The sequence below is a fragment of the Herbaspirillum sp. 1130 genome (assembly GCF_017833835.1).
Lineage (GTDB): Bacteria > Pseudomonadota > Gammaproteobacteria > Burkholderiales > Burkholderiaceae_D > Herbaspirillum > Herbaspirillum huttiense.
In genome coordinates this window covers 917665-975335 of record NZ_JAFICQ010000002.1, presented here as the reverse complement: position 1 = coordinate 975335, position 57671 = coordinate 917665, and the positions used below count along the sequence as shown (strand labels likewise).

The window sequence follows — 57671 nt, the reverse complement described above, 5'->3', positions numbered from 1 at the left end:
CTGGGTCAGCTTGGCTTCGGCATCCTTCTGGCCGGCGTATTTCTTGGCCACTTCCTTGAAGGCGGGGCCGACGATCTTGGCATCCACCGAGTGGCAGGCCATGCAATTCTTGGACTTGGCCAGTTGCGCATTGGCCATGGCTTCGGCGGAAATGGCCGAACCGGCCACCAGGGTGGCGATCAACAACAGGTATTTCATGGGGGCTCCTCAGCAAGCGGTGGACGACGGTCAGGCCTGCAGCGGCATTCTCCAGGCGCTTCGCAGGCGGGGCTATTCTACCCGGCTTCGCCACGCCCCCTCTATCTGCCCTCGCGTATATCTGTCATAGATCAAATTCCATGACGGAAATATCACGCCCCCCTCGCCTTGTCGCCCTGCAAGGCCGGGGATATCATGGACGCCCGACTCATTCGGATCCGATATCAGTCCATGTCCGACCATCCCCGCCTGGAATTGCGCCAGCTGCGCTACTTTGCCGCCGTCGCCGAAGAAAAGCATTTCGGCCGCGCCGCCGCGCGCCTGCACATGACCCAGCCGCCGCTGTCGCAAACCATCGCCGCGCTGGAGGAGCAACTGGGTACGCCCCTGTTCCAGCGCACCAAGCGCAGCGTGGCGCTCACGCCGGCCGGCGAGGCATTGCTGCCGGAGGTCCAGCGCATCCTGCAACAGGCCGCCGCGCTGCCCGACCTGGCCCGGCGCGCGGCCAGCGGGGCCTCCGGACTTTTATCGCTTTCCTTCATATCGAGTGCGGACTACAGCATCCTGCCCCCGCTCCTGCAGCGCTTCCGCGCGCGTTATCCGCAAGTTCAGATCGAATTGCGCGAAGCCACCACCGATATCCAGCTGGAAGACCTGATGCAGGGCAAGATCGACGCCGGCCTGCTGCTGCCGCCACTGCCGGAGAAAGCCGCCGCCGTGCTGGATGTGCGTCCGGTGCTGTCGGAGCCGCTGATTGCGGCGCTGCCCGAAGGCGCGGTCAAGAGACGCGGACCGGTGTCGCTCAGGAGCCTGCGCGAGCTGCCGCTGATCATTTTCCCGCGCCGCATTGCACCGGCCTTCCATGACACCATCCTGTCCTGCTTTCGCGATGCGGGCGTGACGCCCCATATCGGCCAGGAGGCAATCCAGATGCAGACCATCGTCGGCCTGGTCTCGGCTGGCATGGGAATGGCGCTTGTGCCACAATCCGTCTCGAATTTGAAACGCCCGGGCGTGGACTATCGCCGGCTCTCGGATGCGGCACCGGAAATCCAGACCGGCCTGGCCTGGCGGCGCGACAACCCGTCCGGCGTGCTGCGCGCTCTGCTGGAGCTGCTGGACATGCCTGCCTGATCCCGCCGCATGGGAATGGCTGCCGCGAACTTGCGCAAGCCGGCGCGCTCCAACCGCCGTTCCGCCCAACAACAGAAAGATCAAACTCATGCTCGTCCACCCCATGCCCGACCCGATCGCCATCCACATCGGGCCGCTGGCCGTCCACTGGTATGGCCTGATGTACCTGCTGGCCTTTGCCCAATTCATCGCGCTGGGACGCCTGCGCATCAAGCAGCCGCACATTGCCGCCGTCGGCTGGAAGAAGGAGGACCTCGACGACATGCTCTTCTATGGCGTGCTCGGGGTGGTGTTGGGCGGGCGGCTGGGCGAGATCCTGTTCTACAACCCGGCGTATTACTTTGCGCATCCGGCCGACATGATCGCGGTCTGGAAGGGCGGCATGTCCTTCCACGGCGGCTTCCTGGGCGTGATGCTGGCGATGTACCTGTGGGGCCGCAAGCGCGGCCGCAACCTGATGGACATCATGGACTTCATCGCACCGATGGTGCCGCTGGGGTACGCGGCCGGCCGCCTGGGCAACTTCATCAATGCAGAACTGCCGGGCCGTCCGGCCGATCCTTCGCTGCCCTGGGCCATGATCTGGCCCAACGTCGACAACATCCCGCGCCATCCTTCGCCGATCTACCAGATGCTGGTCGACGGCATCCTGCTGTTCATCATCCTGTGGATCTTCGCACGCCACTCGCGTCCCCGCATGGCGGTGGCGGGCATGTTCTCGCTGCTGTATGGCTGCGCGCGCTTCTTCACCGAGTATTTCCGCGTGCCGGATTATGAGGTGCATTTCGGTGGCATCACCATCTCGGCCGGGCAGATGCTGTCGGTGCCGATGATCGTGCTGGGGATCATCTTGCTGGTGTTGGCTTACAGGCTCAGGCAGCAGGCGCAAGCGCCGGTGGAGCCGGCAGTAGTGGCCAAGAACTAGACAAGCAAAAACTGGTAAAAGAAAAACAAAGACAGGCAAAAAGGGCGGGCAGCGATATCCATCGCGCCCGCCCTTTTTTCTTGATTCATCACCCTGCAATCACCCTCTGACCACTCCAATGAAACGACTCATCCTCATCACGACAAGCGTCCTCTTGATCGTCATGACATGCCTGCTGGGCATCGTACTGACCGGCCTGCTCGATGACATCCAGAAGAGCGATGCGGGCATCGTACTCGGCTCCAAGGTCATGCCGGACGGCACGCCCTCTGACCGCCTTCGCGCAAGACTGGACAAGACCGCCGAACTGTATCGGCAAGGCATGTTCCGGCACATCATCGTCAGCGGAGGCACAGGCAAGGAAGGCTTCAGCGAGGCGCAAGTCATGGCCGCCTACCTGAGCGAAGTACAATCCGTTCCCCGTTCGGCCATCCTTCTGGATGAGCAGGGCAACACGACCATGGCAACGGCGGTCAACAGCGCAGCGATCATGCAGGCCCAGGGTTTACGCAGCGCCCTGGTCGTCACGCAGTTCTTCCACATTCCGCGCAGCCGTTACGCGCTGCACCGCGTCGGCATCGACACCGTTCATTCAGCACATGCGAACTACTTTGAAGCCCGTGATTTCTATTCCCTCGCTCGCGAAATGATCGCACTACCAGCCTACTGGCTGGGCAGCAGACAATGACCAAAACAAAAAGCCCCGGCTGCAAACCGGGGCTTTTTTGATTCGATCAGACGGCCGGAAAAACCCGTCACCGTCCTCTCTCAAGGCTGTGGAAAACTCAAGCCTTCTTCAACGCAGCCGCCGCCTTGGCGATCTCGGTGATCTTGTCCCAGTCACCGGCCTCGATGGCCGCCTTCGGGGTCAGCCAGGAGCCGCCCACGCACACGACGTTCTTGCACGCCAGGAACTGCGGTGCCGTCTCTTGCGTAATACCGCCCGTCGGGCAGAACGACACATCGGACAAGGGGCCGGCAATACCGTTGAGCATGCCCACGCCACCGGCCGGCACAGCCGGGAACAGCTTCAACTGACGGAAGCCGGCTTCGCGCGCAGCCATCACTTCGGACGGCGTCATCACGCCCGGCAGCAGCGGCAGGCCGCTGCGCTTGGCCGCTTCGATCAGCGCCGGGGTCAGGCCCGGCGAGACGCCAAAGACCGCACCTGCATCACGCGAGGCAATGAACTCTTCGGGCGAAGTCAGCGTACCCACGCCCACGATGGCGTCCGGCACCGACTCGGCAATCGCACGGATAGCCGGCAGGCCGTGTTCGGTGCGCAGGGTGATTTCCAGCACGCGGATCCCGCCCGCGACCAGGGCGCGTGCCAGCGGCACGGCGTGTTCGAACTTGTCGATGGCGATCACCGGGATGACCGGCGAGGCGCGCATGATTTCCAGTGTGGTCTTCATACCGTGACTTTCTCTTTCTCAAAAATCGGCGGCAGGCCAAAGGTGGCGCCACCCTCTTCTGCGGTTCCCACCGCGTTGCGGAACAGACTGAACAATTCACGGCCCATGCCGTGCTGATTGCCCGACAGGTCGCTGCTGTCCAGGCCACGTGCTTCCCACTCGGCTGCCTCCACCTTGGCTTGCAGCGTACCCGCATCGGCGTCCAGGCGGATGATGTCACCGGTGCGAACGCGGCCCAGCGGACCACCGCCCAGCACTTCCGGCGTGACGTGAATCGCGGCCGGTACTTTACCCGATGCGCCCGACATGCGGCCATCGGTCACCAGCGCCACGTGACGGCCCTTGTCCTGCAGGATGCCCAGCGCCGGGGTCAGCGAGTGCAGCTCCGGCATGCCATTGGCACGCGGACCCTGGAAGGTGATGACGGCCACGAAGTCGCGGTCCAGCTCGCCGGCCTTGAAGGCGGCCATGAAGGCTTCCTGCGAATGGAATACCACGGCAGGTGCTTCCACCACACGATGCTCGGGCTTGACGGCAGAGATCTTGATGACCGCGCGGCCAAGGTTGCCCTGCAGCAGCTTCAGGCCACCATCGGCCGCAAACGGCTTGGCCACCGTGCCCAGCACGCCTTCGTCGCCGCTCGTGGCGGGCGCATCGTGCCAGGTGACGATGCCGGGACGGCCGTTCTCGCCTTCAGCTGCCAGCATCGGTTCCTTGCAGTGCTGGCGCAGGCCCTGGCCGAGGATGGTGGTGACGTCGTCATGCATCAGGCCGGCATCGATGAGCTCACGCAGCACGAAGCCGGTGCCACCAGCCGCATGGAAGTGGTTCACGTCGGCCGTACCGTTGGGGTAGATCTTGGTGATCAGCGGCACCACGGCCGAGAGCTTGTCGAAGTCGTCCCAGTCGATCACGATGCCGGCGGCCTTGGCGATGGCCACCAGGTGCAGGGTGTGATTGGTGGAGCCGCCGGTAGCGTGCAGCGCGACGATGGCATTGACGATGGACTTCTCGTCGATCATGCGGCCCACTGGCGTGTATTGCGAACCGAGGTCGGTGATCTTGGCAGCCTGCTTGGCGGCCGCAGCGGTCAGCGCATCGCGCAGCGGGGTATTGGGGGTGATGAAGGCGGCACCCGGCAGGTGCAGGCCCATGGCTTCCATCAGCATCTGGTTGCTGTTGGCGGTGCCGTAGAAGGTGCAGGTACCGGCCCCGTGATAGGACTTCGATTCCGCTTCCAGCAGCTCGGCGCGGCCGATCTTGCCAGCCGTGTAGAGCTGGCGGATCTTGACTTTGTCGCTGTTGCTCATGCCGCTGGTCATCGGACCGGCGGGCACGAACACGGCCGGCAGGTGGCCGAAATGCAGCGCGCCGATCAACAGGCCCGGCACGATCTTGTCGCATACGCCCAGGTACAGCGCCGCATCGAACATGTTGTGCGACAACGCGATGGCAGTGGCCATGGCGATGGCGTCGCGCGAAAACAGCGACATCTCCATGCCGCTCTGGCCTTGGGTCACGCCATCGCACATGGCCGGGGTGCCGCCAGCGAATTGCGCCACGGCACCGGCTTCACGCGCGGCTTCTTTCAGGATCTGGGGGAAACGCTCGAAGGGCTGGTGCGCGGACAGCATGTCGTTGTAGGCCGAGACGATGGCCAGCGACGGAGCCTTGTCTTCCTTCAACTTCAGCTTGTCATTGGCGGGGAAGGCGGCGAAGCCGTGCGCCAGGTTCGTGCAGGCCAGCGCGCCACGCTGCGCGCCCTTGCGGCGCGCGGCTTCCAGGCGTTCGAGATAAGCGGTCCGGTAAGGACGGCTACGTTCGGCGATGCGTTGGGTGACGCTGGCTAAGGTAGCGTTGAGAGACATTGTCGGTTTCCTGTTAGCGTTAACACTGTAATTTTACTACACAATTTTGGCCGAATGAAATCATACACTTAGAGCACTGCAGCAGGCCAGTCGCGCCCGTCTTTTCATTGGTCAACATCATTCCGCTTCAAAACCCTTATCACTTCCGGCTTTGGGGCGCAGCGCGCCGATGCCGCACGGCAATGTAACGGGCCGGTCATAAACTGTAGTGAAACTACCACTTTGGCGACATTTGATGTATAGTCAACCGCGTTGCCCCGAGAACATGACCACGGCCGGCCGCGCTGCCAACCAGGTCAAGACAGCCAACCGACACCCAACTCATGCATACCACCGCCCTGACCGACACGGCCGCCTTCCAGGCATTGCAAGCACATCACGCCACGGCAGTTCAATGGCATCTGCGCGACCTGTTCGCCCAACAGCCCGACCGTTTCGAGCGCATGCACGTGCGTGCCGCCGGGCTGCTGCTGGACTACTCCAAGAACCGGCTCAATGCCGACACGCTCTCTCTGCTGATGAGCCTGGCCCGCGAGCGCGGCGTGGAAACCCTGCGCGAAGCCATGTTCAGCGGCGAGAAGATCAACTTTACCGAACAACGCGCCGTCCTGCACACTGCCCTGCGCGCACCGGCTGATGATCGCACCGCGCAAGTGGACGGACAGCCCGTGGCGCAGGAGGTTCACGCGGTCTTGCAGCACATCCGCGCCTTCTCCGAACGCGTACGCAGCGGCCAATGGCGCGGCTACACCGGGCGCGAGATCACCGACATCGTCAACATCGGCATCGGCGGCTCCTTCCTCGGCCCGCAGATGGTCTGCACGGCCCTGCGCGATTATCGCCACGCTCGCCTGACGGCGCATTTCGTTTCCAACGTCGATGGCCATGATCTGGATGAGGTGCTCGCGCGCATCGATCCCGAGACCACGCTGTTCATCGTCGCCTCCAAGACCTTCACCACCCAGGAAACCATGCTCAACGCCAAGTCGGCGCGCGCGTGGTTCTTGCAGCATGGCAAGTCCGAAGATCTGGCCAAGCACTTCGTGGCCGTCTCCACCAATGCCAAAGAAGTCTCGGCCTTCGGCATCGATACCGAGAACATGTTCCCCTTCTGGGACTGGGTCGGTGGCCGTTACTCGGTGTGGTCGGCGATCGGCCTGCCGATCGCCCTGCTGATCGGCTATGACAACTTCGCGCAATTCCTGGCCGGCGCCCACGCGATGGACCGCCATTTCCGCGAAGCACCGCTGGAATCGAACATGCCGGTGATCCAGGCCCTGGTCGGGATCTGGAACCGCAACTTCCTCGACAGCGCCTCGCTCACCATTGCGCCCTATCACCAATGGCTGCGCTTCTTCCCGGCCTACCTGCAACAGCTGGACATGGAGAGCAACGGCAAGCGCATCACCCGTGACGGCACACCGGTCTCGGTACAGACCTGCCCGGCCATCTGGGGCGACGTCGGCACCAATGGCCAGCACGCGTATTTCCAGCTGCTGCACCAGGGCACGGACATCACGCCCATCGATTTCATCGCCGTACTCAAGCCTTCGCACACCATTGCCGAGCATCAGGAAGCGCTGCTGGCCAACTGCTTCGCGCAGTCGGAAGCTTTCATGCGCGGCAAGGACGCCGACGAAGTGCGCGCCGACCTGCAGGCACAGGGTGTGCCGGAGACGGAACTCGCGGCCCTGATCCCGCACAAAACCTTTGACGGCAACCGTCCCAGCAACACCCTGCTGCTGCCCGAACTGAGCCCGCATGCACTGGGCGCGATGATTGCGCTCTACGAGCACAAGACTTTCGTGCAGGGCGCGATCTGGGGCATCAACAGCTTCGACCAATGGGGCGTGGAACTGGGCAAGGTCCTGGCCAAGACCATCCTGGCCGAACTGAAGTCCGGCACCGCACCGGATGCCGCGCGGCATGATGCCTCCACCAGCGCCCTGATCGCACTGGCGCGCGAGGCAGCCCGCACCGGGCAGCAAAGCTAGCAACCACGTAGCGCCAACCCGCTACTTCACGCACAAGAGACAACACACACCATGGCTACTTCTGATTTCGATCTGGTTTTATTCGGCGGCACCGGCGACCTCTCGATGCGCAAGCTGCTGCCGGCGCTGTACGCCCGCGAGCGCGCGCGCGACCTGCCGGCCGATGCCCGCATCATCTGCTTGGGCCGCGATGAAAAATCGCGTGAGGATTTCCTCAAGCTGGTGGAAAAGGATTCCAAACCCCACGTGCCGGCCGCCAACCTGGACGCCAGCGTCTGGGACCGCTTCACCAACCGCCTGCAATACGCCTCGGTCAATGCCAAGGAAGCCGGCAGCTTCAGCCACCTGAAGGAAGCCCTGCGCGAAGTCGACGGCCTGGCGCGCGTGTTCTACCTGGCCACACCGCCCAGCCTGTTCGCTTCGATCTGCGAGAACCTGTCCAAGGCCGGCCTGGTCACGCCGACCTCGCGCGTGGTGCTGGAAAAACCGCTCGGCCGCGACCTCGAAAGCGCGCGCAACATCAACGCGCAAGTGGGCCGCTACTTCCAGGAATCGCAGATTTTCCGTATCGACCACTACCTCGGTAAAGAGGCGGTGCAGAACCTGCTGGCGCTGCGCTTCGGCAATGTGCTGTTCGAACCCCTGTGGCGCCGTGAATGGATTTCCGACGTGCAGATCACCATCGCCGAAGAGCTCGGCGTCGGTGGCCGCTTCGATTACTACGACACTTCCGGTGCCCTGCGCGACATGCTGCAGAACCACCTGCTGCAATTGCTCTGTATCGTGGCCATGGAACCGCCGGTATCGAACTCGGCCGATGCCGTGCGCGATGAAAAACTGAAGGTGCTGCGCTCGCTCAAGCGTTTCACCCCGACCACGCTGGCCATGAACGTGGTGCGCGGCCAGTACCGCGCCGGTCACGTCGATGGCGTGGCCGTACCTGGCTATCGCAAGGAAGCCGACGCCAATCCCGATTCGCGCACCGAGACCTATGTCGCCGTGAAGGCCGAGATCGATACCTGGCGCTGGGCCGGCGTGCCCTTCTACCTGCGCACCGGCAAGCGCATGGCCGATTCGCTGGCCGAGATCGTGGTGCGCTTCAAGAGCGTGCCGCACGCCATCTTCGCGCATCAGAACGACACTCCCAATTGCCTGGTGATCCGCCTGCAGCCGGACGAAGGCCTGCACATGAACCTGATGGCCAAGCAGCCCGGCGACGGCATGCGCCTGCGCCCGGTGGAACTGGAACTGGACTTCCGCGAGAAGTTCAAGACCCCGCGCATGGATGCCTACGAGCGCCTGCTGCTGGACGTGCTGCGCGGTCACCTCACGCTCTTCATGCGCAGCGACGAACTGGAAGCCGCCTGGGAATGGGTCGAACCCATCCTCACCTACTGGGACCAGCAGGAAGCCGACCCCGTGCCCTACAACGCCGGCACCTGGGGCCCGGCTGCCGCGAGCGCACTGATCGGCCGCGATGGCCTGCAGTGGCGCGAAGAAGCGCTGCCCGAGGTCTGAGGCCACACGCTTAGCGTCACCAGGCCACTGCCATGTCCATGCTGCTTGATTCCATCCGCACCCACATCAACTCCCTCTCCAAGTCGGAGAAGAAAGTGGCGGCCACCATCCTCGCCAATCCGCAGTTGGCCTTGGCGGAGAACCTGACGGCGTTGGCCAAGAATGCGGAAGTCTCGGAACCGACCGTGATCCGCTTCTGCCGCGCCATCGGTTACGAGGGCTGGCACGACTTCAAGCTGAAGCTCGCGCAGAGCCTGGCACTGGCCCTGCCCGGTGCGGATGAAACGCTGGCGCAGGATGACCTCGCCGCTGACCTGGTCAACAAGATCTGCAGCCGCTCCATCAACACGCTGCTGGATCTGCGCAATCACCTGAACCCGGATGCGATCCAGCTGGCGCTGGACGTGCTGGCGCGCGCCAACAAGATCGAGTTCTACGGCCAGGGGACCTCCGGCATCGTGGCCAACGACGCCCAGCACAAGTTCTTCCGCTCGGGCGTGCCCACGGTGGCCTACTCCGACCCGCACATCCACAGCATTGCAGCCTCGCTGCTCAAGGCCGGCGACTGCGTGGTGGCGATCTCGCAGCGTGGCGGCAATGCCGCCCTGCTGCGCTCGATCCAGCTGGCCCGCAAGGGCGGTGCCGACATCATCGTGCTGGGCCCGTCCGGTACACCGCTGGCTGAACTGGCGACGGTGCTGGTGCCCATCGATCTGTCCTTCAACATCGATCCCTATACGCCCATCTCGGCGCGCCTGGCGCACCTGGTGGTGATCGACATCCTCGCCGTGGGCCTGGCCCTGCGACGTGGACCGGAATTCCGCAAGAAGATGCAGAACGCCCAGAAATCGCTGCAGAAATTCGACATGCAATTCGATTCCTTCTTCCGTTGAGAGGACTGCGACGGATCAAGGATCAGTCATTGACCGACAGACAGCGCAGCGCCAATGCGTACAATGCCGTTGTCCCCTTCATTCTCTTTAGCAACAGGACTTTCCATGAGCCAGCTTGACCAGTTGAAGCAGTACACCACCATCGTGGCCGATACCGGCGATTTCCAGGCGATGAAGGCCTTCGCCCCGCAGGACGCCACCACCAATCCCTCGCTGATCCTCAAGGCCGTGCAGAAGGCCGAGTACAAGCCGCTGCTGGAATCGGTCGTCAAGGCCCACGCCGGCAAGAGCACCGATGAAATCATCGACCGCCTGCTGATCGCCTTCGGCCTGGAAATCCTGAAGCTGATCCCCGGCCGCGTCTCCACCGAGACCGATGCACGCCTGTCCTTCGACACCGAAGGCACTGTCGCCAAGGGCCGCGAACTGATCCGCCTGTACGAAGAAGCCGGCATTGCCCGCGAGCGCGTGCTCATCAAGATCGCCTCCACCTGGGAAGGCATCCGTGCCGCCGAGATTCTGGAAAAGGATGGCATCCGCTGCAACCTGACCCTGTTGTTCTCGCTGCCGCAAGCCATTGCCTGCGCCGAAGCCCGTGTCCAGCTGATCTCGCCCTTCGTCGGCCGCATCTATGACTGGTACAAGAAGTCCACCGGCCAGGACTACACCGGCAGCGATGATCCGGGCGTGCAGTCGGTCAAGGCGGTCTACAACTACTACCGCAAGTTCGGCTACGCCACTGAAGTGATGGGTGCCAGCTTCCGCAATACCTCGCAGATCGTCGAGCTGGCCGGTTGCGATCTGCTGACCATCAGCCCGGACCTGCTGCAGAAGCTGGCCGACACTGATGGCCCGGTCGAGCGCAAGCTGAGCAAGGAAGCGGCGGATGCCGCCGATATCGAGCGCATCTCGCTGGACGAAAAAGCCTTCCGCCTGGCCTTGAACGGCGATGCGATGGCCACCGAAAAACTGGCCGAAGGCATCCGCCAGTTCGCGGCTGATGCAGTGAAGCTGGAGCAGATCGTCGACGCATTGCGTTAAGGAGAACGGCGCAGCTGCGCCTTGTCCACGAACGTGATCCAAAAAAGAAGGCCGCATCGTCTGCACGATGCGGCCTTCTTCATTGCGCAATGGAATCCTTCGATTCAGCTCACGCGGCGTTCTTCCTGGTCGCTTCTTCCAGCGTGAGCAGCGTATGCGCAATGCTGTCGGTCGTGGCCAGCGTCTTGATGGTGCCGGTACGCAGCGCGCCCAGCATGGCGCTGGCCTTGCCGCTTTCGCTGGCGACCGCAATGACGTCGGGAATGCGCCGCAAGTCATCCACCGTCAGGCCGATGACGCGCGAGTGCGTCTCCGTGCGGATGGGTTCGCCCTGGATGTTGATGAAGTCGTAGCCCATCATGTCGCCTACCGCACCATGGCGCTTGAGCTCCAGGATTTCCTGGGGCGAGAACCAGCCCATACGTACCATCGGACTGTCTTCATGGATATCGCCCACCCCGATGAGTGCCACGTGCGCGCGGCGCGCCTTGTCCAGCGTGGGACGGACCGCATCATTGGCCAGCAGCGCATCGCGCATGGCCGCATTGTTGACCAGTGCCGGGGCATACAGCGTTTCACTGTCGCCACCGAAACGCGAGGCCAGGCGACGGCAGATGTGATCGGAGTTCATCGCTTCGCCACCACGATAGTAACCACCGATACCACAGACGAAGGTGGCGCTGCGCCGCGTGTTGGACACCGCGTGTTCGGACACCGCATTGATGTTGCGCCCGATGCCTACGGCCACGATGCTGTCATCGGTCAGGCTGCGGTCGAGGTGATTGGCCACCAGACCGGCCAGCATGGCGCGCTGGCGGTCCTGGTCGTTGTGGCTGACCGAGATGAGCGCACGCTCGACGCCGAAACGCTGCATCAGCGCGTGTTCCAGCTCGATGGTCTGGCCCGGATGATGGCGCACGCGGATTTCCACGATGCCCTCGTCCTGCGCCCGCTTGAGCATGCGCGCAATCGAGGCGCGCGAAATCGAAAAGCGCTCCGACAGCTCCTGCTGCGTCAGGCCATCGACGTAATACAGCGTGGCCAGACGCGTCAATTCATCCATGGACATGGATTCCCCCCTTGGCTTGCGTTTGCCTCTGCGTCGCTGCCGGCTTGCACCCGGAAGCGCTGCGCCTATGGGCGCTTGGTATTGTGCAAATGATGTTCATACTCTTTGATGCGCTCCAGCTTTTCGGTCGAGCGCCCACCTGAAAACTCCGCCGCCAGCCAGGTATCGACGATGGCCTTGGCCAGTTCGCTCCCGACCACGCGTGCGCCCAGGGTGATGATCTGGGCGTCATTGCTCTTGCTGGCCCGTTCGGCGGAATAAGTGTCGTGGCATTGCGCCGCGCGCACCCCCGGCACCTTGTTGGCCGAGATCGCCATGCCGATCCCCGTGCCGCACAGCAGGACGGCGCGGCCGATCGCCCCTTGCCGGATCTGTTCGGCCACCGCAAAGGCGATGTCGGGGTAAATCACGGGCTCCGTATCATGGGTGCCGAAGTCCACCACGTCAAGGCCCTTTCCCGCCAGATGGGCCTTGATGACCTCCTTGAGCGCATACGCCGCTTCGTCGCATCCGATACCTATTTTCATCCTTGTCTCCTGGTGACGATGAACTGCCTTGCTCATGCTCGGCCAGAATAATTATTCACCGAAGAGCATTTGTTCATCAAGAGACTAATGCAAAAGTGTTCTGCACGCCACAAAAACTGCAGTAATTCAGCTTTAATACCTCATAAATGCATTATTGCACCGCAAAACAGAAGAAAAAGTTATTTAAAGCGATGAGCAAATGAGCATTGACAGCAAAAAAATTCTTTGCAATGATGGGCTCACAACAAACATTTACCCATCGCTGGACATTTGACCAGCGCATGTATGGAGACAGCCATGGCAGAGCTTTTGCTGGAAGCACATGGAGTGAGCAAGTCCTTCCACGAGGTCGTGGCGCTGGCCGACGGACGCCTGCAGTTGAAGCGCGGCAGCGTGCATGCGCTGTGCGGCGGCAACGGTGCCGGCAAATCGACCTTCCTGGCCATCATCATGGGCCTGCTGCGGCGGGATGGCGGCGAGATCCGCCTCAAGGGCCAGCCGGTCGATTTCCATTCGCCGGCCGAAGCCCTGCAGCACCACATCGCCATCATCACGCAGGAGCTCTCGCCCATCCCCGGCATGAGCGTGGCAGAAAATCTCTACCTCGGCCGCGAGCCCCGCGTGGCAGGGCTCTGCGTCAACACCCGCGCCATGGAACGGCAGGCGCAGGCGCTGCTGGATCGCCTGCAATTCCAGGTCGATGCGCGCTCCCGCATGCAGGACCTGAGCCTGGCCCAGGTGCAACTGGTGGAAATCGCCAAGGCCTTCAGCCACGACTGCGACGTGATGATCATGGACGAGCCCACCTCGGCCATCGGCGAGAAGGAGACCGAAGTCCTGTTCCGCGCCATCCGCAGCGTGGCCGCACAAGGCACCGGCATCATCTACGTGTCGCACCGTCTTTCCGAAATTTTCCAGATCGCCGACAGCTACACGGTCTTTCGCGACGGCCGCTTCGTCGAGACCGGCCTGATCCGGGACATCGACCGCGCCAGCCTGGTCAAGGCCATCGTCGGCCGCACGCTGCAGGTGCAGGAGCGCCGCCGTCGCCAGGGTGGCGAGGCGATCCTGTCAACCGAAGCACTGGGCCGTCAAGGGGAATTCGACCAGGTCTCGCTGCAGGTTCATGCGGGCGAAGTGGTCGGCATCTATGGCCTGATGGGCTCGGGCCGCAGCGAATACCTCAATTGCATCTATGGCCTGACCCGGCCCGACCAGGGGGTCGTCACGCTGCGGCAGCAGCCCCTGCCCGCAGGCCGGCCCGCGGCCAGCATCGCCGCTGGTCTGTCACTGGTGACCGAAGACCGCAAGGACAGCGGACTGGTGCTGTGCGCCTCGATCCAGGACAACATCGTACTGGCTGCGTACCGGCGCATGTCGCGCCTGCCGCTGATCCGGCGCAGCCGCGTCGATACGCTGGTGCGGCAGATGATCCAGCGCCTGCAGATCAAGGTGAGTTCACCGCATCTGCCGGTCTCTTCCATGAGCGGCGGCAACCAGCAGAAGGTGGTGCTGGCGCGTTGCCTCTCGACCCAGCCACGTTGCCTGCTGTGCGACGAACCCACGCGCGGCATCGATGAAGGTGCCAAGCGCGAGGTGTACCAGCTGATCGACCGCTTCGTGCAGGACGGCGGTGCCGCCCTGGTGGTGTCTTCCGAAGCGCAGGAAATCCTCGACCTGTGCGACCGCATCGCCATCTTCAAGCGCGGCCGCGTGGTGGAAGTGGTCGATGCGCATGCCACCACGCAGGAAGAACTGCTGCACCTGGCCTCGTAAACGCGGGACGCAGTGCGTGCCTGCCATGGAGCAGCCGTCTGCGATATCCGTGTGATGTATCCCGATGACGATCCACCGACGATCCAATGACGATCCATGACGAACCCATGATGACCAAACCCACTTCCCTCTCCGCCGGCCGGCTGGCCTCGCCCTCCTTCACCAGCCTGCGCCAGGCCTATGCGCGCTACGGTGTGCTGGCGGCCCTGATCGTGCTGTGCATCGCGCTCTCGCTGGCCACGCCGTATTTCATGACGCTGGAAAACTGGACCGACATCCTGCGCCAGACCTCCATCAACGGCATCCTCGCCATCGGCATGACCTATGTGGTGCTGACCGGCGGCATCGACCTGTCGGTCGGTGCGCTGCTGGCCTTCTCCGGCATGGTCACGGCGTGGCTGGCGACCGGTGGCGGCTATCCGCCCGCGGTCGCGGTGCTGGCCGGACTGGGCGCAGGGGCCGGGCTGGGTGCCATCAGCGGCCTGCTGGTGGCGCGCATGGCCGTGCCTTCCTTCGTGGCCACGCTGGGCATGCTGAGCGCCGCACGCGGTGCCACCTACATCTACAACGACGGCATGCCGGTCTCGGACCTGCCGCCGGGCCTGCTGTCCATCGGTGGCGGACAGATCCTGCACGTGCCGGTGCCCATCGTGATCTTCGGCGTGGTCATCGCGGTGTCGTGGTTCGTGCTGCGCTTCACCGTCTATGGGCGCTACATCTATGCGGTCGGCGGCAATGCACGCAGCGCCAAGACCAGCGGCATCGATACCCGCAAGGTCTACTTCGCGGTGTACGTCATCAGCGGCCTGCTGGCCGGCCTGGCCGGCGTCCTGCTGGCCGCACGCACGACGGCGGCGCTGCCGCAGGCGGGCGTGTCCTATGAACTCGATGCGATCGCTGCCGTGGTCATCGGCGGCACCTCGCTCTCGGGCGGCACCGGCACCCTGGGCGGAACAGTCGTGGGTGCGCTGCTGATCGGCGTCATCAACAACGGGCTCAACCTGCTCGGCGTGTCTTCCTACTACCAGCAAGTCATCAAGGGCGTGATCATCGTCGGCGCTGTCCTGCTGGATTCCTCGCGCAAGAAAAACTGAAGTCCCACAACAACTCACACGGAGACGATTCATGATCAAGAAAACCCTCGCCAGCCTGCTGCTGATGGCCGTGGCCACCGGCGTCAGCGCCCAGAACAAGCCCCTGCGCATCGGCGCGGCCGTCTACGGTCTCAAGGGCGAATTCATGCAGATGTGGAGCAATCAGCTCAAAGCCCATCCGGCAGTACAAGATGGCAGCGTGCAGGTCACCGTCTTCGACGGCAACTACGACGCGCTCACCCAGAGCAACCAGTTCGACACGATGATCCTGCAAAAGTATGACGCCATCATTTTCGTGCCCATCGACCTCAAGGCCGGCGCGGCACCGGTGCAGAAGGCGGTCAAGGCCGGCATCCCGGTGATCGGCTCCAATACCCGCGTGCAGGGCGATGTGCTGACGTCCTACGTGGGCAACGATGACGTGGTGGCCGGCCGCCTCGAAGCGGAAGCGCTGATGAAGGCCATCGGCGGCAAGGGCAACATCGTCATGATCGAAGGGCCCATCGGCCAGTCCGCGCAGATCGAGCGTGCGCGTGGCAACGATGAAGTGCTGGCGCGCAACAAGGACGTCAAGGTGCTGGCCCGCAAGACCGGCAACTGGTCGCGCGCGGAATCGATGGCGCTGATGGAAAACTGGCTCACCGCCCATCCCGGCCAGATCAAGGGCGTGCTGGCGCAGAACGATGATGAGGCGCTGGGGGCACTGCAGGCCATCAAGGCCAAAGGCATCGATCCCAAGACCATCCCGGTGGTCGGCATCGATGGCATTGCCGATGCCATTGCCGCCGTCAAGCGCGGCGAGATGGTGACCCAGTTCCAGGATGCCCAAGCGCAGGCGCAAGGCGCGCTGGATGTAGCCTTGCGGGCCATCAAGGGGCCGTCCTACCAGCCGCGCTCGACGATCTGGACCGAGTACGGCGACAAGCTTCCCTGGAAGGGCGGCACCGAGAAATCCTATACCGTGCCCTGGACCACCATCACCCCGGAGAACGCCGATGCCTTCCTGAAAAAGGTCAAGAAATGAGCGCAGCCCTGTCTGCCGATGCGATGACGCGGCCGCATGATTTTTCCGGACGCGTGGCCCTGGTCACGGGGGCTGCAGCCGGCATCGGGCTGGCCACCAGCCAGCTGCTGGCGCGCTGCGGTGCCCGGCTGGTGCTGGTGGACCGTAGCGATGCCGTGCTGCAGCTGGCCCGACAGCTCGGGCCGGACCACGCGCACCTGGGCCTGGTGCTCGACGTCTGCGATGAAGCCGCCATCGGCGGCGCCATCGCCCAGGTGGAGCAGCACTACGGACGCATTGACGTGCTGGTCAACAATGCCGGCGTGGCCTTGTTGCAGGAGGCCGAATCGGCCACCTGCGCCGACTGGGACCGCACCATGGCCATCAATCTGAAGGCCCCCTTCCTGCTGGCGCAGGCGGTGTTTCCGCTGATGCAGCGCCAGCAGGGCGGACGCATCATCAACCTCGCCTCGCAGGCCAGCGTGGTAGCGCTGGAGCGGCATGCCGCCTACTGCGCCAGCAAGGCCGGACTGGTGGCGCTGACGCGCGTGCTGGCGCTGGAATGGGCGCGCCACGGCATCACCGCCAATGCCATTTCACCGACGGTGGTGGAAACCGAACTGGGCAAGCAGGCCTGGGCCGGCGCGGTGGGGGTGGCGATGCGGGCGCGCATTCCCGTGGGCCGCTTCGCCCAGCCCGACGAAGTGGCGCATCTGGTGGCCTATCTGGCCAGCCCGCAGGCGGCCATGATCACGGGCGAGAACATCCTCATCGATGGCGGCTACACCGTGACCTGACGCTTTGTTTTTGCAGTGGACCGACGTTTTCCAAGGACTGATTCATGACTCTCAATCGCATCGTCAACAACCCCGACCTGGTCGTCGAGGACATGCTGCGCGGCGTGCTGGCCGCGCATCCCGGGTTGTCCGCCCACCCTGACAATCCGCGCGTACTGCGCCATCGCAGCGCCGGCACGCCGGGCCGCGTGGGCATCGTCACCGGCGGCGGCTCCGGCCATGAGCCGGCCTTTCTCGGCTACGTCGGCCAGGGCCTGGTCGATGCCGTGGCCGTGGGTGAAGTGTTTTCCTCACCCACCGCAAAATCCTTCATGGACGCCTTCCAGCTCGCCCATGGCGGGCAGGGCATCGCCTGCCTGTATGGCAACTACGCCGGCGACAACATGAACGTCAAGATGGCCATCAAACTGGCCGAACGCGCCGACATCCAGGTGCGTACCGTGGTGGCCAATGACGACGCCGCCTCGGCACCGCCCGACCAGCCCGGCAAGCGGCGCGGCGTAGCCGGTGAAATCCTGATGTGGAAAGCCGGAGGTGCGGTGGCCGCGCAAGGCGGCACGCTGGATGAAGTGATACAGGCCGCGCAAAAAGCCATCGACAACACGCGCTCCATCGGCATCGGCCTGTCGGCCTGCACCATCCCGGCGGTCGGCAAGGCCAACTTCACGATCAAGCATGGCGAGATGGAAGTCGGTATCGGCCATCACGGCGAGCCGGGAGTATCGGTGCAGGCCGTGGTTCCAGCGCGCGACATGGCGCGCCTGATGCTGGACAAGCTGCTGCCCGACCTGCCCTTCACTCGTGGCGACAAGGTCGCCGTGCTGCTCTCGGGCCTGGGGGCCACACCACTCATGGAGCAATACATCCTCTATGCCGATGTCGCCGATGGCCTGCGCGAAGCCGGTCTGCAGGTAGCGCACAGCTTCGTGGGCAATCTCTTCACTTCGCTGGAAATGATGGGGGTGACGCTGACCCTGATGCGCCTGGATGCGCAGCTGGACCAATGCCTGGCCGCCCCCTGCGACAGTATCGGCCTGCGCCAGGGAGGCCAGCCATGAACTCCGGATTCGACATGCGCCAGGCTGCCTGGGTGGTACAGGATCTGGTGTCGACCATCAACCAGCACCGCGATTGGCTGAGCGAAGTCGATGGCGCGATCGGGGATGGCGACCACGGCATCAACATGAGCAAGGGTTTCAGCCTGTGCGGTGAACGTCTCAAACAAGATCCCGAAACCTCGCTGGCGGCGGCCCTCGATACGCTTTCGATCACCCTGATGGAAGGCATCGGCGGTTCCATGGGTCCGCTCTACGGCAGCTTCTTCATGGCCATGAGCACGGTGCTGGAAGGCCAGCCCACACTGGACCGCCAGCTCTTCCTGAAGGCCCTGGACGAGGGCATTGCCGCCGTGCAGGCCATCGGCGAAGCCAAGGTCGGCGACAAGACCCTGATGGACAGCCTGATCCCGGCACGCGACGCCTTCCGCCTCTCACTGGGCCGCGACCTGCCCTTCGCCGCCTGCCTGCAGGCCATGCAGCACGCTGCCGACACCGGCCGCGATTCGACGCGCGCCCTGCAGGCCCGCATCGGCCGCGCCAGCCGGCTGGGGGAGCGTTCCATCGGCGTGCTCGATGCCGGTGCCTGTTCCTGCGCGCTGATCCTCGGCAGCCTGGCCAAATCGCTGCAGGCCGGCCTGCACCACTAATCCCCAAGCAAAGGACATCCCATCATGCATTTCCATGACGACGACATGCTGGCCGTGGTCTGCCACGCACCACGCGACTATCGCCTGCAACGGGTCAAGCGGCCGGCGGCCGGTCCCAATGAGGTCATCATCAAGATCGCCTCGTGCGGCATCTGTGCCGGTGACTGCAAGTGCTTCGCCGGTGCTGCGCGCTTCTGGGGCGACGAGGTCAAGAACAAGCCCTCCTATGTCAAGCCACCGGTGATTCCCGGCCATGAATTCTGGGGCCATGTGGTGGAGATGGGACCGGGCGCAGCCGAGCACCACGGCGTGGCCATGGGCGACCGGGTGATCGCCGAACAGATCGTGCCTTGCGGCAAGTGCCGCTACTGCAAGACCGGCTATCGCTGGATGTGCGAGGTGCATGATGTCTACGGCTTCCAGCGCCAGGTGGCCGAGGGCGGCATGGCTGACTACATGCGGCTGTCGGCGCGGGCGGTGATCCACAAGATTCCCGAGCACATCTCATTCGAAGATGCCGCCGTGACCGAACCGCTGTCCTGCGCCATCCATGCCGTCAACCGCGGCGACATCCAGCTCGATGACGTGGTGGTGATTGCCGGTGCGGGCACGCTGGGCTTGCTGATGGTCCAGGTGGCGCACCTCAAGACGCCGAAGAAACTGATCGTCATCGACCTCTCCGACCAGCGCCTGCAACTGGCACGTGAATACGGGGCCGATATCGTCATCAATCCGGGCCGCGAGGATGCGCAGAAGATCGTGCGCGAAGCCACCGGCCAATATGGCTGCGATGTCTACATCGAGACCACCGGCGCGCCCGCCGGCGTGACGCAAGGACTGGACATGATCCGCAAGCTGGGCCGCTTCGTGGAGTTCAGCGTCTTTGGCCGTGACACTACTGTGGACTGGTCCATCATCGGTGAAGAAAAGGAACTGGACTTGCGCGGCGCGCACCTCAGCGGAGACTGCTATCCCATCGCCATCGACCTGCTGGCGCGGGGCCTGGTGACCTCACGCGGCATCGTGACGCACAACTATGCCCTTTCTGAATGGGAAGCCGCCATCAAGATGGCCGACTCGATGGATTCGATCAAGGTACTGCTCAAGCCCTAAGCCAGGCTGGCCTGCATGCCGCGCGCCAGCTGACACTGGAAGAAACCGACCGAGGAACGCAAGGTCGTGGCCCGGCGATTGAGTTCCTCGGAGGTCACCGCCAGCTCCTCGGAACTGATCGAGTTCTGCTGAACAACCTGCGCCAGCTGGCTGGCCGCGACGCTGATCTGGCTGACGGCGGCCGATTGCTGCTCCGACGACTGCACGATTTCCTGCACCAGCGCCGAGGTGCGGGCAATGGTCGGCACCATCGCCGAGCTGCCGTTCGACCCGGCTGGCCAGGACCGTGTGATCACGTGCGACCTGGTCGATCTCTTCCGCAGCAGCCTGGCTGCGTTCGGCCAGACGCCGCACTTCACCCGCCACCACGGCAAAACCGGCACCATGCTGCCCGGCATGGGCGGCTTCAATGGTGGCATTGAGCGCCAGCAGATTGGTCTGATAGGCGATGTCATCGATGATGGCGATCTTGCCGGCAATCACCTGGATCGCCGCGACCATTTCACCCACCGTATCCGCGCACTGATGCGCCTCCACGGCAGCGGCCGCAGCGATCTGGTCGGTCAGGCGGGCATTGTCCGCCGTGGTGAGGATGGCGGCATGGATCTGGCTCAGGGCCGTGCTGGTCTGCGCCACGCCGCTGGCCTGCTCGGTGGCCGCCGTGGCCAGCAATTGGGCCGTGGCGCTGACTTCGGCAGCGGTCTCGGCCATGCCCTCGGCGTTGCCGCGCACCTCGGCCACTACCCGCCCCAGGCGCTCGACCATCTTGCGGATGGCGTGCATCATGCTGTCGGCACAGCCGGGCTTGAGCCGGATCTGCTGCAACAGATCGCCGTCGGAAAGCCGCTGCATGACCGTGACTACCTCGCCCGGCTCACCTCCCATCTGGTGCAGCAAGGTGCGCGTGAGCAGCCAGCCCGCAGCGATCAACGCCAGCAATACAGCGCCCGCCACGAAAGCCACCGACTCCAGCGCATGGCTGATGATCTCGCGCGCACTCAATGCGCTGGCCTCACCCAGTGCGACGTTGTAGGAACGATGGCGCGCAAAGCTGGCTTGCACGCTGTCGATGGCAGTGCGAAATTCCAGGCCAAGCGCAGTATGGCTGTCATGGACCAGGCTCCTTCCGCTCTCCACCAGCAAGCGGTTGCGGACCTCCTCAAAACCCGCAATGCGGGCATACACTTCGGCCAGCATGGCGCCATCGGTCTCATCGGAGATGTAGGCATCGCCATAGGTCTTGAGATGCCCGTTCATGCGCGCGCGCAGCTGGTCCATCTCCTGCACCAGGCGGGCACGGTCCGCCGGATCGAGGTTGATGAGGTAGAAGTAGACGCGCTCGCGCATGGCGTTGAAGGCGGCCTGGGCATCGTCCAGCGTGGTCACGCTCGGCACCGTATTGACCTGTGCGTAACTGGCCGCCTCATAGACATTGCCGATCTGGCGCAAGCTGACGATGGCGGTCGCCACCAGCCCCATCGACGCCAGCAGGATCAGCACGAACAAGCGCTGACCGACGGTCAGCAAACGAAACCCGGGCCTGGACATGATTCCTCTCCCCAGAGGCAAGGCTGTGGCTGCGTTGTTGGCGCGCTCCCCTCGCTGCTGCGCGCTGCAGAGCTGTCGATGAAATTATCGTCGGCGACCTGCCTTGTCAATCGGGGCCGCGCTGTCCTCTCATGCGCTGCAAAAGAAAACACCGTCCGGCAACGCTGCGCGACGGCATCCTCACGAGCTCTCACCAGCCCTCACGAAAATCTCCCGTCAGGACAACGGCACCTGGCCTATGCCAGCCGGGGCTGCATGCCGCGCGCCAGCTGGCACTGGAAGAAACTCACCGTGGTCTGCAACAGCACGGCGCGCCGGTTGAGTTCTTCCGAGGTCACGGCCAGTTCCTCCGAACTGAGCGAGTTCTGCTGAATCACCTGGGCCAGTTGGCTGGCCGCCTGGCTGATCTGGCTGACCGCCGCCGACTGGCTCTCCGAGGAGTGGACGATTTCCTGCACCAGAGCCGAGGTGCGCGCAATGGTCGGCACCATGTCGTTGAGCTGGCGCTCGGCGGCGCAGGCCAGGGCGACATTGCTGCGCGCGACCTCGTCGATCTCCTGCGCGGCCGACTGGCTGCGCTCGGCAAGCCGGCGCACTTCGGCGGCCACCACCGCGAAGCCGGAGCCATGCTCACCGGCATGCGCTGCTTCAATGGTGGCATTCAACGCCAGCAGGTTGGTCTGGTAGGCGATGTCGTCGATGACGACAATCTTGCCGGCGATCTGCTGGATGGCCTCCACCATCTGCTTGACGGTAGCGGCGCAGGCGCGCGCCTCGATGGCAGCGGCCGCAGCGATCTGGTCGGTCAGCCGGGCATTCTGTGAGGTGCTGAGGATGGAGGCGTGGATCTGCTCCAGCGCCGCACTGGTCTGTTCGACGCCGGAAGCCTGCTCGGTGGAGGCGCGCGACAAGGATTGCGCGGTGGCGCTGACCTCCTCGGCGGTGCTGACCAGCCCCTCGGCATTGCCACGGACCTCGCTCACCACCAGGCAGAGACGCTCCATCATCTTCTGGATGGCGTGCATCATGCTGTCGCGGTAGCGTGCCTTCACGCTGATCTGCTGCACCAGGTCGCCATCGGACAAGCGCTGCATCACCGTCACCACATCCCCCGGTTCGCCGCCCATCTGGCGCAACAGCGTCCGCGTGAGCAGCCAACCGGACCCCAGCAGAACCAGCATGATCCCGCCCGCCAGCAGGCTGACCGTCTGCAGCGCATCGCTGATCATTTCGCGCGCACTGAGTGCACTGGCATCACCCAACGCGATGTTGTAGGAACGGTGACGGCCGAAGGTCACCTGCACGGCATCAATGCTGGCGCGGAACTCCAGGATCGCCTGCGGCAAGCTGTCCTCGATGCGGTCCTCATCGGAGGCCTTCAACAGTCGCTGCACCACCTCGTCGAAGGCGACGATGCGCGCCTGGTCATCGGCCAGCATGAGGCCGTCGGTCTCGTCGGTGATGTAAGCCTCGGCGTAGGTCTTGAGATACCGGTTCAGGCGTGCGCGCTGTGTCTCGATCTCCTTCAGCAGACGCGCGCGGTCAAGCGGATCGGGATTGACCAGGTATTGGTAGATGCGCCCCTGGATGGCATTGAAGGCCGCCTGCGCATCATCGAGCGTGGTGACGCTGGGCACGGTATTGACCGTCGCGTAATTGGCCGCATGGTAAACGTTTTCGATCTGACGCAAACTGACGGCCGCTGTTGCGACCAGCCCCAGCAAGGCCAGCAGGATCAGCACCGACAGGCGCTGACCGACGGTCAGCGTACGAAGCCCAGGCCTGGACATGGTTTCCTCCCCCCAGAGGTAATACGGTGGCTGCATGAAAAGGTGCCCGCCCCTCAGCGCGGCCCCCCTGCAGATTTGACGACGCAATTATAGCGGGCGGCAATGCCTGTCCTACGCTGTTGGAAAAACGTTTGCGCGGCGGGCAAAAAAATGCCGCCCGGCAATGAAGCGGGCGGCATCAGTGGGGAAGGCGCTTGGGCGGGGCCATCGGGACCGCCCGCATCATGCTCAGTCGAAACTGATCTGCACCTTCATCATCTTGGAGCGGTCACCGGCGATCTCGAAGGCTTCCACTGCCTGGGCGATAGGATAGGTCGCCGTGATCAAGGGCTTCACGTCCACCAGCTTGCGGTTCATCAGCTCGACCGCCATGGCGAACTCTTCATGGAAGCGGAACGCGCCGCGCCAGTCCAGCTCCTTGCCCACCAGCAGATTGGCCGGGAACTGGATGTCGCCTCCCAGGCCGACCTGCACGATGACGGCTTGCGGACGCAGCGCTTCCAGCGCCCCCACCAGCGCCCGTTCATTGCCGCTGGCTTCGAAGAGCACATCGAAGGTCCCCTTGTCGATGGCATAGGCCTTCAACGCATCGGGCGTCTCGGCCATGTTGATGGCACGGTCCGCGCCCACCTGCAGGGCCGCTTGCAGCGGCATGCTGGCGACATCGGTGACCACCACTTCCAATGCACCGGCGCGGCGCGCGGCCACCACCACCAGCGCGCCGATCGGACCACAGCCAGTCACCAGCACGCGCTTGCCCACCAGCGGACCGGCGCGGCGCACCGCGTGCAACGCCACCGACAGCGGCTCGGCCATGGCCGCTTCGCCATCCGTGACATGATCGGCCACGATGTGGGCCTGCGAACGTTCGATGATGATTTCCTGACGGAACGCACCCTGCACGTGCGGGGTGCGCATGGCACTGCCGTAGAAGCGCATGTCCAGGCAATGGTTCTGCTTGCCTTCCTGGCAGTACTTGCACACGCCGCAGGGGCGGCTGGGCGAGATGGCGATGCGGGTACCGGGTGCGATGTCGGTGATGGCCGAACCCACTTCGGCGATCTGGCCCGAGACTTCATGGCCCAGCACCATCGGTTCCTTGATGCGCACCACGCCGAAACCGCCGTGGTGATAGTAGTGCAGGTCCGAACCGCAGATGCCGCCGGCCTTCACCTTGACTTTCAGTTGCTGCGGTTGAAGAGGAGCGGACTCCAGCGGCTGAATGCGCAGGTCGTGCGGTGCATGGATGACGAGGCCTTGTTGCATGTGTATCTCCGAAATGAGCTAAATGATTTACAAGGTAGCGGTCACGCCGCCGTCCACGTAGAGGATGTGGCCATTGACGAAACGTGACGCGTCGCTGGCCAGAAACACGGCAGCACCGACCAGGTCTTCCACATCGCCCCAGCGGCGCGACGGGGTGCGGCCCACCAGCCAGTCGGTGAACTTGGCATCGTTGACCAGGGCCATGTTCATCTCGGTCTTGAAGTAGCCGGGACCCAGGCCGTTGACCTGCAGGCCGTACTTGCCCCAGTCGATGGCCATGCCCTTGGTGAACATCTTCACCGCCCCCTTGGTGGCGGTATAGGGCGCGATATTGGGACGGCCCAGCTCGCTCTGCACCGAACAGATGTTGATGATCTTGCCGGCACCGCGCGGGATCATGTGGCGTGCCACGGCCTGGGCCGCATAGAAGACGCTGTTCAGGTTGGTATTGACGAGATCGTGCCAGTCCGATTCCTTGAACTCTTCCAGCGGATTGCGGCGCTGGATGCCGGCGTTGTTGACCAGGATGCCGATGGCGCCGATCTCGCTTTCGATCTTCTGCACCGCCGCCTTGACCTCGTCATTGACGGTGGCATCGAAGCTGGCTTCATGGATGGTGTGGCCCTCGGCACGCAATTGTGCAGCGACGGTGGCGAGCTTGCCGGCATCGCGTCCGTTGAGCACGATGGCAGCGCCCGCCTGGGCCATGCCGCGCGCCAGCGCCAGGCCGATGCCACCGGAAGAACCGGTGATCAGGGCCAGCTTGCCTTCGAGGGAAAAGCCCTGCAAACCTGCGGGCAACGGGGTGGTCTTGATGGTCATGTGGTCTCTTTCTTCTTGTCGGAAATTTCGTTGTCAAACCCTGCCCTGCCCGTGATGGCGCAAAACAGGACTCAGTGCTGCTTTCCAGTCGCGCGCTGGAAGGCGGCGATGGCGTGATACTCCGCCTCCAATTTGGCCGGAATGGCGGCAAAGATGGGTTGCAGGCGGCCATAGACGGCGACCGCCTCGGCCTCGGGGGCGTGATGATTGGTGGAGCCGACCATGCCCGAGATCACCGACAGCGACGGCAGCAGGCCCAGCGCCCAGGCGCCCAGCACGGCCGCGCCCAGGCAGGATGACTCCACGCTCTCCGGCACCACCACTTCACGGTTGAAGATGTCGGCCATCATCTGTCGCCACAGGGCCGAGCGGGCGAAGCCGCCGGTGGCCATCATGCGCTTGGTGGGGCCGACCAGTTCTTCCAGCGCCGGGAGGATGCTGTAGAGATTGAAGATCACCCCTTCCAGCGCGGCGCGGATCATGTGGTGCTTGCCGTGATGCAGGGCCAGGCCGAAGAAGGAGCCGCGCAGGTCGGCATTCCACAGCGGGGCGCGCTCGCCGGCCATGAAGGGATGGAACAGCAGGCCTTCCGCGCCGGGCCGCACCTTCTCGGCGATGCGGGTCAGTGCCTCGTAGGGATCGACGCCTTCCTCACGCGCAGCAGCCGCTTCGGCGGTGGCCAGCTCATCGCGCACCCAGCGGAAGATGTTGCCGCCATTGTTGACGGGGCCGCCGACCACCCAGTGTTTTTCGGTCAGTGCATAACAGAACAGGCGGCCATGCGGATCCGTCAGCGGCTCATCGATCACGGTCCGCATCGCACCGGAGGTACCGATGGTCACCGCCACGTGGCCGATCTCGATGGCGTTCACGCCAAGGTTGGACAGCACGCCGTCATTGGCACCGATGATGAAGGGCGTCTCCACCGACAGCCCCAGGCGCTGCGCCATCTCCGGCGACAGGGCCGGCAGGCGGTGCGTGGTCGGGACCGGTGCAGGCAACTGCTCGGCACGTACGCCCAGCAATTCCAGTGCGCCCTGGTCCCAGGCCAGCTCGCGCAGGTTGAACATGCCGGTGGCCGAGGCGATGGAGTGATCCACCACCCACTGGCCGAAGAGCTGGTACAGCAGGTATTCCTTGATGCCGACGAAGCGCGCGGCCTGATGGAAGACCTCCGGCTTTTCATGGCGCAGCCACATCAGCTTGCACAGCGGCGACATGGGATGGATGGGGGTGCCGGTACGGCGATAGATGGCATTGCCGTCGTGCTCGTGCTTGATGCGTTCGGCCCAGACCGAGGCGCGGATATCGCCCCAGGTGATGCTGTTGGAGAGCAGGCGATTGTCGGCATCCAGCGCGATGACGCTGTGCATGGCGGCACTGAAGGACAGCAGCGCGATCTCCTGCGGCGCAGCCTTGGCGGCCTTGACGGCACCGGCGATGGAAGCCAGCGCGGCCGCCACGATCTGCTCCGGGTCCTGTTCCGCCATGCCCGGTTCGGTACAGAGGACCGGGTATTCCTCTGCATGCTGGGCGACCACCTTGCCATCGAGCGTGAAGACCACGGTCTTGGTGCTGGTGGTGCCGATATCGACGCCGAGCATGTAGGGTGCGGAAGAGGACATATGCAGTTTCCTTAACAAACAAAGCAAGACGCCCGGACCAGCCGGGCGTTGCGATCAGTCTTAGACGACCAGGTTGAGCAACATGATGAAGATGATAGCAACAACCGAGATCAGCGTTTCCATCACCGTCCAGGTCTTGAAGGTTTCACCGACGCTCATGTTGAAGTATTCCTTGACCAGCCAGAAGCCTGCATCGTTGACGTGCGACAGGATCAGCGAACCGGCACCGGTGGCCAGCACCAGCAATTCCTTGTTGGTCCCGGGGATCAGCGCCACCAGCGGCGCGACGATGCCGGCACCCGTGATGGTCGCAACGGTGGCCGAACCGGTGGCCACGCGGATCACGCCGGCCACGAACCAGGCCAGCAGCAGCGGCGAGATCTGTGCATGCACGGCCAGCTGGCCAATGGCAGTGCCCACGCCGGAGTTCACCAGCATCTGCTTGAAGCCGCCGCCGGCACCGATGATGAGCACGATGGCCGCGGTCGGGGCCAGGCTCTGGTCCACGAATTTCAGCACTTGCTGGCGGGTGAAGCCACGGGCGATGCCGAAGGTCCAGATCGCCAGCAGCAGTGCGGCCAGCAGGGCCACGATGGGGTTGCCGATGAAATCCATCAGGTCGCGCACGGCGTGGCCTTCCGGCAGGGTGACGTCGACGAAGGTCTTGAGCAGCATCAGGAACACCGGCAGCAGCACCGTCACCAGCGTGGTGGTGAAGCCGGGCAGGTTGGTGGTCTGCGGCTCGCGTGCCAGTTGCGCCATCAGTTCCTCGGAGGGCTTGATGTCGACGTAGCGCGAAATGAAGGCACCGAACAGGGGGCCGGCGATGATGACGGTCGGCAGGCCCACCAGCAGACCATAGAAGATGGTCTTGCCGATGTCGGCACCGAAGATGCCGATGGCCAGCAGCGGGCCCGGATGCGGCGGCACCAGGCCGTGCATCACCGACAGGCTGGCCAGCATGGGCATGCCGATCTTGAACAGCGGCACGCCGGAACGGCGCGCCACGATGAACACCAGCGGGATCAGCAGCACGAAGCCGATCTCGAAGAACAGGGGAATGCCGACCAGGAAGGCCCCCATCATCATGGCCCAGTGCACGCGCTCGCGGCCGAAGGCGCGCACCAGCGTCTGCGAAATCTGGTCAGCGCCGCCGGACTCGGCCATCAGCTTGCCCAGCATGGTCCCCAGGCCCAGCACGATGCCGACGAAACCGAGCACGCCGCCGAAGCCGTCCTGGAAGGACTTGACGATCTTGGGCAGCGGCATGCCCGAGATCAAGCCGAGGAAGCCCGATGTGATGGTCAGGGCGATGAAGGGATGGATGCGCAGGCGCGTGATCATCAGGATCAGCGCGAGGATCGCAATGACTGCATTGAACAGCAAGGTGGCGTCGTGGCTCATGCCCAGCATGGGATCTCCGATTGCCGATAGCCGATGGCGCACGATCCCTGGTTCAGCGCAGCGGCGCGGCCCCGCGCATGGCGCCAGGGCGAGCGTCTCCTGCGGCCTCTCCTGGAGAAGGCACGGGCATCTGCACTATCTGCGTAGTGTTTTATTGAGGAACCCACGAGGGCTGCACTGAGTTCCGTTCCTGAGTGTGGTATGCCGCCGCCAGCTCCGCCGCCGTGTGCCCGGAGGTTCAGATGTTAGCGTTAACATGGGGCGCGATGATAACGCTAACATTTTGCGCGGGTCAAACACTTGTTGTGTTGCGGTGCGTCAGAAGCGGGAGTTGAGCGGGCGCCGGTGCGATATAAATTGTTTTGCGGAAATACCCGAAAGGACTTCCCGCATGCCAAGAGGGCCCCGCAAGCAGGTATCATGTCGCCACCCTGAATGACCGCCCTCCTCCGCATCCATGACCCAGCGCGCAGCACCCAAGTCCAAGCCCAAGTCCCCACCCGCCGTGCGTGGTAGCCGTGCCACCGGGCGCGTCACCATCATCGACGTGGCGGCCGAGGCCGGGGTGAGCCCGATGACGGTGTCCCGTGCGCTGAAAAATCCCGGCCTGGTGCAGGAACAGTCGCGCCAGCGCATCCTGGAAGCCATCGATCGCCTGGGCTATGTGCCCAACCAGGCGGCCTCGACGCTGGCTTCGGCGCGCTCGCAGGTGATCGCTGTGCTGGTGCCGTCGCTGACCAATGCGGTTTTCATCGAGACGCTTTCCGGCATTCGTGACTATCTGGCCGGCGCCGGTTACCAGTTCCTGATCGGCGAGACCGGTTACGTGCGCGCCAAGGAAGAGCAGCTCATCGCCACCTATCTGGCCCATGCTCCCGCTGGCTTCCTGCTCTCCAGCAGCGAGCAGCACGACATCCTGCAGGCGCGTCCCGGCAGCCGGGATATCCCGGCGGTGCGCATGTTCGACCTGGGGCGCAGCCAGCATGATTTCTCGGTGGGCTTCTCGCAGACACGTGCCGGGCATGCGGTGGCCCGGCATCTGGTCGAACGCGGCTACCGGCGCCCGGCTTTCCTGGCGGCCCAGCTCGACCCGCGCATGATGAAGCGCCGTGAGGGCTTCCGCAAAGGCTTGCTGGAAGCGGGCATCAAGCCCGAGATCGAAGTCTTGCTGCCCGAGCCGACCACCGTCGACATGGGCGCGCAACTGCTGCGGCGGGTGCTGGAACAGCATCCGGAATGCGATTCCGTGTTCTGCTGCAATGATGACCTGGCCTTGGGCGCGCTGTTCGAATGCCAGCGCCAGGGCATCAGCGTGCCGCGCGAGATGGCCATTGCCGGTTTCAACGATCTGTCCTGGGCGGCTTGCGCCACCCCCTCCATCACCACCGTAGTCACGCCGCGCTACGACATCGGCTACAAGTCGGCCGAGATGCTGGTGCGCCAGCTCAAGGGCGAAGACATTCCCAAGGGCCGGCTGGACCTGGGCTTCGAGTTGGCGCTGCGCGAGAGTACCTGAGCCCAAGCGTCTTCACGCGCTCACCTGCATCCCCCACATCCGTGGACGAATCGGCGCCAATAATCCATCCATCGGCGGCTCCCGGCTCTGGACAGAAAATTGCCATTCTCTACAATCTCCCGGTGTCGTTCTCCTCTGCAAGAATGCAGCAGCACAGCAGGTCGCTGATGCAGGGATGCAGCAGCGCGGACGGCATTTCTATAAATAATATGCAGATAACCAAGTCCAGATCACCAGGAGCAACCCTCATGCAGACATTCACCGGTCTTTGCAAACCCGCCGCCATGGCGCTGCTGCCGCTGTGCGGCGCGCTGGCCTTCCTGCCGGCCTCGGCCCAGACGGCAGCGGCAGCGCCATCGGCCCCGGTCGTCAAGTACGACCTGACCTATGACATCATCAGCCCGGTCCACAGCCAGCACGGCATGGTGGCCACCGAGCAGGAGCTGGCCACCAAGGTCGGCGTGGATATCCTCAAGAAGGGCGGCAATGCCGTCGACGCCGGCGTGGCCGTGGGCTTTGCCCTGGCCGTGGTGCTGCCCAATGCGGGCAACATCGGCGGTGGCGGATTCATGATGATCCACGACGCCAAGACCGGCAAGAACGTGGCGCTGGACTTCCGCGAGATGGCCCCGCAGCGCGCCACCCGCAACATGTACCTGGACGACAAGGGCAACGTGGTGCCCGGCCGTTCGCTCTACACCCACCTGGCCGTGGGCGTGCCCGGCACCGTCGCGGGCCTGTCGCATGCGCTCTCCAAGTACGGCACCATGAAGCTGTCGCAGGTGATCCAGCCGGCCATCGAACTGGCCGAAAAGGGTTACCCGGTCAGCCGCAGCCTGGCGCTGATCCTCTCGGCCGAGCGCGAACACCTGGGCCAGTGGGATTCCTCCAAGGCGATCTTCTTCAAGGAAGGCCGTCCCCTGAAGGAAGGCGAAATGCTGGTCCAGAAGGACCTGGCCAAGTCGCTGCGCCTGATCGCCAAGGAAGGTCCGAAGGCTTTCTATGACGGTGCCATCGCCAAGAAGATCGTGGCCGAGATGGACAAGCACGGCGGCCTCATCAGCGCCGAGGACCTGAAGAACTACAAGGTCGTCGAACGCGTGCCGGTCTCCGGCAACTATCGCGGCTACCAGGTCATGTCGATGCCGCCGCCGAGCTCGGGCGGTGTGCACATCATCCAGATGATGAACATCCTGGAACGCTATCCCCTGAAGCAATACGGTGCCGACAGCGCGCAGACCATCCACCTGATGGCCGAAACCATGAAGCTGGCCTATGCCGACCGCTCCGAATACCTGGGCGATCCGGATTTCACCAAGGTCCCGGTCAAGGGCCTGACTTCGCGCGCCTATGCCGACGAGCTGGCCAAGAAGATCAATCCGGACCGCGCCACGCCCTCCACCGAGATCAAGCCGGGCCAGCCGCAGCCGTATGAAAGCGACCAGACCACCCATTACTCGGTGGCCGACAAGGACGGCAACCTGGTGGCGACCACCTACACGCTGAACCTGAACTTCGGCAGCGGCATCGTCGCCACCGGCACCGGCATCACCTTGAACAACGAGATGGATGACTTCGCCGCCAAGCCGGGCGTGCCCAATGCATTCGGGCTCATCGGTGGCGACGCCAACGCGGTCGGTCCCTACAAGCGTCCGCTGTCGTCGATGTCGCCGACCTTCGTGCTCAAGGATGGCAAGCCCTTCCTGGTCACCGGCAGCCCGGGGGGCAGCCGCATCATCACTACCACCCTGCAGACCATCCTCAACGTGATCGACCACGACATGAACGTGGCCGAAGCCACCATCACGCCGCGTATCCACCACCAGTGGGCACCGGACCAGCTGCGCGTGGAAAAGGGCTTGTCGGCCGATACGCTCAAGATCCTGCAGGACAAGGGCCAGAAGATCAGCGTGCAGCCTTCCATGGGCCGTACCCAGACCATCCAGATCCGTCCAGATGGCTTTGACGGCTTCTCGGATCCGCGCAATCCGGATGGACGTACGCTGGGATTCTGAGGCATCGGTGATTGACGCAGTGATGCGCTGATGTGATTGCTCGTCACGCGTTTTATCCGGCACGAAACCGGACCGGCCGCTGCCGGTCCGCACCATGGCTCCCGATGATTCGGGAGCCATTTTTTATCAGGGAGCGCGTTTCACTTCCCGCACGATGGCTGCCATTTTTCAAGAAACGTTCATTTCCTGAAACGGCGATCTGAACCGGCCTACCCGGCATCAAAACTTATTTTCACTCCGGCACAATAAAATTGTTCGAGCTCCGATCAGTTTTCTTTGCCGCACTTTACTTACCCCAAAAAAATCTCCACTCGATTCCGCCAGACCCCATCTGGCGCGGCTTTCCGGGTAGTTCAGATCATCGCCCTGCAGGCTTTCTGAATTTATTCGATCAAACTCAAGAAAATTTTCGAGACATTCTTCGAAATCTGAAGAGCCATATTTCGTTAAATTTTTGTATTTCGGTTTTATTCCCTTGATCCCCTTATCAGGACAAAACGACGCCATCACTATGGCAGGCGTTTGTCACTGAGCACGATTTTTCATTCGCTCACGTTCACCCGTACCGCGCACCGAAAGGTGTCTTGCCGGCAGGCACCACCCCTGCACTGCCAGCGGCTTGGCGTGAGCGATGAAAGCGTGCGTGACCCGATTTCGATTTGTCACTTTCTAGGGAGTACCACCATGACCGTTACCGTTCTCAAGCTGTCCGACGCCGACGCCTATCTCAAGAACATTTCCATCAGGAGCATCAAGGACGTCCGCGCGCTGGACGTGGACCTGATGCTGGTGCTGGTCAACGGAGATCGCATCATCATCAGCAGCGGCGCGGTCAGCGCCATGAGCGCCCCGGAGTCCTCGCTGCAGTTCGCCGATGGCCAGCTGCCGCTGGCCAGCGTGTTCCAGCAGATCGACAAGATCGATGTCTCACCGGAAGCCAACCTGACCGTGAGTTCCAAGGAAATCACGCGCTACAACCAGAACAACGCCAGGAACAAGAAGGCCCGCAAGAACGACGAGGAAGACAGCGACAAGCCGGTGGTGGTCGAGGACGGCGAGCGCGATCCCAGCGCCGCTGCAGAGACCAGCGGCAGCAGCGGCAACACCGAGCGACCCAACTTTTCGCCCACCAGATCTCCTGACAACCAGAGCCAGATCGCCGATGCCGAAATCAACTCGCAGCATGAAAAGAACTGGGGCGTGCAATGGCCCATCGCAGCCGGCGCGCTGGCGCTGCTGGCAGCGGCCGGGGGCGGTGGTGGCGGCGGCGGCAGCGGGGGCGGCAATGGCGGTAGCGCTGCTAACGGCGGCAGCGGCGGCGCAGGCAGTGGCGCAGGCGCTGCAGCCGCCGGCAGTGCAGGTGCAGGCACGGTCGACCCGTCCGCCGCAGTCATCCGGGGCAACGCCGCGCTGGGTGCCATCAAGAACGCGAACGTCACGGCCTATGACGCAGCCGGCAATGCCATCAGCGATACCGTGGCCGTGGTCGACGGCAAGTACACGCTGACGCTCACCAGTGAAAGCAAGGGCCAGACCACCTCCGTACAAAATCTGACGCTGGGCTACTACTGGGTAGCGCAAAAGCTGGAAAACGCCAAGGGCGGACCGGGTGATGATGAAATCCTGGTCGGCACCACCAAAGATCGGCAAGCGACCGTCATTGAGACGGGCAGTGGTCGGGATACCGTGACCGTAGGCAAGTTTGGCACCGCCGCCACGAACCTGGAGGCCACCATCAGCGATTTCCAGCTAGAGATGGACAAGGTCAAGGTGTTCCTGCGCGACGGTGGACACAAGATGAACTACCAGAACATCACCAGCGCCAACTGGCAACAGTTCGCCCCGCGTGCCGAGCAGAGCGCATTCGGCAGCGGCACCAAGCTGGTGATCGATCTGGACGGCGCTGGCGCAGGAACGGACAAGTACACCCTCTACCTGCCCACGGTGGCCTTCAATTACGACACCAACACCAAGAGCCTCTTCGGTCTGTAACACGCCTCACACTGCCCGCAGCAACCCGGCCCATGCTTCACGGGCCGGGCCCTGCTGCCCCCCATCATCGCAAGACAGAAAGGAAGGAGACCCGATGTATGTCCAGAAAAATAGGCGACGGCCGCAACCTCTGGCGGCCCGGCAACGAAGACCTCCCCATGCTGGTGGAACGCCTCCATGCGCAGCGCGAAGACCGCGCCTGGCTGAGCATGCCGGAACGTCCCGACACCGGCCCGTCCAGGCTGCCGGTGACATTCGACGACACCCTCATTCTGCTGCCCCAGCTGACCGATGCCGACTACTGGAGCAGCGCCCTGACCCTGTCACCGGACTGGTTCAGTCACGCCGATGCCCTCAAGAGATCGCCACGGCATTGATGCGTCACCACCCTCAACCCCTATGCCAACAACGCGCATATCACCCACATCACGCATACCATGGATAACCACAAACTCGCCATCGGCCAACGCCTGCGCACCATCCGCCTGAAGATGGGCATCAACCAGAACGTCTTCGCCCGCGCCCTGAACACTGCGCCCAATCACATCTGCCAGATCGAACGCGGCCGCTGCATTCCCGGTAGCAAGCTGCTGCGCCTCATGCGCGAACAGTTCGGCATCGATATCACCTGGCTGCTCAGCGGCCAAAGCGCAGCCACGACCACCAGCCTGCTCAAACGCGAAATCGGCGCGCTGGTGGAGGACTACCAGCGCGCCGATGCCAATGGCAAAGCCTTCCTTGTTTATACGGCGAGCTTTCTGGTGGAGGGCACGGAGAAACACGATGCCCGGTCCGCCTCAAAAAAATAGGCAGTCGATGACCGCTCGCCATCGCCTGCCTTTACGGTGTTGCTGAAGAACGCTCAACCAGCGGATCGCACGGCACCCGGCTGCCTCACCCGATCACCCTGCCACAGGCGCAAGCAAAGAGGCGCTGGCTCTCCTTATTCGCGCACGTCCCCACCCTTCGGATACACCTTCACCAGCACGATCTTCGGTCCGGACATACGCTTGATGACCACATCAAAGGCCGCGAACTCGATCTTCTGGCCTTCCTTGGGCAGGTCACCCAGCTTCTCCATCACCAGGCCACCGACCGAGTCGATGCTGTCGTCATACTCGATGTCGATGCCCAGCATGTGCTCCAGCGTCACGATGGGCAGGCTGCCCTTGCCCAGCAAGGTACCGTCATCCTGACGGCTCCACTCGCCGGTGTTGTGGCGGAATTCGTCGCGGATCTCGCCCACCAGGAAACTCAGCATGTTGTCCAGCGTGATGAAACCCTGCGGCGGCTGGCCCTTCTTGCCGATGATGGCAAAGTGCGGCATGCCGGTGCGGAAGCGGCGCAGCAGGTCCAGTGCCGGCAAGGCCGGCGAAATGAACTGCACCGGACGCAGATATTCCTTCAGGTTGCCGATGGCGCGGCCATCCTGCTGCGCCAGGAACACATCCTTCAGGTGCACCAGGCCCAGCACCTGCTGGCGCTCGGCATCGAAATAGGGATAACGCGAATAGCGGTTGCGATAGATGATGTCCAGGTTCTCTTCCAGACTCTTGTCATCGCCCAGGGACACGATCTCGCTGGCCGGACGCATGATGTCGGCCACGTCCAGTTCGGCAAAGTTCAGGCTCTGCGCCAGCACGTTCCACTCGTCACGCGTGAACTTGCCACTCTTGCCGCTCTTGCTGCCTGCGCGCAGGATGAGCTTGAGTTCGTCCGAGGAATAATGGGCATCGTGACCATGTCCCGCACCCAGTCCGGCCACGCGCAGCAGCCAGTTGGAGCTGGCATTGAGCACCCAGATCAGCGGATACATGCCCCAGTAGAAACCGTACAGCGGCACGGCACACCACAAGCCCAATTTCTCCGGGCTGCGGATGGCCATCGACTTGGGAGCCAGCTCGCCGGCCACGATGTGCAGGAAGGAAATGATGAAGAAGGCGAACACGAACGAGATGCCGTGAATCAGCTCCTGATTGGTCACGCCGACCAGCGAAAAGAGCGGTTCCAGCAAGCGTGCGAAGGCGGGTTCACCGATCCAGCCCAGGCCCAGCGAGGCCAGGGTGATCCCCAATTGGCAGGCGGAGAGATAGGCATCCAGCTGATTGTGGACCACGGCCAGAATGCGGCCGCGCATGCCTTGTGTTTTTGCGATGGCCCGGATGCGCGTTTGACGCAACTTGACCAGACTGAATTCTGCTGCAACGAAAAAACCGTTCAACGCAACCAGGAAGAAGGCCGCGACGATCAGTAATATGTTTTCCAACTAGGGTTCCTATCGGGGTTGTCTAAGGGCCCGGACGCCATGAGCCGGTCCGGACTCCGTAATTTACCATGCATGTGGCATGGAACCCGATTCGTTGTCAAAAAAGTAATCTATGCGTGATCTGCATGACCATGGCGCGCTGCGCAGGAAGGCAGGCAGGCGGAGCGGCCGACCTGCCGCTCCACAGCCTGCGCGCTTCAGTCCGCAAACCCTTCCAGCACGATCTTCCCCTTGGCCTTGCCCGACTCCAGCAGGGCATGCGCACGCCGCAGATTCTCCGCGCTGATGCGCCCGTAATGCTCACCGGTCGTGGTGCGCAGCACGCCCTCATCCAGCAGTTGTGAAACCCGTTGCAGCAGTTCGTGCTGGCGGATCATGTCGGCGGTCTGGAACATGGAGCGGGTGAACATCAGTTCCCAATGCAGCGAAATGCTCTTGCGCTTGAGCGGCACTGCATCCAGCGTGGCCGGATCGTCGATCAGCGCCAGCTGGCCCTGCGGTGCCAGCGCCTCGATGATCTGTGCATAGTGCTGGTCGGTATGGGTCAGGCTGATGACGATATCGACCTCAGGGAAACCCAGCTGCTCCAGTTGCGGCTTGAAGGGCTGGCTGTGGTCGATCACGTGATGTGCGCCCAGCTCGCTGACCCATTGCGCGGTTTCCGGGCGTGAGGCGGTGCCGATGACGGTCAGCTGCGTGAGCTTGCGCGCCAGCTGGGTCAGGATCGAGCCCACGCCACCGGCTGCGCCGATGATGAGCAGTCGCTTGCCCTGCCCCGTGCCTTCGGCGACGCCGACGCGGTCAAACAGCAGTTCCCAGGCGGTGATGGCCGTCAGCGGGATGGCGGCGGCATCTGCATGGTCCAGGCTGGCGGGCTTGCGGCCGACAATGCGCTCGTCGACCACGTGCAGTTCGCTGTTGGCACCGGGGCGGACGATGGAACCGGCATAGAACACCTCGTCGCCCGGCGCAAACAGGCTGACCGCCGGGCCGACCGCACGCACCACGCCGCTGACATCCCAGCCCAGCACGCGGGCTTCGCCAGCGCTGGCGCGGATCTTGGTGTCGACCGGATTGACCGAGATGGCCTTGACCTCGACCAGCAGGTCATGCTCGCCAGCGACGGGATCGGGCAAGGTGGTGTCGGCCAGCGAGGCGGCGTCATGGATGGCTTTGGCTTGCGGGTTGGTGATGATGGCTTTCATGCTGAATCCTTCACGATAATGAGCAACAGATGGGAGACATCTTAGGACAGCGCCACCCGATCAACCACTCCCGGGACCACGAAAGAGTTTCTTCATACAGGCCAAAATCCACCCCTGTCCCACACCCGCCCCCGCATCCGCGCAGGTGACCGCTTACACCAGATGCGGCTTGATCACCGCCGCCAGCTTGTCAAAGGCGCGCGCGATCTCCTCATTGGGCACGCTCGCATAGCCCAGCAACAAGCCGCGCCGTGCGCCCCGCGCATGCATGTAGTAACGCGACAGCGGGCGCACCACAATGCCTGCGGCCAGCGCCTCTTCGCAGATGAGCACGTCGTCGCACTCCTGCGGCAGGCCCAGCACAAGATGCAATCCGGCCTCGCCGCCGGTAATGGTCATCTTTTCGCCGAAGTGGCGGTTGATGGACTGCTGCAGCAGTTGCAGCCGTTCGGCATACAGCACGCGCATCTTGCGGATGTGCGAAGCAAAATGTCCCTCGGCCATGAAGTCGGCCAGCGTGGCCTGCAGGAATACCTGGCCGTTGCGATACAACTCTGCAATGCCGGTGGCAAAGGCCTTGGCCAGCGACTCCGGCACCACCAGGAAGCCGATGCGCAATCCCGGAAACATGATCTTGCTGAAGGTGCCCATGTACAGCACGCGGTCCTGCGTATCCATGCCCTGCAGCGACGCCAGCGGACGGCCACCGTAGCGGAATTCACTGTCATAGTCGTCTTCGATGATCCACACCTTGTGGGTCGCCGCGTACTCCAGCAGCATGCGCCGCCGCGACAGGCTCATCACCATCCCCAGCGGATACTGGTGCGAGGGCGTGGTGCAGATGAAGCGCGGCGGCCGGCGCAAATTGGCCAGGCGCATGCGCATGCCTTCCTGGTCCACCGCAATCGGGACCGACTGGATGCCCAGCGAATTGAGCACGCTGCGTGTACCCCAGTAGCACGGGTCTTCCACCCAGGCAGTATCGCCATGCTCGCCTAGCAACTTGACCACGATGTCGATGGACTGGTGGATGCCGGTGGTGATGAGCACCTGCGACGGCGTGCAGTTGACCGAACGCGCCACCCGCAGGTACTCGGCGATCTGCTCGCGCAGCCCGGCATAACCGGCGCCTGGCCCGTAGGTCAGCAGGTCCGAACTGGAACGACGCCAGTGCTTGTTCTGCAGGCGTCCCCAGATCTTGTGCGGCACGCAGGTCACGTCCGGCACGCCCGGCATGAAGGCCCCCCACTGCCGCTCGCCCACGCCGGCCTGGCGTGTGAGCAATGCACCGCGCGCGGACAGTTCCGATTTGCCGGAAGGATCGGTCAGCGGCTCCTTGCGCTCCACCGCCTCGGGGATCTGGTCCGGCGCCGTATCGGCCACGAAGGTTCCGGCACCGGTACGGCTTTCCAGATAACCCTCGGCCAGCAATTGTTCATAGGCATAGGTCACCGTATTGCGCGAGGTCCCCAGCTCCAGGGCCAGGTCGCGTGAGGACGGCAATTGCATGCCCGCCGGTAGCGTATGGGCCAGGATGGCTTCGCGGATCAACTGGTAGATCTGGCGGTTGACGGGCATGCGCTCGCTACCGGTCTTGACGTTTTTGGTGGTCTTCGCTGCGCCGCTTTCGCGGCTGGCCGCCGCCTTGCCCTTGCCCGGCGCGGCCTTGGCGGAGGTGCGATTGATGCGCAGCAGCAGATAGTCGGACAAGGAGGCGAGTTTCAAGTGGCACCATCAAATAATTGAAATTGGCTCTATATTACAGTGCCACTGGGGTTTTATATTGTTTCCCGATTTAGCAATTTCCTGCACATTTCCGCGCCCTGCGGCGCATTCAACGAAGCAAGATCGGAGCAAGCCATGACCAGCAAGGCCACCAACCAAGAGCTGCAACAACGAAAGAATGCCGCCACCCCGCGCGGCGTGGGTGTGATGTGCGACTTCTACGCCGAGCGCGCGTCCAACGCCGAACTGTGGGATGTGGAAGGCCGCCGCTTCATCGACTTCGCCGCCGGCATTGCGGTCCTCAACACCGGCCACCGCCATCCCAAGCTGCTCGACGCCATGCGCGCCCAGCTCGACAAGTTCACCCACACCGCCTACCAGATCGTGCCCTACGCCAGCTATGTCGAACTGGCCGAGCGCATCAATGCGGTGACGCCAGGCAACTATCCCAAGAAGACCGCCTTCTTCTCCACCGGCGCCGAAGCCGTGGAAAACGCCATCAAGATCGCCCGCGCCCACACCGGCCGTCCCGGCGTGATCGCCTTCGCTGGCGGCTTCCATGGCCGGACCATGATGGGCATGGCGCTCACCGGCAAGGTCGCGCCTTACAAGCTGGGCTTCGGTCCCTTCCCCGGCGACGTGTTCCATGCGCCCTACCCCAGCGCCCTGCACGGCATCACCACCGAAGACGCACTGGACGCGGTCCACGGCCTCTTCAAGAGCGACATCGAAGCCAAACGCGTGGCCGCGATCATCCTGGAACCGGTGCAGGGCGAAGGCGGCTTCTATGCTGCCCCGGCCGACTTCATGCGCGGCCTGCGCGCCATCTGTGACGAGCACGGCATCCTGCTGATCGCCGACGAAGTGCAGTCCGGTTACGGCCGTACCGGTAAATTATTTGCGATGGAACATTACGACGTCCTGCCCGACATGATGACCATGGCGAAAAGCCTGGCCGGTGGCATGCCGCTGTCGGCCGTCAACGGCCGCGCCGAGATCATGGATGCGCCCGCCCCTGGCGGCCTGGGCGGCACCTATGCCGGCAACCCGCTGGCCGTCGCCTCGGCGCTGGCAGTGCTGGATGTGATGGAAGAAGAAAAGCTGGTCGCCCGCGGCCAACGCCTCGGTGACAAGCTGCAGGAGCACCTGAAGGAATTGCGTTCGGCCGTGCCGCAGATCGCCGAAGTGCGCGGTGTCGGCGCGATGGTGGCGGTGGAGTTTGCCGATCCCGTCACCGGCAAGCCGGATGCGGACTACACCAAGAAGGTCCAGCAACATGCGTTGAACAATGGTTTGCTGCTGCTGACCTGCGGGAGCTACGGCAACGTGATCCGCTTCTTGTTCCCTCTGACGATTCCCGATACCGTCATGGATGAGGCGCTGGGCATCCTGGCCAAGGCGATCAAGCTGGCCTGAGTCTTGCATTGCAAGGCAGCTTTCAGAACAGGGAAGACGGGCCGCACCAAGTCTGCGGCCCCGCGTACAAGAGAGGATCGATGATGGCAGCTTATGCAATGAAGCAAGCGGCGCAAGCACACGCGCCGGCCGCCGGCAGCGGCAATGACGTGCTGGTGCAGTTCTGCGGCGTGAAGAAAACCTACGATGGCGAAAACCTGATCGTCAAGAATCTGGATCTCGACATTCGTCGCGGTGAATTTTTGACCCTGCTGGGTCCGTCCGGCTCCGGCAAGACCACCTGCCTGATGATGCTGGCCGGTTTCGAATTTCCGACCGGCGGCGAGATCCGCCTCGATGGCCAGTTGCTCAATCGCGTGCCGCCGCACAAGCGCAACATCGGCATGGTGTTCCAGAACTATGCGCTGTTCCCGCACATGACCATCGCGCAGAACGTGGCCTATCCGCTGTCGGTGCGCAAGATGGATCGCGCCACCCGCGAAGCCAAGGTCAAGCAGGCGCTGGACATGGTGCAGATGGGCAAATTCGGCGACCGTTATCCGACCCAGCTCTCCGGTGGCCAGCAGCAGCGCGTGGCGCTGGCGCGCACGCTGGTGTTCGATCCGCAACTGGTGCTGATGGATGAACCGCTGGGCGCGCTCGACAAGCAATTGCGCGAACACATGCAGCTCGAACTCAAGGCCCTGCACAAGCGCCTCGGAGTGACCTTCGTCTACGTCACCCACGACCAGAGCGAAGCGCTCACCATGTCGGACCGCGTGGCCGTCTTCGACCAGGGCGTGATCCAGCAACTGGCCCCGGTCACCGAGCTCTACGAATATCCGGACAATCAATTCGTCGCCAACTTCATCGGCGACAACAACCGTCTCAAGGGCAGCGTGGAATCGGTCCAGGGCGAACACTGTACGGTGCGCCTGGCCGATGGCACGGTGGTGACCGGCCTGAACGTGCATCGCGCCCATGCCGGACAAAGCATCACCGCCTGCGTACGCCCGGAACGCATCCGCCTGGCCGCAGGCGGCAGTGCCGAACCCAACAGCATCCGCGCCACCATCGCCGGGCTGATCTATTTTGGGGATCACGTGCGCGTGCGATGCACGGTGACGGGGCAGGAAGACTGCTTCGTCAAGCTCTCCCTCTCCGACCCGGCACTGGCGGGACTGAGCGAGGGCAGCAGCGTGGTCCTGCATGTGGCGCAGGATCGTCTGCGCTGCTTCCTCTGATTTCTCCACACTCCCCGTTTACTTAGTTTTTTGAGTTATTCCGTTTTTGTTCTTTTGTCGCACCTGATGTTATGCAGTACCGCTTGATGAGCGAGGCAACTCAGATTGCCGCTCGGCTCTACCTTAGTTCAACACAGTCAACACGCACGATAACCAACGAGGAACAACAATGAAACGCCTGACACCTGCCCTGCTGTCCCCGCTCTTCCTGGGCCTGCTGTTTTCCGGCGCGGCTTCCGCCGCGGAACTGACCCTGGTCAATTTCGGCGGTGCCAATGGCAACGCCCAGAAGGTGGCCTACGTCGAGCCCTTCCAGAAGAGCACCGGCACCAAGGTCGTGACCGCCGAATTCAACGGCGAACTGGCCAAGGTCAAGGCCATGGTCGAGACCAGGAAGGTCAGCTGGGACGTGGTGGAAATCGACGGCGGCGACCTGACCCGCGCCTGTGATGATGGCTTGATCGAGAAGCTCGACCTGGCCAAGACCATCAAGAAGGATGACTACATCCCCGAAGCCACGGTCAGCGAATGCGGCATGGGTGCCTTCGTCTGGTCCACCGTGCTGGCCTACAACGCCGACAAGCTCAAGACCGCACCGACCGGCTGGGCCGATTTCTGGGACACCAAGAAGTATCCCGGCAAGCGCGGCATGAAGAAGAGCGCTCAGTACAACCTGGAGTTCGCGCTCATGGCCGACGGCGTGCCGACCAAGGATGTCTACAAGGTCCTGGCCACCAAGGAAGGCGTGGATCGCGCCTTCAAGAAGCTGGATCAACTGAAACCCAACATCCAGTGGTGGGATGCCGGTGCCCTGCCGGCGCAGTTCCTGGCCTCGGGTGACGTGGTCATGGCCAACGCCTACAACGGCCGCATCGATGCCGCCCAGCGCGAAGGCAAGAACCTGAAGGTGGTGTGGGCCGGCAGCGTCTACACCCTGGATTACTGGGTGATCCCGAAGGGTTCGCCGAACAAGGCACTGGCCGAGAAGTTCATCAACTTCGTCAGCCAGCCGGAGAACCAGAAGGTCTACGCCAACAACATCGCCTACGGCCCGGTCAACAAGGCTGCCTTGAAGCTACTGGATGCCAAGACCCTGGGCAACCTGCCGACCTCGCCGGCCAATGCCAAGGATGCGGTGCAGCTGAGCCTGCAGTTCTGGACCGACCACGGTGAAGAGCTGGAACAGCGCTTCGCTGCCTGGATCGCCAAGTAAGCCTGCACGCCGTAACGACAGCGATCCCGCCTTCACCGGCGGGATCGCTGCCTTGAATTCCGCTGCCACCGGACACCCGAGACATGACCACCATCGCCACCCGCTCCGCCGCCGCCATGCCCCTGGCCGAACCTGATCCGCAGCAACTCAAGCGCGAACTGCGCGCCGCCCAGACCCGCAAGCGCCTGGGTGCGCTGGCCCTGATCGCACCGCTGGCGATCTTCCTGCTGCTGACCTTCGTGGCCCCCATCGTGGCCCTCCTGCAGCGCGCCATCGAGAATCCGGAAGTGGCCGCTACCCTGCCGCAGACCGTGGCGGTACTGTCGAAGTGGGATCGCAAATCGGCTCTGCCCGATCAGGCGTTTTCAGCCCTCGCGGAAGATCTGGCCCGCGCCAAGGAAGACACCACCGCCGGCAACCTGGCGCGCCGTCTCAATATCGAATTGTCCGGTTCGCGCTCGCTGGTGATGGGCACTGCGCGTGCCATGCCGCTGCGCGATGCCGATGGCAAAGCCTTGAGCCCCGCCGCCGCGCGCGAGGCCATCATCGCCCTCAATGCACAATGGGGCCAGCCGGACGTGTGGCGCGTGATCGCCCAGAACGGCTCGGTCTATTCCCCCTACTATCTGCTGGCCTCGCTGGACCTGCGCCAGAACGTCTTCGGCGACATCGAAGCGGCCGCCCCTGAATCGGCGATCTACCGCACCATCTTCGGCCGCACGCTGTGGATGAGCGCAGTGGTCACCCTCATCACCCTGCTGCTGGCCTATCCGCTGGCCTACTGGCTCTCCACCATGCAGGAGCGCCGCGCCAACCTGTTGATGATCCTGGTGCTGATTCCCTTCTGGACCTCGATCCTGGTGCGCGTGGCCGCGTGGATCGTGCTGCTGCAATCCGAAGGACTGGTGAACAAGGCGCTGATGCTGGCCGGTCTCACGCAGTCGCCGCTGGAGCTGGTATTCAATCGCGTCGGGGTCTATATCTCGATGACGCACATCCTCCTGCCCTTCATGATCCTGCCGCTCTACAGCGTCATGAAATCGGTGCCGCCCACTTACCTGAAGGCCGCCGTCTCGCTGGGCAGCCATCCCTTCGCCGCCTTCTGGCGCGTGTATGTGCCGCAGACTTATCCGGGCATCGGTGCGGGCGTGCTGCTGGTCTTCATCATGGCCGGCGGCTACTACATCACCCCGGCGCTGCTGGGCGGACCGAATGAACAGATGGTGAGCTACTTCATCGCCTACTTCATCAACACCACCATCAACTGGGGCATGGCCTGCGCGCTGGGTGCCCTGCTGCTGGCGGCGACCCTGGTGCTGTATGGCGTCTATCGCCGCTTTGCCAAGGTCGATGTGGGCATCAGCTGAGCCATTGAAGAATCCAAGGAGTACGCCATGAACAAACCGCCTCTCTTCCCGCCCTACACCTCGCTGGTGGAACGCGCCTGGTTCTTTGCCTCGCGCGGCTTCAACCTGCTGGTGCTGCTGTTCCTGCTCTCGCCCATCCTGGTGATGATCCCGCTGTCGTTCTCTGACAGCAGTTTCCTGATGTATCCCATCAAGGGCTTCTCGCTGCGCTGGTACGAGAACCTGTTCAGCTCCGATGAATGGGTGCGTGCCGCCAAGAACAGTTTCATCGTCGCACCGGCGGCCACCGTCATCGCGACCGTACTGGGCACGCTGGCCGCCGTCGGACTGAACAAGTCGGACTTTCGCGGCAAGGGCATCCTGATGGCGATCCTGATCTCGCCCATGATCGTGCCGGTGGTGGTGGTCGGCGTGGGGGTGTATCTGTTCTTTGCCCGCATTGGCCTGTCCGACAGCTACCTCGGCCTGATCCTGGCGCATGCCGCGCTGGGTGCGCCTTTCGTGGTCACGACGGTGCTGGCCACACTGCAGGGCTTCAATCACAACCTGGTGCGGGCCAGCCTGAGCCTGGGGGCCAGTCCGCTGCGTACTTTCTTCCGCATCACCTTGCCGGTGATCGCGCCGGGCCTGATCTCGGGGGCTTTGTTCGCGTTTGCAACTTCTTTCGACGAAGTGGTTCTGACCTTGTTCGTGGCCGGGCCTGAGCAAGCCACCTTGCCGCGCCAGATGTTTGCCGGCATCAAGGACAACATCAGCCCGACCATCGCCGCCCTGGCGACGATCCTGATTCTGTTTTCGACCTGCCTGCTGCTGGCCCTGGAATGGCTGCGCGGGCGCAACAAGGCGGCCGCGCGCTTCTGAGCCTGCTCCCCCACTTTTACGGAGACCCGACATGCTGCAACAACTCAAAGATCCTTCCCTGCTGCGCCAGCAGGCCTATCTCAACGGCCAGTGGTGCGATGCCGACCACGCTGGCAAGCACGAGGTCTACAACCCGGCCAACGGCAGCCTGCTGGGCAGCGTGCCCATGATGGGTGCGGCCGAGACCCGCCGCGCCATCGAAGCCGCCAACGCCGCCTGGCCAGCGTGGAAGAAGAAGACCGCCAAGGAACGCAGCGTCATCCTGCGCCGCTGGTATGAGCTGATGATGGCCAATGCCGACGACCTGGCGCTGATCATGACGGCCGAGCAGGGCAAGCCGCTGGCCGAGGCCAAGGGCGAGATCGGCTATGCCGCTTCCTTCATCGAATGGTTTGCCGAGGAAGGCAAGCGTACCTATGGCGACACCATTCCTTCGCCCTCGCCGTCGAACCGCATCGTGGTCATCAAGGAAGCCATCGGCGTCTGCGCGGCGATCACGCCGTGGAATTTCCCCGCTGCAATGATTACCCGCAAGGCCGGTCCGGCGCTCGCCGCCGGCTGCCCGATGGTCTTGAAACCCGCTGAAGCCACGCCCTTCTCGGCACTGGCGCTGGCCGTGCTGGCCGAACGCGCCGGCATTCCGGCCGGCGTGTTCAGCGTGGTCACCGGCAGTGCCAAGGACATCGGCGGCGAGATGACCTCCAACCCCATCGTGCGCAAGATCAGCTTCACCGGTTCCACGGGCGTGGGCAAGCTGCTGATGGAACAGAGTGCATCCAGCATCAAGAAGCTCTCGCTGGAACTGGGCGGCAATGCACCCTTCATCGTCTTTGACGATGCCGACCTGGATGCTGCGGTGGAAGGTGCGATTGCCTCCAAGTACCGCAATGCCGGCCAGACCTGCGTCTGCGCCAACCGGCTCTACGTGCAGGATGGGGTGTATGACGCCTTTGCTGCCAAGCTGGTGGAAGCGGTCAAGAAACTGAAGGTCGGCGATGGGATGGAGAATGGCGTGACGCAGGGTCCGCTGATCAACGAGCAGGCCGTCAAGAAGGTGGAGCAGCATATCGCCGATGCGGTCAGCAAGGGAGCCCGCGTGCTGCTGGGCGGCAAGCGCCATGCGCTGGGCCACAGCTTCTTCGAGCCGACCGTGCTGGCCGATGTGACACCGGCCATGCAGGTGGCCCGCGAAGAGACATTTGGTCCGATGGCGCCGCTGTTCCGTTTCAAGACTGATGAGGAAGCGGTGGCCCTGGCCAACGATACCGAATTCGGGCTGGCCAGCTATTTCTATTCACGCGACATCGGCCGCATCTGGCGTGTGGCAGAAGGGCTGGAGTCGGGCATGGTGGGCATCAATACCGGGCTGATCTCCAATGAAGTCGCACCGTTCGGCGGCGTCAAGCAGTCGGGACTGGGGCGCGAAGGGTCGCACTTCGGGATTGATGACTACCTGGTCGTGAAGTATTTGTGTATGGGGGGGATCTGAGCGCCGCGATAGCTCACCTCATCCACTGACCCGCACCGGTGATTCTGCATCACCGGCTGCAAGCCGCCGCGCCGCTGTGACTGCAGCCGCGCGGCGTTATTGTTTCTGGCCTGGGCACAGATAAGCTGGGAAGCTTACCCGGCATTAAAGATGCAATATCGCTTTTTTAATGGAAATGCGCCCACGTCGCCATATAAAAGAGCGATTTCACACTTTTAACTTGATCTGGGTGGGAATGTTGCGATAATAGAGCAATATCACATGCTTAGGATGCACCATGAAAGTCACCTCGCCGCGAGAACTGGGCAGCGTATTGCGCGCCGTGCGGGTAGGCCTTAACGTGCCTCTGGCCGACCTGGCAGAGACATTGAACACTTCACAAACCTTGTTGCGACGGCAGGAACAGGGCGAGGCGACGGTAGCGGTAGAAAAACTGTTTTCGGCCATGCGCGAACTGGGCATTGAACTGCACCTCTCGCTGCCCCCTGCCCTCGACGAACACGCCATTGCTGCCTCAGCACAGGATAGCAAGCGCAGGCGGGCACGCCCATGACTCGGCACTGCGCCGCTCGGATAATTGCGCTCTGTGTGCGACATTCATTCTGGTCGCGAAGTCTATGCACATGAGGGAGATTTAAGAAAGCCCGCTGCACTAAACACCTATCGACGGCTGCCGTGTTGGTGGCCGTTCTACCAGATGGTCTTGACGTGCGGGTAGGCGCGGATTTTGTCATCCTTCGTGACAAGCGGAACCGAAAACTTTCGCGCCGTTGCCACGATCATCCGATCAGCCGGATCCTTGTGAAATTCTCCTGGCAAGTTCACCGATTTCACGAGAATTTCCACATCCATCGGCACGATACGCACTGCATCGATTTCCGACACGGTATTCATCCAGCGCTCTACCTCCATGGACAGCACCAGTTTCTCGCGCTCCACGAGCATGGCGATTTCCCACGCGGAAATGGCCGAAATGAGGATCTCGCCGTCCTCCATCTCCTTTTCAATCGCCTTGCGGGCTTTCCGGCTCAAGGTGGCATCGCCACTGACCCACCAGACCAAAGCATGCGTATCGAGAACGATCACTGGCCCGCCTCCCACTCAACATCGAGAGGCTCAGTAGGATCTTCATAACGTAATACAGAGCCCGCCAGGATGGTCAATGGAGCGCGCTCGGCGTCCCGAAACGGACGGACTTCCACGGTGGGCTTGCCGTGATCGGTCACCACTACGCTTTCCCCGGAGGCTTCCACCTGGCGGAAATATTCCAGCGCCTTGGCCTTGAATTCCGTCTTGGATACTTGGTTGACTTGCATGGATCACCTCTTCATGAAACGACGATGGTCTGAATTAACAACTGTTCATATCATGCAACGAAATGACTATGCAAACAAGTCATTTTGGCGACACCATCGTTCTTCACGATGAGTGCTCCCGTGTGGCCTGCCCGTGCTTGATCAGGTCAGCGGCTTTACAGGATGTTTACGTCTCCACTCAAAAATACAACCCGCCGTTTACGTCCCCCATCCTACATTGACGTCTCCTCCACTACGGACCGGCCCAAGCCCGTCCCCCGTTTATGAGACCGATCGCCATCCTCCAGCATGAAAGCACCCAGGGCCCCGGTGTCCTGCTGGATCATCTGGAACAACACGCCCTGCCCTATCGCCTGTTCCATCCCGCCGCAGAAGGCGATGCCCCGCGCGATGCCAGCCAGTTTTCCGGCATCGTCACGCTGGGCAGCGACCACAGCGTCAATGAAGACCTGCCCTGGATCCATGCCGAACACGCCCTCCTGCAAGATGCCCTGGCCCGCGACGTGCCGGTGCTGGGCCACTGCTTCGGTGCCCAGCTGCTGGCCCGTGCCATGGGGGCGCAGGTCAGCCGCAACCTCTGCGCCAACATCGGCTGGAGCCCGGTCTGGGTCACGCCGCCAGCACAGCAGCGCATGGGACTGGCACGCCAGGTCACCATCTTCAACTGGCATTACGACACCTTTGAAATTCCCACCGGCGCGGTGCGCACCATGTATGGCAGCCATTGCCTCAACAAGGGATTCATGCGCGGCAAGCAATGGGGTTTCCAGGGCCATCTGGAAGTGACCGAAGAGAGCGTGCGCAACTGGTGTGCGGCCGGACGCGACGAACTGCTGTGCGCACACGGCCCGGCTGCGCAAAGCCAGGCACAGATCCTCGATCATCTGCCCGAACGCATCGCCGCCCTGCGCCTGGTCGCTGACCAGACCTACGCAGCGTGGACGCGACAGTTGGACCGCCCCCTGCGTATTTCGGTACGCAACCCTGCGTATTACGGATGAACCCGGCTGCGCTCAGTGGAACGCAGGATGCGCCCGCAGGCGGCTCACCGCCAGGTCGATGAAGGCGCGCACCTTGGCCGGTGAGCGCCGCCCTTCCGGATAGAGCACGTGGATCGGCAGCGGCGGCTCTTCGAACTCGCGCATGACCCGCTGCAAGCGCCCGGCCTGCAAGTCGGCCGCCACCTGATAGGCCAGCACGCGCGTCAATCCCCAGCCCTGGCGGGCGGTACTGATGGCGGCTTCATTGGTATTGGTCTGCAGCGCCGCATCGACCACCACGCGCTGGCCGTCGGCAAAGCGCCACTCCGGCGAAGCCCAGGCGCTGGTGGACGTGACGATGCGATGCTGCTTGAGATCGGCGGGTGCAGCCGGCGTGCCATGCTGGCGCAGATAGTCGGGCGAGGCACAGATCACGCGGCTGACCGAACCGACCTGGATGGCCGTGAATCCCGAATCAGGCAGATGGCCGATGCGCACCGCCACATCCATGCCCTCTTCCACGATGTTGACCGGCCGATCCACGAAGAAAGTGCGCGCCCGCATGCCCGGATAGAGATCGAGATATTCGGTAACGATGGGCAGCACATGCAACTGTCCGAACAGCAAGGCCGCCGTCACCGACAGCGTGCCCGAGGGCTGGTCGTAATGGCCGGCCGCAGCCGCTTCGGCTTCGGCGATTTCAGCGAGGATGCGACGGCAGTCTTCCAGATAGCGCGCCCCGGCTTCAGTGGTCTTGACCGAACGCGTGGTGCGTACCAGCAGCCGCGCACCGACCAGTTCTTCCAGCCCCGCCACGGTGCGGGTGACCACCGGCGCACTCAACTGCATCTGCCGCGCCGCCTTGGCGAAACTGGCGGTCTCGGCCACTTGCACGAAGATTCGCATTGCCAGCCATCGGTCCATGAGCCTTCCTTCCCTGCCTGTCGGAGAAGGTCGCATTATGCCCTCTTCAGCGGCATCAGGACGGAGGACTTGCCAAGGCCTTCATATCACCCTCACAGCGCCAGTTCCAGGCGCGGTGCATCGGTTCCGGAGGGCTTGGCCGGGCGCGCACAGCACAGCAGCACTTCGCCTTCGCCCACGCTTGCCTGCGGCGGCTTCAGGTAAGTCACTTCCCCGGCCAGCACGCGGGTGCGGCAGCTGCCGCAGTGGCCTTCGCGGCAACTGAACTCCGGCGACAGACCGCGTGCTTCGGCCAGCTCCAGCAAGCTGCCGGAATCCGGCGTCCAGCGGGCTTCCTTGAGGCTTTCCATGAAGATCACCGGGACAGCCGTGTCCGCCACCGGTGCCAGCGGCACTGCCGCCGCGACGGTGTTGCCGGTGCGGGCGAGCGAGGCCGGACCAAAGGCTTCGGCATGGATGCGCTCATCGCTGATGCCGAAGCCGCGCAAGCCGTCGTAGAGCCCCTGCATGAAGCCGCCCGGACCGCACAGGTAGAACTCGTAATCGCCAAACGGCAGGCTGCGCGAGAGCAGGTTCATGTCGATACGGCCGGCGGCATCGAACGCGTCGCCCTCACGCGCGCCGGTGGTGTCACTGAGCACGCGAACCAGTCTCACCGCACCGCGCGAGGCCGCCACCAGCTCGGCCAGCTCGGCGTCGAAAGCGCGCTCGCCCAGCGTGCGTGCGGCATGAAACAAGATGGCCGGGCGCATGCGCTGGCGGCGCACTCCTTCCTGAACGATATGGCGCAGCATGGCCATCATCGGCGTAATGCCCACGCCACCGGCCAGCAGCACCACCGGCCGGTCGGTGGCGGTATCGAGCGTGAAGTCTCCCGCCGGGGCGCGCGCCTCAATGCGATCACCCTCGCGCAGCTGCGCATGAAGATACTGCGACACCACGCCCTCGCGCTTGACGCTGATGCGGTAATGCCCCTCATGCGGTGCCGACGACAGGGTGTAGGTGCGGATCAACGGCGCGGCCCCGGCCTCGGTACGCACCCGGATCGGCAGGTGCTGGCCGGGCAACGCCGGCAGCAGCCCGGCGCCATCGTCGGACACCAGGTGGAAGGAGCGGATGGTCTCGCTTTCCTGCACGATGCGCGCCACCTTCAGGCTGCGCCACTGGCCCGCCAGAGCCTGGGCGCGCAGGCGCTCGGCGGCTTGCTGCCAGTCGCCCGTCATCAGCGCATAGGGCGAGAAGGCTTGCTCCTGGAAGGCCCAGCGCAAGGCCAGTGCCGCACGGCGGCGCACGATGCGCTGCGGACGGAAAGTCCACAGGCGCTCGGCGCCCTCGAAGGCGGCGATCTCGGGGGAGTCGAGGATCACCTCGGCCTGCCCGGTCATCTGCAAGACATCGCCCGAGGCATAGTCCACAAAAAGCAAACCCGCACGGCCGTTGAGCACGATGTTGCCCAGGGTCGAAAAGAACAAGTTGCCGTTGAAGTCCGGCACGGTCAGCACGCCCGCTTCATTGACCCGGACGAACCCCGGCTTGCCGCCACGATGGGAGACATCCACCTGGCGCCGCCCTTCCTGGTCGGCATAGGTCGCCACGAAGAAGGCATCGGCGCCGGCGATCAGGGCCAGGGCCGGTGCGTCCAGCGTGCACAGCGTCTCGGCCCGCCCGGTGTGCGCTTCGGCAGGCTCACGGGCAAAGGAATAGTCGCGCAGCTGGATGTAGCGCGGGCAATTGCCGAAGCTCTGGTCCACCTGCACGCGCCATCCGTCGGCCAGCGGTGCGAGCACACCATTCATGCGATTGCGGCGGCGCGTGTGCATCTCGATGCCGAGCAGGCCGACCGGCGCCCCTGCGGCCATGCCAGCGGCGGCCGGGTCTTCGGGCGCGGGATGGGCGTGCATGTCCAGCTGGGTCGGCGCAGGCGAGGCCAGGAAGCCGGGATGGCCTTCAAGGAACGTCGCCCACGCATCGCCCGACGGATCGACACTGCCCAGCACGATGAAGGGCAACTGGCCGTAGAAATCGCGGTGCTGCTCGGGCATGAAGTCGCGTATCACGCGCTGGCCTACGGATTCCATCTTGTCGGCCACGCCGAGTTGCGCTTGCAGCTGCTTCTCGCCGGCATGCCAGACGGGGGACTTGGGGGATGCACTCATGGCGGACCTCTCGAAAAGAAACTGCAAACACGCGGCGCGGGATGACGTGACTATTGGAAAACTCAGGCCTGCGCCGCGCGCAGACCCGCAGCCGTCCTCGGGAAGGGCACAAAGCCCGGCAGTGCCTCGATCCCTTGCAGCAGGCGCAGCACCGACGGGTAGCCGCTCAGGTCGACATTGCCTTCGGGTGCCGCCACCAGGTAGCTGTAGACAGCCACATCGGCGATGGTCGGGTGATCGGCGGCCAGCCATGCGCGGTTTGCCAGATGCTGTTCCATGCGACCCAGCAGCAGGTGGGCGCGCTGGATCACTTCTTCCGGATTGAAACGGGCGCCGAACACGGTAATGAGGCGTGCGGCAGCCGGACCATAGGCCAGCTCACCAGCGGCCACCGACAGCCAGCGCTGCACGTTGGCGGCACCCTGGGCATCCTCGGGCAGCCAGTCGGGGCGGCCCGCCTTCTTGGCCAGGTAAACCAGGATGGCGTTGGAGTCGGCGATAACGACATCCCCATCTTCCAGCACCGGCACCTGGCCGAAGGGATTCAGGGCGAGGAAGGCCGGCTGCTTGTGGGCGCCAGCGGCCAGGTTGACTTCGATCAGCTCGGCCTGCAGGCCCAGGAGGGAAGCGAACAGGACGGCACGATGGGCGTGGCCGGACAATGGGAAATGATGGATCTTCATGACATGGCTCCTGGTAGGTTGGCTCGGTCAGGAAGGTGTTCCTTGACCGTGATGCCAGTGTGGAGCCAAGCGCGGATGAAGAGAATCCGTACCGTCGGCACTTCTTTATTGCACAGGGAGGAATAATGCGGCGGAAATGAAAACGGCTTCCGGCAAGAGCCGAAAGCCGTCAGGTGCCGACGCCGGATCAGGGGATCCGGCGCATCCGTTCAGAAATGCGCATTGCCCGCGACCGGCGCAGCGCCGCCACGCGGGCCGTAGCGCAGGGTCAGCAAGGTGCCGAGACTGATGGCGACGACGGCGAAGATCGGTCCGCCCAGCGCGCCCACATGGTCCACCAGCACGCCGCCGCCGATCGCGCCGCTGGCAATGGCCACCTGGAACGCCGCCACCATCAGGCCGCCCGCGCCTTCGGCATGGTCCGGCGCGGCGCGCACGATCCAGGTCTGAAAGCCCACCGGGAAGGCACCGAAGGCAAAGCCCCACAGCGTGATGGCGATGGCCGCCACCACCGGCGAGCTGCCGGCCACCCACAGGGAGGCCGCCAGCAGCGCGATGAGCGTGCCGCCGCTGACGATGGCATAGCGTTCGCTGCGCTCGGCGATGAAGCCACCGGCAAAGTTGCCGAAGAAGCCGCCCACGCCATAGCCCAGCAGCACCGCCGAGATGGTCGCCACCGACATGTGGGTGATTTGCTCCATCAGCGGGCGGATGTAGGTGAACCCGGCAAAGTGGCCGGAGACCACCAGCAGCACCGCCATCAGCGCCACCCGCACATCCTTGCGGCCGAGCAATTCGGCCAGCACCTTGAGGCTGGGATGGTCCTTGGGCGGCAGGCGCGGAATCGCGATCCACTGGATGGCGAAGGCCACCAGGCTGACCACGCCGGCGGCAATGAAGGCGCTGCGCCAGCCCCACAGGTTGCCCATGTATGCACCGATGGGCGCTGCGCACACGGTCGCCACCGAGACCCCGGTGAGGATCAGCGACATGGCCCGGGCGAACAGGTGATCCGGCACCAGGCGCATGGCCAGCGCCGCCGCCATCGACCAGAAGCCGCCCAGCGCCACGCCCAGCAGCACGCGTGCCACCAGCAGGACCGGCAGATTGGGGGCCAGCACGGCCATGAGGTTGGAGACCAGCAGCAGCAGGGTCAGCATCAGCACCACACGCTTGCGATCGATGTTGCGGGTCAGCAGCGGGATGCTGGGCGCAGCCACGGCACCGACGATGGCGGTGGCCGTGACGGCCTGGCCGGCAGCGCCATCGGAGACGTGCAGGTCGGTGGCGATGGCCGTCAGCAGGCTGGCGGGGAGGAATTCAGCGGTGACCAGGCTGAAGACGCCCAGCGCCAGGCTGGCAATGCCGCTCCAGTTGGCCGGGAGCTCTTGCGCTGCCTTGTGGGCAGGGGCCGCAGAGGCGCTGGCCGGGGCCGCCGTCTCGGTCAGCGGGGCCTCGATGATGCCGGGGTTGGACATGGGAAAACCTTTCTTGTGACGTTTCATGACTGGGTAGCGCAGTCTATGGTTAAATGTCTGGACTTTCCATGCCGATATTTCGCAAAGACATGACTATTCGTCCAAATCTCCCGGAAATCACTGAGTGCGCCCCCAAGGAGCGTCCCGCCGAGGGTGTCGATCCCCTGACCGAAATCCTGCTGGGCCTGCGGCTCGATGGCGTCGAGTACGCGCGCTACGTGCTGCACGAGCCCTGGGCGGTGGCCTTCCCGGCGCGGCGCGAGGCGACCTTCCACTTCATCGCCCAAGGCAGTTGCTGGATGCAGGTCGGCCAGGACGACTGGCTGCAGCTCAATGCGGGCGATGCGGTACTGCTGCCGCGCGGCTCGGCGCATGCGCTGGCCAGTGCGCGCGCCCTGCCGACGGTGGAGATCGGCAAGCTGGCCCGCAAGGCGGTGGCGGACAATCTCTTCCTGGTCGATGACAGTGCGCATGCCCAATCTGATGCTGCCCCCGCGCCGCCGACGCACGTGGTGTTCTCGGGTACGCTGCGCTTCAACCTGGACCCGCTGCACCCGCTCTTGATGATGATGCCCGAGGCCATGCGCGCCTGCGACCTGGCCCAGCGCGATCCGGCGGTGCTGGCGCTGCTCGATGCGATGGAGCGCGAAGTGGCGCTCAACCGCATCGGTGGCTGCGGCATCCTGGCGCGCCTGGCTGACGTGCTGGCCGCCAGCATCATCCGTGGCTGGGTGGAATGCGCCTGCAGCGATGCCAGCGGCTGGATCGCCGCAGTGCGCTGCCCGCTGGTCGGACGGGTGCTGGCGGCGGTGCACCAGCATCCGGAACGCGACTGGTCGGTCAATGAACTGGCGGCCTTGATGGGGGCCTCGCGTTCCAGTTTCATCGAGAAGTTTTCGGCCACGGTGGGGGAGACGCCGGCCAAGTACGTGGCCCGCGTCAAGATGTTCCAGGCGCGCCACTGGATCGCCCGCGACGGCTTGCGGGTGGCGGTGGTGGCCAACCGGCTGGGCTACGATTCGGAAGCATCGTTCAGTCGCGCTTTCAAGCGCATCATCGGCCATCCGCCCAGCGCGGCGCGGCTAGCCTGAGAGCCATACGGGGCCTGCGTTTTCACCCCGATTTTGCGCAGCAGAAATATTGCCTGAAGGGATGTGTGAAGAAGCCTTCATTTCCCCCTGTACGCGCCCATTCCGCTTGGCTATGATCGCCAGAGGGGACTAGCCTGCCGGGGCAGGCGGATAGCAAAGCGCAAGGGGACGCTATGCATTATCAGATCGTGCACGCCTTCGGAGCCGGAGTGTATTGCGTCTTCATCGCGCTGTTCCTGCTGGCGGCGCGCATCCCGCGCACACCGCCCGGTGCCAACTGGTTTGCCGCCGCCATCAGCTGTGCCCTGCTGGGCCGGCTGGCGGTGCTGTATCTCACGCCGCTGGGTGAACTGGCGCTGGCCAATCCGGTGTATGGCAGTTTCCTGATCCTGGAAAAGGTGCTGCTGGTGATGGGCTTCGTGCGCTTCTTCGATCTGCAGCAGAGAACGCTGCTGGTGCGCGCCGTGGGAGTGGCGGCAGTCGCCGCCGGGCTGTGGATGCTGTGGTCCGACAACCAGCTGGCGCTGCCGCTCATCAAGAGCACCAGCTATGCCCTCTTCAACGTGTTCGCGCTGGGCAGCCTGTCGTGGATGATCCTGCACGACAAACTCGACTGCCCGCCGCTGATCCGCCGCTGCATGGCCACGGCCTGTATTGCGCTGACGCTGCACTGGGCCAGCGGCGGGCTGATCGGACACTTCTATCCGCCCTGGCTGCGCTACGGCTTCCTGCTGGGCACGGCGCTCGTGGCGCTGCAGTACACGTGCCTGCTCACGGCCATCCTGGCGCTGTTCCACCGCCGCCTGATCCAGGCCGAGGCCAAGGCCCTCAAAATGGCCTTCAAGGATCCGCTCACCGGCCTCTACAACAAGCATTTCATGAACAACCTGTTCGACCAGGCGCTGCTGCTGGCCACCCGTCCGCATCATCTGGTGGCGGTGTATTACATCGATCTGGACAACTTCAAACCCGTCAACGACCAGGCTGGCCATGCGGTCGGCGACAAGGTGCTCATGTGCGTGGCGCAGCGGCTCAAGGAAGCGGTGCGCAGCACCGACATCTGCGCACGCCTGGGCGGGGATGAATTTACCGTGATCGCCACCCAGCTGGAACGCCAGGACCAGGCCCCGGAAATCGCCAAGAAGCTGCTGGCCAAACTGGCGGCCCCCATCGAGGTCGGGCAACAGCAATTCGTCCTGGGCGCCAGCATCGGCATCAGCCTTTATCCCAGCCACGGGCAAGACCTGTCACGCCTGCTGGAGCAGGCCGATGCCGCCATGTATCACGTCAAGCACCGGGGAAAGAGCGGGTATGAACTTTACACCGCAGGATAAGGCGCAGAGCGCCTGTCAGAAGCCCACTTGCAGCCGCATGGTGAAGGTACGCGCACTGAGGGTGGCATTGGAACCGAACAGGTAGGCGGCCTCGTATTTCACGAACTGATGCCCCATGCGCAGCGTGCCGAACAGCGCCGGTCCGGCGCGATGCGACTGCTGATCGCGCGAGGCCCAGTGATCCCATCGTCCCAACTCGCCGAAGCCCTGCAGCCCGAAGTTGAACCAGGGCCGCCAGTGCTGACGCACCTGCCATTGATAGACCAGTTGTGTCGGACCGTCGCGCTGGCTGCGGTAGTCCCGCTGCAGGAACAGGTTGGCGTTGAACTGCGTGCGCCACCATTCGGTTTGCAGCGCCGGTCCCCACTCCAGTGAATAGCCGTCGCGCTGGCTGTTGCGATACTGGCCGACATCAGTGTGGATGGCCAGGTCGAAGGGATATTCCCCTTGCGTGAGCAGGACATCGTTCTGCCAGTTCATGCTCAGCATCTGCGTGCCCTGCACGGCATCCTGCTGGGTCACGCCATACAGCTCGGTGTACCAGCGCGAATTGACGCCATAAGCGATCCCCAGCTCGGGCGAGCCGATCGGCGGGCCGACGCTGGCCTTGGCGTTCCAGTACTTGTAATCCAGCGTCCACTGGCCGGGGTCGGAATAGACGCTGACCAGGTAGTAGCCGGTGCCGGCCTGCGCCGGCCGCACCCCGGCGGCCAGCAGCAGCACGGCCAGCACCAGGCCGGCACGCCCGTTGCGCTTGTGCATCACTGGCTCCGGCGTCAGCGGGCAGGCAGGCCCTGGATGAACTGCGTCAGCTCGCGCACGTAGAAGCGCGCCATGCCGGTGGTGCCATGGCCACGCGTCTCGGCGCTGGCCGGGATCACCAGCAGCTGCGCGCC

At 63.6% G+C, this 57671-nt stretch carries 51 protein-coding genes (2 of these 51 only partly in view); 29 read left to right on the top strand and 22 right to left on the bottom strand.

Translation table 11 applies throughout. From position 1 onward, the window contains the following. Positions 1–198, bottom strand: partial view of a c-type cytochrome gene (locus JOD78_RS13170; RefSeq protein ID WP_088755289.1) — the 5' portion only. The gene continues 117 nt to the left of window position 1, outside the view; 198 of the gene's 315 nt are visible here — the first part of the coding sequence; its start codon is at positions 196–198; its stop codon lies off the left edge, out of view. A 231-nt stretch (positions 199–429) separates the two neighbouring features. Here JOD78_RS13170 and JOD78_RS13165 point away from each other — a divergent pair, with 231 nt between their 5' ends. From JOD78_RS13165 to JOD78_RS13155, 3 genes are all read left to right on the top strand, one after another. Next, positions 430–1332 carry a LysR substrate-binding domain-containing protein gene (locus JOD78_RS13165; protein ID WP_199725112.1) on the top strand — a complete coding sequence of 301 codons (903 nt, stop codon included), beginning with the start codon at positions 430–432 and terminating at the stop codon, positions 1330–1332. An 88-nt stretch (positions 1333–1420) separates the two neighbouring features. Next, positions 1421–2257, top strand: a complete 837-nt coding sequence (gene lgt, locus JOD78_RS13160; RefSeq protein ID WP_121044207.1) for a prolipoprotein diacylglyceryl transferase — start codon at positions 1421–1423, stop codon at positions 2255–2257. 118 nt (positions 2258–2375) lie between these two features. Then, positions 2376–2945 (top strand): YdcF family protein, encoded by a 570-nt coding sequence (locus JOD78_RS13155; RefSeq protein WP_134137174.1) that lies wholly within the window; start codon positions 2376–2378, stop codon positions 2943–2945. Between the two features lie 97 nt (positions 2946–3042). Here JOD78_RS13155 and JOD78_RS13150 read toward each other — a convergent pair whose 3' ends face one another. Together JOD78_RS13150 and edd are read right to left on the bottom strand one after the other, a co-directional pair. Continuing rightward, positions 3043–3672 (bottom strand): bifunctional 4-hydroxy-2-oxoglutarate aldolase/2-dehydro-3-deoxy-phosphogluconate aldolase, encoded by a 630-nt coding sequence (locus JOD78_RS13150; protein WP_121044213.1) that lies wholly within the window; start codon positions 3670–3672, stop codon positions 3043–3045. Then, the gene (gene edd, locus JOD78_RS13145) at positions 3669–5540 is read right to left on the bottom strand and encodes a phosphogluconate dehydratase (RefSeq protein WP_134137175.1); all 1872 of its coding nucleotides are present in this window, start codon (positions 5538–5540) and stop codon (positions 3669–3671) included. The genes JOD78_RS13150 and edd overlap by 4 nt, the downstream gene beginning before the upstream one ends. A gap of 323 nt (positions 5541–5863) precedes the next feature. Between edd and pgi the strand changes: the two genes are divergently transcribed. The 4 genes from pgi to tal all read left to right on the top strand — a co-directional run bounded on the left by pgi (position 5864) and on the right by tal (position 10986). Next, positions 5864–7534, top strand: a complete 1671-nt coding sequence (pgi, locus tag JOD78_RS13140) for a glucose-6-phosphate isomerase (RefSeq protein ID WP_209567785.1) — start codon at positions 5864–5866, stop codon at positions 7532–7534. Between the two features lie 51 nt (positions 7535–7585). Continuing rightward, the gene (gene zwf / locus JOD78_RS13135) at positions 7586–9052 is read left to right on the top strand and encodes a glucose-6-phosphate dehydrogenase (protein WP_121044221.1); all 1467 of its coding nucleotides are present in this window, start codon (positions 7586–7588) and stop codon (positions 9050–9052) included. Positions 9053–9090: 38 nt separating this feature from the next. After that, a complete protein-coding gene (locus JOD78_RS13130) occupies positions 9091–9945 on the top strand; it encodes an SIS domain-containing protein (protein ID WP_034310514.1) in 855 nt (284 codons plus the stop codon). A gap of 105 nt (positions 9946–10050) precedes the next feature. Next, positions 10051–10986 (top strand): transaldolase, encoded by a 936-nt coding sequence (tal, locus tag JOD78_RS13125; RefSeq protein ID WP_034340035.1) that lies wholly within the window; start codon positions 10051–10053, stop codon positions 10984–10986. A 109-nt stretch (positions 10987–11095) separates the two neighbouring features. On the opposite strand, the gene JOD78_RS13120 is transcribed toward tal, so the two are convergent. Together JOD78_RS13120 and rpiB are read right to left on the bottom strand one after the other, a co-directional pair. Next, complete coding sequence (locus JOD78_RS13120) at positions 11096–12055, bottom strand: sugar-binding transcriptional regulator (protein WP_209567787.1); 960 nt, start codon at positions 12053–12055, stop codon at positions 11096–11098. Between the two features lie 65 nt (positions 12056–12120). Further along, positions 12121–12582, bottom strand: coding sequence for a ribose 5-phosphate isomerase B (rpiB, locus tag JOD78_RS13115; protein ID WP_034340041.1), 462 nt, complete (start codon positions 12580–12582; stop codon positions 12121–12123). A 297-nt stretch (positions 12583–12879) separates the two neighbouring features. Between rpiB and JOD78_RS13110 the strand changes: the two genes are divergently transcribed. The 7 genes from JOD78_RS13110 (at position 12880) to JOD78_RS13080 (ending at position 20070) form a co-directional block, all read left to right on the top strand. Then, entirely contained in the window at positions 12880–14358 is a 1479-nt protein-coding gene (locus JOD78_RS13110) for a sugar ABC transporter ATP-binding protein (RefSeq protein ID WP_209567789.1), read from the top strand. Positions 14359–14465: 107 nt separating this feature from the next. Next, the gene (locus JOD78_RS13105) at positions 14466–15452 is read left to right on the top strand and encodes an ABC transporter permease (RefSeq protein WP_034340050.1); all 987 of its coding nucleotides are present in this window, start codon (positions 14466–14468) and stop codon (positions 15450–15452) included. 64 nt (positions 15453–15516) lie between these two features. Next, positions 15517–16476, top strand: a complete 960-nt coding sequence (locus tag JOD78_RS13100) for a substrate-binding domain-containing protein (protein ID WP_227022805.1) — start codon at positions 15517–15519, stop codon at positions 16474–16476. Then, a complete protein-coding gene (locus tag JOD78_RS13095) occupies positions 16473–17252 on the top strand; it encodes a GolD/DthD family dehydrogenase (RefSeq protein WP_121044233.1) in 780 nt (259 codons plus the stop codon). The genes JOD78_RS13100 and JOD78_RS13095 overlap by 4 nt, the downstream gene beginning before the upstream one ends. A gap of 44 nt (positions 17253–17296) precedes the next feature. Continuing rightward, complete coding sequence (locus JOD78_RS13090) at positions 17297–18310, top strand: dihydroxyacetone kinase subunit DhaK (RefSeq protein WP_121044236.1); 1014 nt, start codon at positions 17297–17299, stop codon at positions 18308–18310. After that, positions 18307–18957 (top strand): dihydroxyacetone kinase subunit DhaL, encoded by a 651-nt coding sequence (gene dhaL, locus JOD78_RS13085; protein WP_121044239.1) that lies wholly within the window; start codon positions 18307–18309, stop codon positions 18955–18957. Before JOD78_RS13090 ends, dhaL begins: the two co-directional genes overlap by 4 nt. 24 nt (positions 18958–18981) lie before the next feature. Further along, positions 18982–20070 carry an alcohol dehydrogenase catalytic domain-containing protein gene (locus tag JOD78_RS13080; protein ID WP_034334064.1) on the top strand — a complete coding sequence of 363 codons (1089 nt, stop codon included), beginning with the start codon at positions 18982–18984 and terminating at the stop codon, positions 20068–20070. On the opposite strand, the gene JOD78_RS13075 is transcribed toward JOD78_RS13080, so the two are convergent. From JOD78_RS13075 to JOD78_RS13050, 6 genes are all read right to left on the bottom strand, one after another. Next, the gene (locus tag JOD78_RS13075; protein WP_209567791.1) at positions 19969–21618 is read right to left on the bottom strand and encodes a methyl-accepting chemotaxis protein; all 1650 of its coding nucleotides are present in this window, start codon (positions 21616–21618) and stop codon (positions 19969–19971) included. The two genes, JOD78_RS13080 and JOD78_RS13075, sit on opposite strands and share 102 nt — an antisense overlap. Positions 21619–21854: 236 nt before the next feature. Next, the gene (locus JOD78_RS28245; RefSeq protein ID WP_199725113.1) at positions 21855–23408 is read right to left on the bottom strand and encodes a methyl-accepting chemotaxis protein; all 1554 of its coding nucleotides are present in this window, start codon (positions 23406–23408) and stop codon (positions 21855–21857) included. Between the two features lie 228 nt (positions 23409–23636). Continuing rightward, positions 23637–24674, bottom strand: coding sequence for an L-idonate 5-dehydrogenase (locus JOD78_RS13065; protein WP_121044242.1), 1038 nt, complete (start codon positions 24672–24674; stop codon positions 23637–23639). A gap of 27 nt (positions 24675–24701) precedes the next feature. After that, entirely contained in the window at positions 24702–25496 is a 795-nt protein-coding gene (locus tag JOD78_RS13060) for an SDR family NAD(P)-dependent oxidoreductase (RefSeq protein ID WP_134221554.1), read from the bottom strand. 71 nt (positions 25497–25567) lie between these two features. Then, positions 25568–27121, bottom strand: coding sequence for a gluconokinase (gene gntK, locus JOD78_RS13055; RefSeq protein WP_209567793.1), 1554 nt, complete (start codon positions 27119–27121; stop codon positions 25568–25570). Between the two features lie 60 nt (positions 27122–27181). Continuing rightward, positions 27182–28534, bottom strand: a complete 1353-nt coding sequence (locus tag JOD78_RS13050) for a GntP family permease (protein ID WP_034334060.1) — start codon at positions 28532–28534, stop codon at positions 27182–27184. 448 nt (positions 28535–28982) lie between these two features. Here JOD78_RS13050 and JOD78_RS13045 point away from each other — a divergent pair, with 448 nt between their 5' ends. The 5 genes from JOD78_RS13045 to JOD78_RS13025 all read left to right on the top strand — a co-directional run bounded on the left by JOD78_RS13045 (position 28983) and on the right by JOD78_RS13025 (position 34857). Continuing rightward, a complete protein-coding gene (locus JOD78_RS13045) occupies positions 28983–30041 on the top strand; it encodes a LacI family DNA-binding transcriptional regulator (protein WP_121044251.1) in 1059 nt (352 codons plus the stop codon). A 248-nt stretch (positions 30042–30289) separates the two neighbouring features. Further along, positions 30290–32056, top strand: coding sequence for a gamma-glutamyltransferase (ggt, locus tag JOD78_RS13040; RefSeq protein WP_209567795.1), 1767 nt, complete (start codon positions 30290–30292; stop codon positions 32054–32056). Positions 32057–32740: 684 nt separating this feature from the next. Beyond that, on the top strand, positions 32741–34048 hold the full coding sequence (locus JOD78_RS27985) for a hypothetical protein (RefSeq protein ID WP_245202102.1): 1308 nt from the start codon (positions 32741–32743) through the stop codon (positions 34046–34048). A 98-nt stretch (positions 34049–34146) separates the two neighbouring features. Then, positions 34147–34425, top strand: a complete 279-nt coding sequence (locus JOD78_RS13030) for a hypothetical protein (protein ID WP_121044260.1) — start codon at positions 34147–34149, stop codon at positions 34423–34425. A 60-nt stretch (positions 34426–34485) separates the two neighbouring features. After that, positions 34486–34857: a helix-turn-helix transcriptional regulator gene (locus tag JOD78_RS13025; protein WP_134137182.1), complete on the top strand. Its 372-nt coding sequence runs from the start codon at positions 34486–34488 to the stop codon at positions 34855–34857. A 134-nt stretch (positions 34858–34991) separates the two neighbouring features. Here the strand turns inward: JOD78_RS13025 and JOD78_RS13020 are convergent, their stop codons facing one another. The 3 genes from JOD78_RS13020 to JOD78_RS13010 form a co-directional block, all read right to left on the bottom strand. Continuing rightward, on the bottom strand, positions 34992–36314 hold the full coding sequence (locus JOD78_RS13020; RefSeq protein WP_209567797.1) for a hemolysin family protein: 1323 nt from the start codon (positions 36312–36314) through the stop codon (positions 34992–34994). A gap of 197 nt (positions 36315–36511) precedes the next feature. Then, complete coding sequence (locus JOD78_RS13015; protein ID WP_121044265.1) at positions 36512–37519, bottom strand: zinc-binding alcohol dehydrogenase family protein; 1008 nt, start codon at positions 37517–37519, stop codon at positions 36512–36514. A gap of 153 nt (positions 37520–37672) precedes the next feature. Beyond that, complete coding sequence (locus JOD78_RS13010; RefSeq protein ID WP_039789037.1) at positions 37673–39244, bottom strand: PLP-dependent aminotransferase family protein; 1572 nt, start codon at positions 39242–39244, stop codon at positions 37673–37675. A gap of 135 nt (positions 39245–39379) precedes the next feature. On the opposite strand from JOD78_RS13010, the gene JOD78_RS13005 reads away from it, so the two are divergent. The 7 genes from JOD78_RS13005 to JOD78_RS12975 all read left to right on the top strand — a co-directional run bounded on the left by JOD78_RS13005 (position 39380) and on the right by JOD78_RS12975 (position 47366). Continuing rightward, entirely contained in the window at positions 39380–40660 is a 1281-nt protein-coding gene (locus tag JOD78_RS13005) for a 4-aminobutyrate--2-oxoglutarate transaminase (RefSeq protein WP_121044271.1), read from the top strand. A gap of 83 nt (positions 40661–40743) precedes the next feature. Next, a complete protein-coding gene (locus JOD78_RS13000) occupies positions 40744–41883 on the top strand; it encodes an ABC transporter ATP-binding protein (protein ID WP_227022807.1) in 1140 nt (379 codons plus the stop codon). A 169-nt stretch (positions 41884–42052) separates the two neighbouring features. Continuing rightward, complete coding sequence (locus JOD78_RS12995; RefSeq protein ID WP_121044277.1) at positions 42053–43096, top strand: ABC transporter substrate-binding protein; 1044 nt, start codon at positions 42053–42055, stop codon at positions 43094–43096. Between the two features lie 83 nt (positions 43097–43179). Further along, complete coding sequence (locus JOD78_RS12990; RefSeq protein WP_121044281.1) at positions 43180–44463, top strand: ABC transporter permease; 1284 nt, start codon at positions 43180–43182, stop codon at positions 44461–44463. Positions 44464–44490: 27 nt separating this feature from the next. Continuing rightward, positions 44491–45324 (top strand): ABC transporter permease, encoded by an 834-nt coding sequence (locus JOD78_RS12985; protein WP_034341087.1) that lies wholly within the window; start codon positions 44491–44493, stop codon positions 45322–45324. A 31-nt stretch (positions 45325–45355) separates the two neighbouring features. Continuing rightward, on the top strand, positions 45356–46813 hold the full coding sequence (gene gabD / locus JOD78_RS12980) for an NADP-dependent succinate-semialdehyde dehydrogenase (RefSeq protein ID WP_166675602.1): 1458 nt from the start codon (positions 45356–45358) through the stop codon (positions 46811–46813). Between the two features lie 277 nt (positions 46814–47090). Beyond that, positions 47091–47366, top strand: a complete 276-nt coding sequence (locus tag JOD78_RS12975) for a hypothetical protein (RefSeq protein WP_008326183.1) — start codon at positions 47091–47093, stop codon at positions 47364–47366. A gap of 137 nt (positions 47367–47503) precedes the next feature. Here the strand turns inward: JOD78_RS12975 and JOD78_RS12970 are convergent, their stop codons facing one another. Both JOD78_RS12970 and JOD78_RS12965 read right to left on the bottom strand, forming a co-directional pair. After that, complete coding sequence (locus tag JOD78_RS12970; protein ID WP_209567799.1) at positions 47504–47899, bottom strand: type II toxin-antitoxin system VapC family toxin; 396 nt, start codon at positions 47897–47899, stop codon at positions 47504–47506. Beyond that, entirely contained in the window at positions 47896–48129 is a 234-nt protein-coding gene (locus tag JOD78_RS12965; protein WP_134137186.1) for a type II toxin-antitoxin system prevent-host-death family antitoxin, read from the bottom strand. The genes JOD78_RS12970 and JOD78_RS12965 overlap by 4 nt, the downstream gene beginning before the upstream one ends. 263 nt (positions 48130–48392) lie before the next feature. Between JOD78_RS12965 and JOD78_RS12960 the strand changes: the two genes are divergently transcribed. Then, the gene (locus tag JOD78_RS12960) at positions 48393–49130 is read left to right on the top strand and encodes a type 1 glutamine amidotransferase (RefSeq protein WP_121044287.1); all 738 of its coding nucleotides are present in this window, start codon (positions 48393–48395) and stop codon (positions 49128–49130) included. A 12-nt stretch (positions 49131–49142) separates the two neighbouring features. Here the strand turns inward: JOD78_RS12960 and JOD78_RS12955 are convergent, their stop codons facing one another. From JOD78_RS12955 to JOD78_RS12940, 4 genes are all read right to left on the bottom strand, one after another. Then, positions 49143–50033, bottom strand: coding sequence for a LysR family transcriptional regulator (locus JOD78_RS12955; RefSeq protein WP_121044290.1), 891 nt, complete (start codon positions 50031–50033; stop codon positions 49143–49145). A 92-nt stretch (positions 50034–50125) separates the two neighbouring features. After that, the gene (locus JOD78_RS12950) at positions 50126–52189 is read right to left on the bottom strand and encodes a pyridoxamine 5'-phosphate oxidase family protein (RefSeq protein ID WP_209567800.1); all 2064 of its coding nucleotides are present in this window, start codon (positions 52187–52189) and stop codon (positions 50126–50128) included. Positions 52190–52251: 62 nt separating this feature from the next. Next, a complete protein-coding gene (locus JOD78_RS12945; protein ID WP_121044296.1) occupies positions 52252–52872 on the bottom strand; it encodes a glutathione S-transferase in 621 nt (206 codons plus the stop codon). Positions 52873–53081: 209 nt separating this feature from the next. Continuing rightward, positions 53082–54350 (bottom strand): MFS transporter, encoded by a 1269-nt coding sequence (locus tag JOD78_RS12940; RefSeq protein ID WP_209567803.1) that lies wholly within the window; start codon positions 54348–54350, stop codon positions 53082–53084. Positions 54351–54439: 89 nt separating this feature from the next. On the opposite strand from JOD78_RS12940, the gene JOD78_RS12935 reads away from it, so the two are divergent. Together JOD78_RS12935 and JOD78_RS12930 are read left to right on the top strand one after the other, a co-directional pair. Further along, complete coding sequence (locus tag JOD78_RS12935; protein WP_227022791.1) at positions 54440–55441, top strand: AraC family transcriptional regulator; 1002 nt, start codon at positions 54440–54442, stop codon at positions 55439–55441. Positions 55442–55614: 173 nt separating this feature from the next. Further along, a complete protein-coding gene (locus JOD78_RS12930) occupies positions 55615–56775 on the top strand; it encodes a GGDEF domain-containing protein (protein ID WP_134137194.1) in 1161 nt (386 codons plus the stop codon). A gap of 15 nt (positions 56776–56790) precedes the next feature. Here JOD78_RS12930 and JOD78_RS12925 read toward each other — a convergent pair whose 3' ends face one another. Next, positions 56791–57537 carry a hypothetical protein gene (locus JOD78_RS12925; protein ID WP_134137195.1) on the bottom strand — a complete coding sequence of 249 codons (747 nt, stop codon included), beginning with the start codon at positions 57535–57537 and terminating at the stop codon, positions 56791–56793. A gap of 14 nt (positions 57538–57551) precedes the next feature. Beyond that, positions 57552–57671 carry the end of an alpha/beta fold hydrolase gene (locus JOD78_RS12920; protein ID WP_134137196.1) on the bottom strand. It continues 960 nt past the right edge of the window, so only the last 120 of its 1080 coding nucleotides appear in the window; its start codon lies beyond the right edge, outside the window; it ends in the stop codon at positions 57552–57554.

What these genes read in the sequence shown, in the direction of transcription:
- JOD78_RS13165 (WP_199725112.1), top strand. Translation starts at nt 430, where the DNA reads ATGTCCGACCATCCCCGCCTGGAATTGCGCCAGCTGCGCTACTTTGCC.
- lgt (WP_121044207.1), top strand. Translation starts at nt 1,421, where the DNA reads ATGCTCGTCCACCCCATGCCCGACCCGATCGCCATCCACATCGGGCCG.
- JOD78_RS13155 (WP_134137174.1), top strand. Translation starts at nt 2,376, where the DNA reads ATGAAACGACTCATCCTCATCACGACAAGCGTCCTCTTGATCGTCATG.
- JOD78_RS13150 (WP_121044213.1), bottom strand. Translation starts at nt 3,672, where the DNA reads ATGAAGACCACACTGGAAATCATGCGCGCCTCGCCGGTCATCCCGGTG.
- edd (WP_134137175.1), bottom strand. Translation starts at nt 5,540, where the DNA reads ATGTCTCTCAACGCTACCTTAGCCAGCGTCACCCAACGCATCGCCGAA.
- pgi (WP_209567785.1), top strand. Translation starts at nt 5,864, where the DNA reads ATGCATACCACCGCCCTGACCGACACGGCCGCCTTCCAGGCATTGCAA.
- zwf (WP_121044221.1), top strand. Translation starts at nt 7,586, where the DNA reads ATGGCTACTTCTGATTTCGATCTGGTTTTATTCGGCGGCACCGGCGAC.
- JOD78_RS13130 (WP_034310514.1), top strand. Translation starts at nt 9,091, where the DNA reads ATGCTGCTTGATTCCATCCGCACCCACATCAACTCCCTCTCCAAGTCG.
- tal (WP_034340035.1), top strand. Translation starts at nt 10,051, where the DNA reads ATGAGCCAGCTTGACCAGTTGAAGCAGTACACCACCATCGTGGCCGAT.
- JOD78_RS13120 (WP_209567787.1), bottom strand. Translation starts at nt 12,055, where the DNA reads ATGTCCATGGATGAATTGACGCGTCTGGCCACGCTGTATTACGTCGAT.
- rpiB (WP_034340041.1), bottom strand. Translation starts at nt 12,582, where the DNA reads ATGAAAATAGGTATCGGATGCGACGAAGCGGCGTATGCGCTCAAGGAG.
- JOD78_RS13110 (WP_209567789.1), top strand. Translation starts at nt 12,880, where the DNA reads ATGGCAGAGCTTTTGCTGGAAGCACATGGAGTGAGCAAGTCCTTCCAC.
- JOD78_RS13105 (WP_034340050.1), top strand. Translation starts at nt 14,466, where the DNA reads ATGATGACCAAACCCACTTCCCTCTCCGCCGGCCGGCTGGCCTCGCCC.
- JOD78_RS13100 (WP_227022805.1), top strand. Translation starts at nt 15,517, where the DNA reads ATGGCCGTGGCCACCGGCGTCAGCGCCCAGAACAAGCCCCTGCGCATC.
- JOD78_RS13095 (WP_121044233.1), top strand. Translation starts at nt 16,473, where the DNA reads ATGAGCGCAGCCCTGTCTGCCGATGCGATGACGCGGCCGCATGATTTT.
- JOD78_RS13090 (WP_121044236.1), top strand. Translation starts at nt 17,297, where the DNA reads ATGACTCTCAATCGCATCGTCAACAACCCCGACCTGGTCGTCGAGGAC.
- dhaL (WP_121044239.1), top strand. Translation starts at nt 18,307, where the DNA reads ATGAACTCCGGATTCGACATGCGCCAGGCTGCCTGGGTGGTACAGGAT.
- JOD78_RS13080 (WP_034334064.1), top strand. Translation starts at nt 18,982, where the DNA reads ATGCATTTCCATGACGACGACATGCTGGCCGTGGTCTGCCACGCACCA.
- JOD78_RS13075 (WP_209567791.1), bottom strand. Translation starts at nt 21,618, where the DNA reads ATGTCCAGGCCCGGGTTTCGTTTGCTGACCGTCGGTCAGCGCTTGTTC.
- JOD78_RS28245 (WP_199725113.1), bottom strand. Translation starts at nt 23,408, where the DNA reads ATGTCCAGGCCTGGGCTTCGTACGCTGACCGTCGGTCAGCGCCTGTCG.
- JOD78_RS13065 (WP_121044242.1), bottom strand. Translation starts at nt 24,674, where the DNA reads ATGCAACAAGGCCTCGTCATCCATGCACCGCACGACCTGCGCATTCAG.
- JOD78_RS13060 (WP_134221554.1), bottom strand. Translation starts at nt 25,496, where the DNA reads ATGACCATCAAGACCACCCCGTTGCCCGCAGGTTTGCAGGGCTTTTCC.
- gntK (WP_209567793.1), bottom strand. Translation starts at nt 27,121, where the DNA reads ATGTCCTCTTCCGCACCCTACATGCTCGGCGTCGATATCGGCACCACC.
- JOD78_RS13050 (WP_034334060.1), bottom strand. Translation starts at nt 28,534, where the DNA reads ATGCTGGGCATGAGCCACGACGCCACCTTGCTGTTCAATGCAGTCATT.
- JOD78_RS13045 (WP_121044251.1), top strand. Translation starts at nt 28,983, where the DNA reads ATGACCCAGCGCGCAGCACCCAAGTCCAAGCCCAAGTCCCCACCCGCC.
- ggt (WP_209567795.1), top strand. Translation starts at nt 30,290, where the DNA reads ATGCAGACATTCACCGGTCTTTGCAAACCCGCCGCCATGGCGCTGCTG.
- JOD78_RS27985 (WP_245202102.1), top strand. Translation starts at nt 32,741, where the DNA reads ATGACCGTTACCGTTCTCAAGCTGTCCGACGCCGACGCCTATCTCAAG.
- JOD78_RS13030 (WP_121044260.1), top strand. Translation starts at nt 34,147, where the DNA reads ATGTCCAGAAAAATAGGCGACGGCCGCAACCTCTGGCGGCCCGGCAAC.
- JOD78_RS13025 (WP_134137182.1), top strand. Translation starts at nt 34,486, where the DNA reads ATGGATAACCACAAACTCGCCATCGGCCAACGCCTGCGCACCATCCGC.
- JOD78_RS13015 (WP_121044265.1), bottom strand. Translation starts at nt 37,519, where the DNA reads ATGAAAGCCATCATCACCAACCCGCAAGCCAAAGCCATCCATGACGCC.
- JOD78_RS13005 (WP_121044271.1), top strand. Translation starts at nt 39,380, where the DNA reads ATGACCAGCAAGGCCACCAACCAAGAGCTGCAACAACGAAAGAATGCC.
- JOD78_RS13000 (WP_227022807.1), top strand. Translation starts at nt 40,744, where the DNA reads ATGGCAGCTTATGCAATGAAGCAAGCGGCGCAAGCACACGCGCCGGCC.
- JOD78_RS12995 (WP_121044277.1), top strand. Translation starts at nt 42,053, where the DNA reads ATGAAACGCCTGACACCTGCCCTGCTGTCCCCGCTCTTCCTGGGCCTG.
- JOD78_RS12990 (WP_121044281.1), top strand. Translation starts at nt 43,180, where the DNA reads ATGACCACCATCGCCACCCGCTCCGCCGCCGCCATGCCCCTGGCCGAA.
- JOD78_RS12985 (WP_034341087.1), top strand. Translation starts at nt 44,491, where the DNA reads ATGAACAAACCGCCTCTCTTCCCGCCCTACACCTCGCTGGTGGAACGC.
- gabD (WP_166675602.1), top strand. Translation starts at nt 45,356, where the DNA reads ATGCTGCAACAACTCAAAGATCCTTCCCTGCTGCGCCAGCAGGCCTAT.
- JOD78_RS12975 (WP_008326183.1), top strand. Translation starts at nt 47,091, where the DNA reads ATGAAAGTCACCTCGCCGCGAGAACTGGGCAGCGTATTGCGCGCCGTG.
- JOD78_RS12965 (WP_134137186.1), bottom strand. Translation starts at nt 48,129, where the DNA reads ATGCAAGTCAACCAAGTATCCAAGACGGAATTCAAGGCCAAGGCGCTG.
- JOD78_RS12960 (WP_121044287.1), top strand. Translation starts at nt 48,393, where the DNA reads ATGAGACCGATCGCCATCCTCCAGCATGAAAGCACCCAGGGCCCCGGT.
- JOD78_RS12955 (WP_121044290.1), bottom strand. Translation starts at nt 50,033, where the DNA reads ATGGACCGATGGCTGGCAATGCGAATCTTCGTGCAAGTGGCCGAGACC.
- JOD78_RS12950 (WP_209567800.1), bottom strand. Translation starts at nt 52,189, where the DNA reads ATGAGTGCATCCCCCAAGTCCCCCGTCTGGCATGCCGGCGAGAAGCAG.
- JOD78_RS12945 (WP_121044296.1), bottom strand. Translation starts at nt 52,872, where the DNA reads ATGAAGATCCATCATTTCCCATTGTCCGGCCACGCCCATCGTGCCGTC.
- JOD78_RS12940 (WP_209567803.1), bottom strand. Translation starts at nt 54,350, where the DNA reads ATGTCCAACCCCGGCATCATCGAGGCCCCGCTGACCGAGACGGCGGCC.
- JOD78_RS12935 (WP_227022791.1), top strand. Translation starts at nt 54,440, where the DNA reads ATGACTATTCGTCCAAATCTCCCGGAAATCACTGAGTGCGCCCCCAAG.
- JOD78_RS12930 (WP_134137194.1), top strand. Translation starts at nt 55,615, where the DNA reads ATGCATTATCAGATCGTGCACGCCTTCGGAGCCGGAGTGTATTGCGTC.
- JOD78_RS12925 (WP_134137195.1), bottom strand. Translation starts at nt 57,537, where the DNA reads ATGCACAAGCGCAACGGGCGTGCCGGCCTGGTGCTGGCCGTGCTGCTG.